Origin of the sequence: Paraburkholderia elongata (genome assembly GCF_013177735.1) — a bacterium.
In the GTDB taxonomy this organism is placed as follows: Bacteria; Pseudomonadota; Gammaproteobacteria; order Burkholderiales; family Burkholderiaceae; genus Paraburkholderia; species Paraburkholderia elongata.
Genome location: NZ_WOEZ01000183.1, coordinates 1 through 56478, shown reverse-complemented (window position 1 = coordinate 56478; position 56478 = coordinate 1). Strand labels below are relative to the sequence as shown.

Sequence of the window (56478 nt, the reverse complement as noted above, 5' to 3'; positions counted from 1 at the left end):
GGCGCGCAACGCGCGATCCACCAGTGCCATCGCCATCGCTTTGCGCTCCGAGTGTCCGAACGCGAGGCCATAGCCTTGCGTGAAAGCAGGCGGCACGTCGCCGCTGCCGGCGAACTGGTTGATCATCTGGCATTCGGTGACGTCGATGTCGCCGATTTCGACCGCCTCACCCAACTCGTCGAGTTCCATTTCGACGGCGATCGTGCCGAAGCGGATCTCGCCGGCAAATGGATGCGAATGCGCATAGCCGCGTTGCGTGGCGTAGCCCATGGCGAGCAGGAAGCCTTCGTCGCCGCGAGCGAGATTTTGCAAACGCGTGGCGCGGCTCGCGGGAAAGGCGAGCGGCTCACGCGAGAGGTCGCCGGGTTCCGGCGCTTCCGGCGTAGGGCGTTCCTGTTCGATTAGGCCTTCCTTGTCGAGCAGCGTGACCACGCGTGGCATGGCCTCTGCTGCGGACTGCGCGGCATGATCGGAAGATTTGGTTGCGGCCGCATCGGTTCCGGCATCGCCTTCGGCGAGCAACGCGAAATCCAGCAGACGCTGCGTGTAATCGTAAGTCGCGCCGAGCAACTGCCCGCCGGGCACGTCCTTGAACGTTGCCGAAATGCGGCGCTCCACTTGCATGGCTTCCGTGTCGATCGCCTGCGTATAACCGAAACGCGGCAACGTGGTGCGATACGCACGCAACAGAAAGATCGCTTCGACCAGATCGCCCGCGGCCTGTTTGATCGCGAGCGCGGCGAGTTCTTCGTCGTAGACCGAACCTTCGGTCATCACTCGCGCGACGGCGAGGCGTAATTGCTCGCGAATCTGCGCGACGCTGAGTTCGGCCAGCCGCGTATCGCCGCGGCGCGCCTTGTCGAGCAGACGCCACGACGCTTCGATCGCGCGTTCTCCACCCTTGACGGCAACGTACATCAGTTCACCTTCGCTTGAGTTGTGCGCGGCAGGCCGATCAACGAGCTGCCGCAGACGAGATAACAATCGATGCCGCACGGAAAGAGCGGCGCGAGGGCGGCGCGTTCGCGCCAGAAGTTCTCGGGCAGACCGACCGGCGCGATCGTTGTGGTGTGCTGAATGCCGGGGCCGCTCAGCACGACCGGCGTGCCACCCGTCAGTGCTTCGACGCGGATCAGCAACGTCACCGAGCGCTCAGGCGATTCCGCTTCGCCGAGCGGAAAGCTTTCCAGTGCCGGCATTGCGCTTGCGTCGTGGATATAGGCGAACGCGGCAAGTCCCGGTTCGTCGACGAGCGGCGCGCCCGTATGAAAACGCAGTGCCGACGCCAGCGCCGTATCGGCTTGTGCGAGCCATACGGGCGTGGCGTAGTCGCACAACGTCAGCAATGCGGCGAATGCAGCGAGCGCGGCGCGAGTCTCCCGCACCTCCGGCAAACCGTTTTCAACGACGCCCACCGTGCCGGGACGCGACAGCGCGTCGAGCAACGTACGGAATACCGCCTGGGTGTCGTGGACCGGGTCTGCGAAACCGGGCGTCAATGTAGCCAATGAAGTGGACAATGCAATCTGTGAGTTTTCCATCAGTCGCCCCGGACCATCGTGAAGAATTCGACGCGCGTGGCTGCGGCGTCCTGTCTGCGCTCGGCGCGTTCAGCGGCTTGCTGTGCGGCAAACGGCTCGATCAATTGCTGATGCAAGGCAGCGTGATGCTCGGGCATTTGCAGCAGCGCATCGGCCAGCGCCGCCAGTTCGGCGCGGCGGCGGTCGCGGCCCAGATGACACGCAACGCCGACGGCCGCCGTTGTGTCACCCGTGGCGCGCAAACGCAACGTGGCGCGCGTGACGGTGGCTTCGCCGAGATTGAACGGGTCGCCGCTGCCGCCGACCCGTCCGCGCACCATCGCGAGGCCGATTTCGGGTGGCCGCAGCCAGTCGTAAGCGGGGGGCGGGACGCCTTGCAGCGCGCGATCCAGTGCGGTTTCGAGATCGGCGCGCGGCGTGCGGGCTAGCACGGCCATCCATGCGCGCCGCATGGCGGAGGAAGGCGAGGCGGAAGTGGCACTCATCGAAATTCCTGTTGATCCAGCGAGTGGACATTTGACCATCTATTCATCTAAACGTCTAGACGTTTAGGGGTATGCTTGTCCGGCGTTGTCGCGCATGGCCGCCATTTCATATTTCCATCACGGCTTGCGCACTACAATGCATGGCATAGCAAATATTTGAACCCAAGGGAATGACAGCACCATGACATCGAACGACAACGCGACGCCGGGCACGCTGCTCGAACGCGGCGCGGGCGTTGCCGTGTGGCGGCAGATCGAGCAGATTCTGGCCGCAGAAATTGCTGCGAGCGGCTTCGGCGAAGAAGGCCGCTTGCCGAGCGAGGGCGAACTGGCCAAGCGCTTCGACGTGAACCGGCATACCGTGCGTCGCGCCATGCTCGGTCTTGCCGCATTGGGCCTCGTCAGCGTCGAGCAGGGACGCGGCACGTTCGTGCAACCCGGCGCGATCGACTATACGATTGGCCGGCGCACGCGGTTTACAGAAAACTTGCGCCAGCAGCATCATGCGGCGGCAGGCACGATGTTGTCGGCCGCGCGCGTGAAGGCCGAGCCGAATGTCGCGAAGGCGCTCAGCCTGCGGGCGGGCGCGCCGGTCTACCGGATCGAGACGCTGCATGAATCGGATGGCGTGCCGCTCACGTTCGCGCGCAACTGGTATCCGGCCGCGCGTTTTGCGAACTTGCCGGAGGTGTTGGAGCGCACCGGCAGCATCACAAAGTCCATGGCTGAATTGGGCGTGCCCGATTATTTGCGCAAGTGGAGCCGTATCGGCAGCGTCTTGCCTGAGCCGGAAGTGGCGCGGCGTTTGAATATCAACCGGCAGCAGCCGGTGTTGTGGGTCGAAAACGTCGACGTCGATCTGGAAGGCACGCCGATTAAATACGGGTTTACGCATTTTGCTGCGGACCGTGTGCAGTTGCTGGTGGAGCACGAAGTATGAGCGGCGCGGCATGGGGCGCCGGGGCACGTTTCGCGGTGTATTACGCGCCGTCGCGCGAGTCGGCGTGGTGGCAGGCGGGTTCGGCGTGGTTGGGGCGTGATGCGGAAAGCGGCGACCGATGTGTGTCGCCGCAACCGGAAGACTTGGCGCGTCCGTTGGCCGATCTAACCGAAGCACCGCGACGCTATGGTTGGCACGGCACGCTGGTCGCGCCGTTTAGTCTTGCTGAAGGCGTTACCCAGCAAGATCTGCTGGAAACGACGCGCGCATGGGCCGGCACGCAAAGTCCGTTCGCGCTACCGGTCGAAGCCGCGACGCTCGGCGATTTCGTCGCACTACGTCCTGCTGATCCGGATGGCGAAGCGCAAATTCGTCACGTTGCATCCAGTGCGCTGCAAACGCTCGACCCATTACGCGCCAAGCCGTCCGCCTCCGATGTCGCACGCCGTCTCGCAGCCCCGTTGAGCGAACGGCAACGTGCATTGCTGATCGAATGGGGTTATCCGTACGTCTTCGACGAATTCCGTTTTCACATGACGCTGTCCAGTTCGCTCGCCGATGCCGATGAGCGCGCGACGCTGGTTGCATGGTGGCAGGCGAAAACGCCCGCGCTCGGACCGCTCGCTCTCGATCACGCGGCGCTCTTTGTCGAACCCGCGCCCGGCGAGCCGTTTGTCTTGTGGCAGCGCGTGTCGTTTCAGACCCGGGAGGTGAAATAACAATGGCAAGTCGTTTGATCTATGTGATGGGGCCGTCCGGCGCGGGCAAGGATTCATTGCTGAGTTTTGCGCGCCGCCGCCTGATGGGCGAGCCGATTCTGTTTGCGCATCGCTACATCACGCGGCCGAGCGGCAACGGTGAAGAGCATGTTGCGTTGAGCGTCGAAGAATTCGCGGCGCGATCGGTGCTCGGTTTGTTTGCGCTCGAATGGTCGAGCCACTCGCTGCGTTATGGCATCGGTATCGAACTCGATGCATGGCTCGCGCGCGGTTGCACGGTTGTCGTCAACGGGTCGCGTCAGCATTTGCAGCATACGTTGGCGCGTTATCCGCACACGGAAGTCGTGCATGTGGACGCAGCGCCGCATATTCTCGAAGCACGGCTCGGCGCGCGGGCGCGTGAGTCGGCGGAGCAGGTCGCGGCCAGGCTCGCACGACGGGCGCCGTTTTCGCTGCCGGAGGGGCTTCGGTGCACGACGATCGATAACTCCGGGGCGCTGGAAGACGCGGGGCATGCGTTGATTGCTTTTTTGCAGGCGGAAGCAGACGTTCCTGACGTTCGCGGCGTTCGCAGCGTTCGATAAGCTCGACTACTCAGCCACCGCCATCCGCTCCCTGGTCGCTTCCTGCAGACACGACACAAACTGCAGCACCGCCGGCGTAGGCAACAGATCACGGCGCGAAATGATGCTGAGATCGTAATTCGGCAGCGCCTCTTCGATTTGCGCGACACGTATGCCCAGTGGCGCGACCATTTGCGCGAGCGGCCGCGTAAAGCAGCCGATCACATCCGTTTGCGACACCAGCCCGAGCGTCACCGCGAACGACGACGGCGCCCGCACCAGCCGCTTCGGCACCGGCAAGCCGTGCGCGTTGAACATCGCCATCATCACGCTATGCGGAAAGTGATCCGCGCCCACCGTCACGATCCACTCCGCGTCGAGTAATTCATGCAGACGCGTGACGTTCGCCAGCGGATGCCCGGCGCGCATCGCGACGACGAACTGCGTCGAGTAGAGCGGCGCCTGCACCAGATCGCTGTCGAGTGCCTGCACATGATGGATCGCCGCGATATCGAGCGCGCCGTTACGCAAACGCGCGACGGCATCCGGGATCGTGACTTCTTCCAGATGCAGATTCACCAGCGGCATCGCCCGGCGAAACTTCGAAACCGCATGCGGCAGGGCAGTCAACGCGATCGACGGCATCGTGCCCACGCTCACCTTGCCGGCCAGTTCCCCCTTCACCTGTTCGACCGCTTCGACAGTGCGGCGCATATCGCCCAGCAACTGTTCCGCACGCGGCAACAGCGCAAGCCCGCACTCGGTCAACTCGATGCCGCGGACGCTGCGCACCATCAACTCGGCATTCAGCGCGCTCTCCAACTCGCGGATCGTATGCGTGACGGCCGGTTGCGTCACGCCGAGCTCGCGCGCGGCAGCGCGCAGGCTGCGGTGATGGGCGGCCGCGACGAACGCTTGCAACTGTTGCAGCTTCATAAGGGTAATTCCGTATATAAAGCTTGTTAATCAGGGTGAAAAAAACAGCATCTTATTCGAACAAAAAGGCGTGGCTATAGTGCTTGCCTATTTGCCGCGTGACGCGGCGTGATTTTCCCAGGAGCGATTGATGAGCGAAGCCGTGCGTTTTACTGAAGTGTCTGACCTGGTGCCTGCCGCCGAAAGCTTGCGCGAGATCCGCCATCACATCCATCACCACCCGGAACTGGCCTACGAGGAAGTGCAAACCGGCGCACTGGTGGCTGAGAAGCTCGAACAATGGGGCTGGCAGGTCACGCGCGGCGTCGGTCAAACTGGTGTGGTGGGTACGCTGAAGGTGGGCAACGGCACGCGCAGTATCGGCATTCGCGCCGACATGGACGCGCTGCCGATCATCGAACAAACCGGTCTGCCGTATGCGAGCGGCACGTACGGCAAGATGCACGCATGCGGCCACGACGGCCACACGACGATGTTGCTCGGCGCCGCGCAACGCCTTGCCGCCACGCGCAATTTCTCGGGCACCGTGCATCTGTACTTCCAGCCGGCCGAAGAAAGCGGCATCGACAGCGGTGCGATGAAGATGATCAATGACGGCCTGTTCGAGCGCTTTCCGTGCGACGCCGTGTTCGGTCTGCACAACCATCCGGGCGAGGAACCTGGGGTGATGCTGTTCCGCAAAGGGCCATTCATGTCGGCGGGCGACAAGGCGATCATCACGATCGAAGGCGTCGGCGGTCATGCGGCGCGTCCGCATCTGACGGTCGATCCGGTCGTGGTGGCGGCGAGCATCGTGATGGCGTTGCAGACGATCGTCGCGCGTAACGTCGACCCGTCGCAGCCGGCGGTGGTGACGGTCGGCTCGATGCATGCGGGCACTGCGAACAACGTGATTTCCGGCAGCGCGAAGCTGGAATTGAGCGTGCGTTCGTTCAGCCCCGAAGTGCGCGCATTGTTGAAAAAGCGCATTACTGAACTCGCCGAAAGCCAGGCCGCGAGCTATGGCGGCAAGGCGGTGGTGGAGTACATCGAAGGCTATCCGGTGGTGATCAATTCGGATGCCGAAACGGATTTCGCAGTGCAAGTGGCGCGCGAACTGGTCGGCGACGACAAAGTGGTCGAGCAGACCGACATCCTGATGGGCAGCGAAGACTTCGCCTTCATGCTGCAGAAACGGCCCGGCACGTTCCTGCGGATCGGTAACGGTGCGGGCGAAGACGGCTGCATGGTGCACAACCCCCATTACGACTTCAACGATCGCAATCTGCCGGTCGGCGCGGCATTCTGGACGCGACTGGTGGAGCGGTATCTGGGGCTATGAGGGGGCAATGAGAGGCCAATGCCTCACCTATCACTCACCCGCGCCGCGCCACCATCTCCGAGACCGTCTGCGCGGCCTGCTGCAACGGCTCCAGAAACGCCTTTACCATCTGCTTGGCCGAATTGCGCTGAGCGTTGCCGCTGATATTCATCGCCGCGATCACGCGCCCCTGGCGGTTGCGAATCGGCGCGGACAATGAGATCAGACCGCCTTCCAGCTCCTGGTCGACGATTGCCCATCCCTGGCGGCGCACCTGCGCGATCAGCTTTTTCAGCTCGTCCTTGTCGGTCACCGTGCGCGGCGTGTGCGCGTAGAGCGGGGTCGAACTCAGGGTCGCGTCGAGCGTTTCGTCGTCGAGCGCGGCCAGCAGGACACGGCCCATCGACGTGCAATACGCCGGCAAGCGGCTGCCGATCGACAGGTTGATCGTCATGATTTTGTGAGTCGGCACGCGCAGCACGTAGACGATCTCGGTGCGGTCGAGCACGGCCGCCGAGCAACTCTCGTGAACCTGCGCCGACAGACTTTCCATCACCGGTTCGGCGAGATTCCAGAACGGCATCGAGGTCAGATACGCGAAACCGAGGTCGAGAATCTTCGGCGTGAGGCGGAACAGGCGGCCTTCGGCCTCCACGTAGCCGAGCGTCTGCAGGGTCAGCAGGATGCGGCGTGCGCCGGCGCGTGTCAGGCCCGTGGCGGCGGCGACGTCGGTGAGCGTCTGTTCGGGGCGGGCGGCATTGAACGCACGGATCACCGAGAGGCCTCGCGCGAACGACTGCACATACGAGTCGCCCGGTTTGTCCGAAGCCGGTTCGGCGCTGACGGGAACAGCAGAAGACGGCGGCAGGGCTTTGCTCATGGACCTTGAAAGATGCGTTCGAAGAAGGGCGCGCAGCGCTCGCGCGGTTCAGCTGGGGCGATGCTGTGCAAAGGCGTGACGATAGCTTAAGCCTTCTGTTTCGCCAACTTTGCCCGCTTTTGCTCAAAAACCTCAGGGTTTGCATGGATGCCGTCGAAGTCTCAAATTTGTATGATGACCCGACAACATGATCCATCGGGACATCCGTGTTCGACAAGATTCCTGCCCGCGCGCTGAGCGATACCGTCGCCCAGCAGTTGCTCAAGCAGATCGACAAAGGCACCTTCGCGCGAGGCGGCAAGCTGCCGACCGAGGCGGTGCTGGCGCAGCAGTTCGGCGTGAGCCGCACGGTGATCCGCGAGGCGATTTCGCGGTTGAAGAATGAAGGCGTGGTCGAGCCGCGCCAGGGGAGCGGCGTGTTCATCGCCGCGCATGGCGCGATCCGGCCGCTGCGCATCGACTACGCAGAGGCGGTTGAAGCGGGCTCGGTGCTGCAAATCCTCGCGCTGCGGCGGGCGATTGAAGCGGAAGTTGCCTCGGAAGCCGCCATGCGCCGCAGCGACGCGGACATGATGTCGATCGACGCGGCCCTCGCCAGGATCGACGAAGCGGTGGCCGAAGGCGAGAACGGCGTCGCCGAAGATGTTGCTTTCCACCGCGCAATCGCCGCGGCCACCGGCAATCCGTATTTCCTCAAGACGCTCACCTTCCTGAATCAGTACCTCGAAGCCGGCACCCTGGTCACTCGCCGCAACGAAGCGCTACGCGATGATTTCTCACGTCAGGTGCGCGAAGAGCACGTGGCTATCGTCGCGGCGATCCGGGCAGGCGATCCGATGGCGGCGCGTAACGCGGCGAGCACCCATATGAACAACGCGGCACGGCGGCTCGCGGAAGCGGGTATTTGCTGAGTTGAACTGAGCCGGGCCGGCCTCGATTGGGCCGGGCCGGGGCGCATACAGCTAATCAAGGTAAGAGGTCAGGCATGTCCAGAAATGTCGGCGTTATCGGTCTCGGGGCGATGGGCATGGGTGTCGCGCGCTCGCTGCTGCGCGCGGGCTTTCGGGTCCACGCGTGCGATCTGCGCAGCGAGATCCTGCAAGCGTTCGTTGCGGCAGGCGGTATCGGCTGTGCATCGCCTGCCGAGCTTGGCGCGCAATGCGAGGTGGTCGTCACGCTGGTCGTGAATGCCGCCCAAACCGAAACGGTGCTATTCGGCGCAGAAGGCGCGGTCGCCGCGATGAAACCCGGTTGCGTGGTGATTGCGAGCGCAACCGTGGCGCCGGACTTCGCGATCGAACTCGGCAAGCGCATCGAAGCGGCCGGTTTGCAGATGCTCGACGCGCCGGTGTCCGGCGGCGCGGCGCGTGCCGCGTCCGGCGAAATGACGATGATGACGTCCGGCCCGGACACCACCTACGCCGCGTGCGAGGACGTGCTCGCCGCGATGGCGGGCAAGGTCTATCGGCTGGGCCCGGCGCACGGTGCGGGTTCGAAGGTGAAGATCATCAATCAGTTGCTGGCAGGCGTGCATATCGCCGTGGCCGCCGAGGCGATGGCGCTCGGTTTGCGCGAAGGCGTCGATCCTGATGCGCTGTATGAGGTCATCACGCATAGCGCGGGCAATTCGTGGATGTTCGAGAACCGCGTGCCACATATTCTGAGCGGCGATTACACGCCGCTCTCGGCAGTCGATATTTTCGTGAAGGATCTCGGCCTGGTACTCGATACCGCGCGTGGCTCGAAATTTCCCTTGCCCTTGTCGGCGGCGGCGCATCAGATGTTCATGATGGCGTCGACCGCGGGGCATGGCGGCGAGGACGATGCCGCGGTGATCAAGATTTTCCCCGGCATTCACTTGCCGGCGGCGAAGTAAGCGCGGAGGCTGCCATGACCACGTCGTCCAGACGCGCGCTGATAGGCTGCATCGCCGACGATTTCACCGGCGCCACCGACCTCGCCAACATGCTGGTGCGCGGCGGCATGCGCACGGTGCAGACCATCGGCGTGCCCGCGTCGAACGATGTCGTCGAAGCCGATGCATTGGTCGTCGCGCTGAAATCACGCACGATTCCCGCCGCCGACGCGGTCGCGCAATCGCTCGCCGCGCTCGACTGGTTGCGCGCGCAAGGATGCCGCCAGTTCTTTTTCAAATACTGTTCGACGTTCGATTCGACCGACGCCGGTAATATCGGCCCGGTCGCGGATGCCTTGCTCGACGCATTGTCCGCTGAGGTTGGCGCAACGGCTTTCACGATTGCCTGCCCGGCGTTTCCTGAAAACGGCCGCACGATCTATCGCGGTTATCTGTTTGTCGGCGATACGTTGCTGAACGAATCAGGCATGGAAAACCATCCACTGACGCCGATGCGCGATGCGAATCTCGTGCGCGTGCTCCAACGGCAGACCGGATCGAAGGTTGGCCTGGTGCGTTACGACACAGTGGCGAAAGGCGTGTCGCCCGTACGCGAATCGTTCGATGCACTACGCCGCGACGGCGTGCGAATGGCGATCGCCGATGCCGTATCGGATGCGGATCTCTACGTACTCGGCGAGGCATGTGCCGATCTCACGCTGATTACGGGCGGCTCCGGTATTGCGCTGGGCCTGCCCGCCAACTTTCGTCGCGCCAGTTTGCTTGCGGAAGGCAACGATGCCGCGCAATTGCCGCGCATCGAAGGATTGTCGGCGGTGCTGGCCGGCAGTGCCTCGAAAGCGACCAACGCGCAAGTGGCGGCCTGGCGCGAAACACGGCCCGCGTTCCGTATCGATCCGCTAGCAGCGGCGCGTGGCGAACCGGTGGTCGAGCAGGCGCTGGCCTTTTCACAACCATACCTGGATAAAGCCGAACCCATGCTGATCTACGCCACCGCCACGCCCGACGAAGTCAAAGCGGTGCAACGCGAGCTTGGCGTCAACGAAGCGGGACACCTGGTCGAATCCACGTTGGCGTCGATCGCACGCGGTTTGCGCGAGCGCGGCGTGCGCAAGTTCGTGGTGGCGGGCGGTGAAACCTCGGGCGCCGTGGTGCAGGCGCTCGACGTGAGCACGTTGCGGATCGGCGCGCAAATCGATCCGGGCGTGCCCGCCACCGCAACGACGGACGCCGAGCCGCTTGCGCTCGCATTGAAATCCGGCAATTTCGGCACGGTCGACTTTTTCGAAAAGGCACTGCGTCACCTCGATGGAGCCGCGCAATGACCGGCACGCCTGCATTTCACACGACGAACGAAGCACGAATCCGCGAAGAAATCTGCGTGACCGGTGCGAGTCTCTATCAACGCGGCTATACGGTGGGCAGCGCGGGGAACATCAGCGCGCGCCTCGACGACGGCTGGCTGATCACGCCGACCGACGCCTGCCTCGGCCGGCTCGATCCGGCCGATATCGCCAAGGTCGATGTGGACGGCAATGCGGTGTCCGGCGGCAAGCCATCGAAAACGCTGGCGCTGCATCGGGGCATCTATGCACGCAACGGCGAGGCGCGCGGCATCGTCCACACGCATTCGACGCATCTGGTTGCATTGACGCTCGCCGGCGTATGGCACGACAACGATGTTTTACCGCCGATCACCCCGTACTACGTGATGAAAGTGGGCCACGTCCCCCTGATTCGTTACAAACGACCCGGCGACCCGCAAGTGGCCGAACAGATCGCCGCACTCGCAGACACTGTCCGCGCGGTTTTGCTCGAACGCCTCGGTCCGGTGGTGTGGGAGCGCTCAGTAGCGCATGCGTCGTATGTGCTTGAAGAACTCGAAGAGACCGCGCGGCTGTGGCTGATGACGAACCCGCGGCCCGCGCCACTCGACGATGCGGCGCTCGAAGAACTTCGGAGGGTGTTCTGCGCGCGCTGGTAGACGCCGATAAAAGCAAAGCCAGGTGGCGCTGCCACGCTGGCAGATAGGGACTGACATGCAGGTGATCGACGCAATGGCGACGTGGCTCAATGAGGCGACGCCATCCCATTGCGCGATCGAAATCGTTCCGCCGGAGCTTGCGTCCATTGGATGCTTCCGCGCTGAACCAAACCGTTTCCAAGGAGTTGCCGCCATGCTTCGCTTCGCCGCCAACCTGACCATGATGTACAACGAGCACGCGTTCCTCGACCGTTTCGCCGCTGCGGCAAAAGACGGCTTCAAGGCAGTCGAGTTTCTGTTTCCCTACGATTTTCGTGCCGGAGAAATCAAGGCACGGCTCGAAGCAAACGATTTGACCCAGGCGCTCTTCAACGCGCCACCCGGCGACTGGGCCGCGGGCGAACGCGGCATTGCTTCGCTGCCGGGCCGTGAAGACGAATTTCGCCGCAGCATCGAAACCGCGCTCGATTACACGCGGGTGCTCGGCAATCGCAAGCTGCATGTCATGGCCGGCTTGATCGGCACGGATCAGCCGCGGGCGAAGCATCGCGAGGTGTATCTGAAGAATCTCGCCTATGCTGCCAAGGCCGCGCAAGAGGAGGGCATCACCGTCGTGATCGAGCCGATCAATACGCGCGACATGCCAGGCTTCTTTCTAAACCGCCAGGACGACGCGCAGGCGATTTGCGCGGAAGTGGGCGCGCCGAATCTCAAGGTGCAATTCGACTGCTATCACTGTCAGATCGTCGAAGGCGACCTTGCTGTGAAGCTCAAACGCGATATGACTGGCATCGGCCACATTCAGGTCGCGGGCGTGCCGGAACGCCATGAACCCGATATCGGCGAAGTGAACTACCCGTATCTGTTCGATCTGATCGACACGCTGGGCTATGACGGCTACATCGGTTGCGAATACCGGCCGCGGGCCGGTACATCGGCAGGGCTCGGCTGGCTCAAGCCGTACCTGACCACCGCCCGCTAATAAGGACCAAGCACATCATGAAAGTACTGATTACCGGCGGTGCGGGTTTTCTTGGTCAGCGTCTCGCGCGCGAACTGTTGGCGCGCGGTGCAGTGAAAGATGAGCACGGCAAGCCACAAGCGATTACCGAACTGGTGCTGCTCGACGTGATGCGCGGAAGCGATTTCGGCGACAGCCGCGTGCGTACGGAAGTGGGCGACATCGCCGAGCGCAACGTGCTCGAGAGCGTGATCGACGACAGGACCGCGGCGATCTTCCATCTTGCCGCGATCGTGAGCGGACAGGCCGAGGCGGATTTCGACCTCGGCATGCGCATCAATCTGGACGCGTCGCGCTTGCTGCTTGAAACCTGCCGGCAGCGCGGGCACGCACCGCGAGTGGTGTTCACGAGTTCGGTGGCCGTGTATGGCGGCGATCTGCCCGAGGTCGTGCAGAACGACACGGCGCTGAATCCGCAATCGTCGTACGGCGCGCAGAAGGCGATCGCGGAGTTGTTGCTCAACGATTACACGCGGCGGGGTTTCGTCGACGGCCGGGTGTTGCGGCTGCCCACCATTAGCGTGCGGCCGGGCAAGCCGAATGCGGCAGCGTCGTCGTTCGCAAGCGGCATCATTCGCGAGCCGCTGAACGGCGAAACTGCGGTGTGCCCGGTAGCGGGCACGACGCGCGTGTGGCTGCTGTCGCCGCGCAAGGCGATCGAAAGCCTGATCGCCGGACTCGAGCTCGATGCCGTTGCGCTCGGCAACCAGCGTGTGCTGAATTTGCCGGGGATTTCCGTGAGCGTCGACGAGATGGTGGCGGCGCTACGCGAGGTGGCGGGCGAAGATACGACAAGGCGAATCGTGTGGGCGCCGGATGCCCGGGTGGAGAAGATTGTCGGCAGCTGGCCGGGGCAGTGGGATTCCTCGCGTGCCGAACGGCTCGGGTTGAGCGGCGACCGCAGCTTCGCCGATGTGATTCGCAGCTATATCGCCGACGAAGGTATTCAGATCCGCTAATAGCGCGCGTGCCAAGGTTGGTGTTTCAAGGGCACTGCGGACAGCAGAATGGTCCAATGCCTCGTGCTGGCAGGCGTAAGCGCACTTTTGCCGGCACGAGCGCGCCAATCTTCAGATCTTTTGCATATCCATTGCAGTAGGGCTGCCGGCCTGCGCGTATTCCCTGGTCCGGGGCTGGCTTCGCTTGACATGGTTTCGGCCACACGCCTATTATCGTGTCTAGTTGTTCGATATATGACCGTGTGTTCGTATAAAGAACAAATGGCCGCAATTCCAGGCCCCTTGTTCACCGTCCTGCGCTAAGCTGATCTGAAGTAACGGCTGCCACGCGGCCGTTTCCCATTGTGCTCGGCGAGGTCGACGCTGCATGGCATCGGGCTCGCGCGAGACGCAAGCGGCCCGCGCGACTATCGGATATCCGCTAGCGGCGCAGCGCACGCAGCACACTAACTGGAGACATCACATGACCGAAGCATTCCTGTGCGACGCGATTCGCACCCCCATCGGCCGCTATGCGGGTTCGTTGTCGTCGGTTCGCGCCGACGATCTGGGCGCAGTGCCGCTCAAGGCGCTGATGGAGCGCAATAAAGACGTCGACTGGACCGCGATTGACGACGTGATCTACGGCTGCGCGAACCAGGCCGGAGAAGACAATCGCAACGTCGCGCGCATGTCACTGTTGCTGGCCGGTTTGCCGCAAGGCGTGCCGGGCTCCACGGTGAACCGCCTGTGCGGCTCGGGCATGGACGCCGTCGGCATCGCCGCGCGCGCGATCAAGTCGGGCGAGGCCGCGTTGATGGTGGCCGGCGGTGTCGAAAGCATGAGCCGCGCGCCGTTCGTGATGGGCAAGGCCACCAGCGCGTTTTCGCGCCAGGCCGATATCTTCGACACGACGATCGGCTGGCGTTTCGTGAACCCGTTGATGAAGCAGATGTATGGCGTCGATTCGATGCCCGAGACCGGCGAAAACGTCGCAACCGACTACAAGGTCAGCCGCGCCGATCAGGACGCGTTTGCGCTGCGCAGTCAGCAGAAAGCCGCACGCGCGCAACGCGACGGCACGCTCGCGCAGGAGATCGTCGGCGTGACGATCGCGCAAAAAAAGGGCGATCCGATCACCGTGTTGCAAGACGAACACCCGCGCGAAACCAGCCTTGAAGCGCTGGCCAAACTGAAGGGCGTGGTGCGCGCGGATGGCACGGTCACGGCAGGCAACGCTTCGGGCGTGAACGACGGCGCAGCGGCTTTGCTGCTTGCCAACGAAGAAACCGCGAAACGCTTCGGCCTCACGCCGCGTGCACGCGTGCTGGGTATCGCAACGGCAGGTGTCGCGCCGCGCGTGATGGGCATCGGCCCGGCGCCCGCCACGCAGAAGCTGCTGGCTCGCCTGAACATGACCATTGACCAGTTCGACGTGATCGAACTGAACGAAGCATTCGCCTCGCAAGGTCTTGCTGTGCTGCGCACGCTCGGCGTTGCGGATGACGACGCACGCGTGAATCCGAACGGCGGGGCGATCGCGCTCGGCCACCCGCTCGGCATGAGCGGTGCGCGTCTGGTGACTACCGCGATGTATCAACTGCACCGTACGCAAGGCCGTTTTGCACTGTGCACGATGTGTATCGGCGTCGGTCAAGGTATCGCGATCGCTATCGAACGGGTGTAATGGCTTGGAGTTTGTGCAGGGAAGCGCCGCAGCGTCGTTGATGTTGCGGCTGCGCGTATAGCGCTCCAGTGGCCGCATGATGAACAGCCCCTTCGCTCAGGCGATGGGGCTGTTTTATTTTGCCCACCGCATGGATTCACCGGCTATTGAATTTGCGTTTAATTGGGGCGAATCATTTCTGGGCAAAGGGCTACTGCGTAGATTCGGTCGGCCTGAACAGCGAGATGATTCAAAAGTACGTTCGGTTCCAGGAGAAAGAAGAGACGCATCAAGAGCAGCTTCAATTGGAACCGGGTAAAGGACCTTCTCAGAAGGGCCGCTAGGTGTGCCCCCCTATGGGGGGCCTAACGCGAAACCACGTTCTACGAACGTGGTGATTCACTAAATGAAATCCTGAAGATGTATGCATTCTTGGTGTTAATCGGCATCCTGCAGGCTCAGATCGCCGTAACGCCAGATCGAACAATTTCCCGAGGAGAGCGTAAATGAAGGCAGCGACGATTGGAGCAGCGTTGATGGTAGCGGCTTTCGCCGCAGCGCAACCGGCTTGGGCGCAAGACGCGATGGCCAGTGCCGCGCAGGGCATCGTCAGCGCGGTGCAACCGGTGCATGTGAAGGCGGAGATCGTCGGTATCGATCAGGGCAGCCGCACGCTCACGCTCAAAGGGCCGGCCGGCAACGCGGTGGTCGTGCTGGTGAGCCAGCAAGTCGAAGGCTTTGATCAACTGAAGGTCGGCGATCGGGTGGATGTGCTGTACAAGAATGCGTTGCTGCTGAAGACCGAGAAGGTCACCGGCGCGAATAAGGGCATTCGTGAGCGCGTCGATACGCAGGTGTATGCCCCGGCCTCGGGCGGTTATGAATCCGCGCGTCAGGTCGAAGTGCTCGCCACCGTGCAGAAAATCGATCACAAGAAGCGCCTCGTCACGCTGCGCGGCGCGTATCAGACGCAAACGCTCGAAGCTGGACCGGACGTCGATCTGAAGGGCGTCAAGGTCGGCGATACGATCCACGCGGTATTCGTTTCGGCAGCGGCCGTGCAGGTGACGCCGCAATAAACTGCCCAACACGGCATGCCTGGCTCCTCGGAGCCGGCATGGCTGATCGGCAAACACCCCTCATTGCAGGGGTGTTTGCTTTTCTGTGGTACGAAAGTTCGACCATCGAGCCGCGGGGCACGCTATCGAGCCGCCGGTGCCCCCAGTCCCAACCATGCGAGCCGCGCGAGCCAACGCCTGACGAGACCACGTCTCGCGCGCAGCGCGCAACTCAACGACACGCGCGCGGTGCTTTCGCTATCCGTGCTAAGCCACACTCGTTCGCCGCGTTGCAGCCGAAACGCGTTGCCTGGTTCGAGCCAGTGATCGTAAGGCGAGTTGACGCGCGTGAGCCACAGGCGCGCGCCCTGCACACTGAGCGTGCTGTCGGCACCGACACGCCAAGTCAGCGTTGCGCCTGGCACTACGGAAAAATGTAGCACTACCTTCGGCAGATGCTCATCCTGTTGATGGGCAGACAGACTTGAGTCGTCATCCATGCACTGCGGGCTTGCCTGATCCATCTTGCTCTCCGTCATCGAGCCGGCGGACGGAGGCACCCACAAAACAAAAGGCCCCTTCCGTTACCGGCGGGGCCTTTGGGTCTTGTTTTGCAGATTCAGACTGCTAACGCGCACATGCTCCCAAATGCCTGCCGATCGTGGCATGCATTGTTGGGTTTTTAATCGCGAAGGCGATGGAGGTGTGCGTCAACATGCGGATGAGTGTGCCGTTTTGCCGCATGTCTTGTCAATGAAAAAATGCAGTGGATTCAAGCGACAACGCGAAGCGCGCAGAGTCGATGTGTCTTGCTTGCCTCGACGCTGCGGCGAATCTGTACGGCGAGTGCGCTTCGCAATGCGTAACGCTTGCGTCGGGTTGCGTTGCCGGTACCGTCGCTCTCGCGTTCGGCCAGATAGCGCGCCGGCGGTGCGAGGACGAACCAGCCATTCCAGCGCGCAAGCGCTCCGCATTCGATCGACAGCCGATCGTAGTCCGCGGCCACGCGACGCTTTCTCAGGCAATAACGCCAGTTGGCATAGATATGCGCCTGCTTCGAGACGATGAAGGTGCCGCCCGCATCGAGTGCGGCGGCGACACATTGCGCGAGGTAAATCACCAGCACTTTCGGCCGCAGTCCATACCAGCGTTTGGTGAGCGCGCGAAACAGCTCGCGGCCGTTGACCGAACTGTCCGGACCCTGCACGGAGCCGATGCAAAGACGTGGACGCCGTACTTTGCCGCCGAGATAGGCGAGACTGAACGTGCAGGAGACGATTCGCTGGTCCCGCGCATCGCGGATGCACAAGGTCCAGTCGCCTTCCTTCTGAAACTGTTCGATCGACTCGAGCGACACATGCCAGCGCTCGGCGCCCACGCCGAACGATGCGATCGGCGCCGAGCCGACTGCGGCGATGCGCGCGGCGAGTTGCGGCACGCGTTGCTGTGTCAGCGCGTGATGATCGAGGCTCGCCGTGAGGCGTTCGCGCGGACTGAAGCCGGTATGGAGGAACGGCCGATGCATGCGTTCGAGCGCGGTGGGATGACGTTGCACCAGATCGTGCAAGGGCGAAATGGCGCAGCGTTTGAGCCATACTTGCGTGGAGCGCCACGACATCAGCGAGCGCAGCCACAGGCGCATACGGCGCCAGCGATGAAACACGCTGGTGCCGGGATAGAGTGCATGAGCGGCTTGCTGAATGACCGCAAAGGAGGCAGTGGTTCTCGCGAACCACGGCGAGCGGGCGCGAGCCCCTTCGTTGGAAACAGTCGTCACGGCAGATCCTTTGGCTATTTCAACCGACGGGATGCTAGCCCCGCGGATCGCGCGTCCGTGTCGAAATGCTTGGGCGTTTGTCGAGTTTTGTCGAGCGTGTCGCATGATGTGCGGCGCATCCGCTATGCTGTGCGTCGAGCCAGCTCTTCCGGCCGTTGCCGGCGCGGTCTGCGCAGTGCGGATGTGTACGCAGCGCGGCACCATCGCTTGTTGGCCGTGCACCGCGCTGTACCGTTGCTCGCCGCTATTGAAACAGTCAGCCCTGAACGATTCGTCCCATGCCATTCCGGATCCTGCTTGTCGAAGACGATGACCGCCTGTCCGCGCTGGTTGCCGGTTATCTGCGCAAACACGAATACGAGGTCGAGACCGTGCTGCACGGCAACGACGCCGTGCCGGCCATTCTCAAGCGCCGCCCGGACCTGGTGATTCTCGACGTGAACCTGCCTGGCAAGGACGGTTTCCAGATTTGCCGCGAGGCGCGCGAGCAATTCGACGGCGTGATCATCATGGTGACCGCGCGCGACGAGCAGTTCGACGAAGTACTGGGCCTCGAATTCGGCGCGGACGACTACGTGCACAAGCCTGTCGAGCCACGCGTGCTGCTGGCGCGCATCAAGGCGCAGCTGCGCCGCGTGACCGCGCGCACGCCGGAGGCTGCCCAACCTGAGAGCTACACCTTCGGCAAGTTCGAGATCAGCCGGGCAAGCCGCACGGTCAAGCTCCCGGACGGCAGCCTGCCTGAACTGACATCGGCCGAATTCGATTTGCTGTGGGCATTGGTGAGTTGCGCGGGCGAGGTGGTGAGCCGTGACGAGTTGATGCGGCAACTGCGCGGCATTGAGTTCGACGGCCTCGACCGTACGATCGACGGCGGCATTTCCAAGCTGCGCCGCAAGCTGCATGACGACGCCGGCACCCCGCAGCGCATCAAGACGGTACGCGGCAAGGGCTATCAGTTCAGCAAGCTGGCATGGGATTGAAGGCGCTTGCAGCGGTCGCGGTTGATTTGCGGTTGAGCTGCAGTTGCAGTTGAGATTCGGGTGAGTTGGAGTTGGCGTTGAGTTTCGATTGAGTAATACGTCGAAATATCGGCCGACAAAACTCCACAAACGCGATAGCAAATCGACAGTCATGCGAAGTGGGGATGATTAGCATCGCACGCTTGTGCAACGACAGGCTTATCGATGTCCGCTCGCGTTTCCTCACTTTCCCGCCATGCTGTGTTGATGATTCACGGTTTGGGTGGCACGCGCCATGATTTCGGCGCGCTCGACCGCAAGTTCGAGCAGATCGGTTGCGACGTGCATTTGCCGTCGCTGCCGGGCCACGGCTCGAACCCTGACGCGTTGGGCCGGGTGACGTTGAGCGACTACATGCAACTGCTGAGCCGCACGTATCGCGAACTGGTGACGCGCTACGAGCGAGTGGACGTGGCGGGCATTTCGATGGGGGCATTGCTTGCATTGATTTTGAGCGCGCGCGAGCGCATGACGAACGGGCGCCTGATTCTGCTGTCGCCGCCATTGTTCCTTGACGGCTGGGGCGGTTCACGTCTGCGTCCGTTGCGCTACCTGATGTACTGCGTGCCGGGGCTTCGTCGATTGATTCGCGTACCGGAGGGTGAGCCGTTTGGCATCAAGAACACGCGCATTCGCAACCTGATCCGCCGCCATTTGCAGAAGGGGAGCGGCATCCACTATCCGTACGTGCCGTTAGCGGCGATCGAACAGGTCGACTGGATGCGCTTCGCGGTGAAGCGAGCCTTGGGCCGCGTAACATGCGAGACCTTGGTCATGCATTCGGAGGAGGACGAGGTGACAAGCATCCGCTCCGCGGAATTCGTGTGCGAGCACTTGGGAAGCCGTTCAGTGACCTTCGTGCGCTTGACCGACAGCTACCACATGATCACACTAGACAACGAGCGCGACACGGTAGCGGAGCGAACCCTGGCATTCGTACAGAGGGCGTAAGGGACAAGCGAAAAGGCAGGCTGAAAACCCCAGATCTGAGCGAAGTAAACAACCGGCGGCGCGTTGCAGGAACCGGGCCAAAGTGCCTGCTGGTGTTAAGAAGAGGGCTTCGGCGCGCGCAGCGCCGCCGGAAGAATGATGGCCTTGTCACTAGGGTTGAATGTGCGAGAACACGGATTCCAGATGCACCACTATCCTCTCCAAGCCAGGGGACCCGCTTAAGAATTAGCGGTGTGAAGCCGCTTTCTTTGCTTACTTTCTTTGCGGCGGCAAAGAAAGTAAGTGCCTGCCCCGCACAGGGGCGAACGCTAATAGACCACAACCGCCGCTGAAACTCGAGATAGGGCGCAACGTAATAGCCGAAAGAACTCGACAGCGGTTGCCGCAACTCCGCGTGCAGGTTGATCAGATCGCTGCCGAGCGTCCCGTCCACACGCCCTTCGAGTCCCGACGACGTGACCCACGGGCGGCGATAGCCCAGATGCAGCCGGAAGCCGCCTTCATCCGTCGAGCTGCTCGACAGACCCAGACCGAACAGCAGGAAATTCGGTCCCCACAGCTTCTGCTGCGCGGCGACAATGAGCTTGTGCTCGTCCCCGTTGTCGACGAGTTGCTGGCTCACGCTGTCGAAGTCGCCCGCGGTGGTGAGCGCCAGCAAGTCCTTATTGAGCGCGACCGGATCGTAGACATCGCCGGGTTTGACGTGCAACGCGGCGCGAATGCGTGCCTCGGGTACCGCGCCTTGCGAGGCGATCTCGATCTGCGTGATCCGAACCGGACGCATTGCGGGCGCACCGTGCCGGGCGCGCCACGCGGCGTAGTCGGCGGGCGAGAGCGCCAGATGCTGAAGCTGCGGCATGGCCGCGCGCGTGGCGGCGGCGCCGGCCGCGATCGCCTGGCTTGCGTTGGCGAAATCGGTGAAGCTGAGCGAGCCGAGCGCCGGTTCGATCAGTACGTCACCGGCTTGCAACTGTTCACGTTGCCGTGCAACGTTTTGATGAATCAGAATGCCGATCATCTGTTGCATCACGTCGGCGGGCGAAGCCAGCGCATCCAGCGGCCGCAGCGGCGAGCCGATATCGACGGCGATCACAACGTTCGCGCCCATGTCGCGCGCCGTTTCGATCGGCAGATTGCTGACGATGCCGCCGTCCACCAGCGTGCGCCCGTCGATATCGGCCGGCGCGAACAGGCCGGGCAACGCCATGCTGGCGCGAATTGCCTGCGGCAGCGAACCGTGATCGAGCACTACCTTCTGGCCGGTGCGCAGATCCGTGGCGATCGCGCGATAGGGGATCGGCAGCCGGTCGAACGAAACGTTGCCGGGTACCGCGGACGTCCAGTCCTGCAGCAGCGCTTGCAAGCGATTGCCCTGGACGAGCCCGACCGGCAAGCGGAAGCCATTGGTGCCGTAGCCGAGCGAAAGGCTATTCACATACAGCCGCTCGTCCTCGCGGCGCGATTGCGGCAGATCGGCGCGGTCGGTGACGTCGAACGCGATGTCCGCGAGATCGATTCCCGTGAGGCGGTTTTGCATGTCCTGTGCCGTCATACCGCTCGCGTACAGGCCGCCGACCACCGAGCCCATGCTGGTGGCGGCGATGCAATCGACCGGAATGCGATTTTCGTCGAGCACCTTCAATACGCCGAGGTGGGCATAGCCGCGCGCGCCGCCGCCTGACAGCACGAGACCGACGGAAGGGCGGCCGGCCGGGCCGGCTTCGGCGCTGCACGCAGATTCGGCTGCGTCAGCGGGATGTGCGAAGGCGGTGATCCCACACGCCAGCAGCACCGCGGTGCAGCGCAAACGAAGAACGATAGGCTGGCGCGGCGTGTGCGCCGCAGTTTGTTGTAGTTGTTCGCTCGCCAACGCTCGACTCATCTGTTTTGATGCAGGAAGAAAACCGAGAGATTACATGGTTTTGACCCGGTAAAAACAGGTGATTTCGTGCAAACGCGGGTTTGCGAAAAATCGTAGCCGTAACGCCTGGAGCCTCGCATCAACACGAGGCATCCAGGCGAGGCATCCAGGTGAGGCGTGTCGGAGCCGGGAGTACGGCGCCAAGTCCCGGCGCTAGCGGCGCACCAAAGCACGCACAGCTCTCGCCGCCATCGGATGCCCCATATCCGGCGCAACGAAATGGGCTATTTTGCGCTCGGTGAGGTTGACCGTCACGTAGTCGTTCGGCGCTTTCGTGTTGAGACCGTCGGCCGCCGAGTGATACTCGATACGTAACTGCGTCGCGCTGACGACGATGCGCAGATAACCGTAGTTGGTGTCATCGTAGTTTTCCAGCACGACCTGATCGGCGGTGGCTGAGGCCGCCTGCATGATTTGCGGCGCGCGGATGGCGGGCGCACCCTGTTTGGCGAGCTTGATCAAACCATGTCCGCCGTTGCCGCACACGAGGTAGGGGATCTGCGTGCCGTCCGCATTTCGCGTGCGCGTGAAGCGCTGATAATTGTGGGCATGGCCGGAAAGAAACGCATGCGGCCACACGCCGTTGGCTTCGCAGACTTTGTCGATCTGCGCCAGCATATCGACGCTCGATCCGTGTCCGCCCGCGCTGTACGGCGGATGATGATCCGCGATCAGCAGTGCACCGGTGAACTGCTCGGCTTTGACGCGCTTGAGCGCGGCGTCGAGAAAGTCGAGCTGAGTACTCCCGATTTTCGGGTCCGAAATCACACCGGGATCTTCGAGCGTGTTGCTGTAAATCACCAGCACGCGCACGAACGGCGCCTCGAGAGTGAAGAAGACGCCTGGCTGGATTTGCGCGGTGCGCGACAATCCGCCGGCTTCAGGCGTCACGGCGAAGGTCTGCGCACAAAAATTTCGCAGGAACGCAGTGAGACTCGCGGCGTGCGCTTCCGGCGAAACCATGCCGTCGTGATTGCCGGCGCAGGCGAGGATCGGTGCCGGATAGTCTCGATACGGTTCGTAAAACTGATCGTAGTAGTACTGACCCTCGCCGAAGCTATAGACGACATCGCCGAGTAACAACGCGAACTGCGGCACCTCACTGGCGTTGGCTTCGTTGAAGTCGGCGGTCAATTTGTCGGCCACTTCGTTTTGGGTCGCCGGGCCTTTCGTATTGCCGCAATCTCCTAACGCGTGAAATACCAGTTGTCCGGCGGCTGTGATTCTGTCGATGGCGGCTGTGTTGCCTCCCATGACTTCGGCTAGGGTGAGCTGGGGTTCCACGCCGCCTCTGGGCGCGGGAAACGGCAACGGAAACAGTTTGTGCTCTGCATTGAGCTTGTCGATTTCCTTATAGGCCGCATCGTCCGATGGATGGGGCACGCGAAACACCGTTGGGTCTGCGGTCGGCTGAGGTTGCGCGAACACGGGCTGGTCCAATATTCGCGGACCGAACGGTGTCGCGGTGGCAGTCCCGGCAGGCTGTTTTGCGCCGCTGACGTGCGCAGTGGCCTTCTTGCCAGGTGCGGCGGCCTTGCTGGCCGGCTTTCGTTTGCCTTCTGCTTTCGCCGTGCTTACTTTCGCCTTGGCTTTGGGTTTCGACTCGCGTTTTGTCGACATGTGCGCCTCTTGAAGGAAGAGTAAGCGGGGTGATAAGTGAGCGGCTTGCGCCGTTGCATCCATCGAACCCTAGGACATGCGTATTTTGGAAAAGTGTCGCGGTCGTGTCGAACAGGGCTCGCTGTCGCGTTTGACCCTGCGGGCAGCACGGGCTGGGCCCGGCCCGTAACAATTTATGTCGACCTATGTCACGGCTCGTTCGAATCGCCCGTAAACGCTTGCCCAGCAGGCATCTGTCGCAGTGAAACAGGGTGACATATCTTCGCTGCTGATTAAAACCAGGTGTCCTTCTATAGTCCGTTTGTCGCCACGCCGCAGTGCGCAAAAGTGGCCCGAAATCAAGAAGGACATACCGTGAAAAACTGTTCGTTCGTCGTCCCGGCCACCGCCGCTTCCCCTGCCTCCGTGACGACCGCCGCATCCGTACGCAGCGCGCTGCGCAAGCTCGCGCTCACCGCAACCGTCGCTGTACTCGCGCTCGGCAGCGCTTCGGCTTTCGCCTGGTCGCAGCACGGCACCGCGTACACCTCGCGCGGCACCTACAACGGCGCGCGTTACGGCTCGTGTGGCGGCGGCAGTTGTTCGCATGCTGGCGGCGTGGCCGGCCCCTACGGCGGCGTGGCGACCAACACCGGCACGGTGACCCGTAACGCCCCCGGCCAGTTCTCGAATTCAGGCACGGCGACGGGGCGCTACGGCAACCAGGTCCAGCACGCCGGCGACACCAATTGCGCGGGCGGCACCTGTTCGCATACCGGCACCCTCACGGGACCGGACGGCAAAACAGCCACGACCTCCGGCGATGTGACTAAAACCGCGCCTGGCCAGTATTCGTCGTCAGGGTCGATCACGGGCTCGAACGGCAACACGGTCAACCATTCGGCATCGACCAACTGCGCGGGCGCTTCGTGTTCACGTTCGGGCACGGTGACGGGGTCTGATGGCGGTACCGTCAATCACTCCGGTACGGCCACGCGAGTTGCGCCAGGCGTGGTGACGACGTCGACGAGCACGACGGGGACACACGGCAACACGGTGACGACAAGCGGGACGGTCACGACCACCGGCGTCGTCACGACGGGCAGCACGACGGTCGTGGTTGCGCCGAAGCCGGTTGTTGTCGTACCGCCGCCGGTCGCGTATGTGCCGCCGCCTCCGGTCGTTGTCGTACCGCCGCCGGCTGTGTATGTGCCGCCGCCTCCAGTTGTCTACGTTCCGCCGCCGCCCCCGCCGCCTGCTGTGTATGTCGCACCGCGCGTTGTCTATGTCGCGCCTGCGCCGCGCCCTGTCGTGTGGGTGCCGGGGCACTGGGTGGGCAATGTCTGGGTGCCGGCGCACTGGTCATGAGTGAAAACGTGCGAGTGAGAGCCGGCGATGAGGCCGGGCAAATCGGTTCGTCATGGATGCGCGGGCAGGGAAGTGCGCGGGCGGCGCGGTCGGGTTTCAACGTGGTACGCGCGCGGACGCTATGCAAGGTAAGTGCATTGGCAACGATGATCGTTGCTACAGGCGTAGCGATCGCACTTGGGGAGGGCATCACACAAACCGAAACGCATGCCGTGCACCGAGCGGTTGAATCGCAACAGGACTGTTCGGCGAAATACGCGGCGTTGCTCGACCTCGCCGAATTGGCGAGACGTGATGGCAAGTCGTCGGAGGTTGTGGTGCGGGGGCTGAGCGACGGCGGTGGCGCGATGAGCGAGTGTTTGCCGACCGGCAGGAACGCCGGGGCGGGGTAGACGTGCGAATGGCCCGAGTGGCCATTCGCACTTGTCAAAAGCGTTCTTCCAGAGAAAGAATGCCCTGACCGATGACTAGCCGCTAGCGACCCTGCTGCTGAAGATACTGCCTGACGTCGCTCATGGTCACACTCCCTTTATGGCTCGTATCGATCTGATCAAAGTGCTTGGCGACATAGCCGAGCCCCGCCGTCTGGGCCTGAGTCTTCGTGACCGCCGCGCCATTGCTAAGGGCCGTATTCGCCCCCAGCCGCGCTTCGAGCCGCTGCTGAGCTTCCTGCTGCAGGGCAGTGCCGGTGGACGGCGTGACGGGTGCCGCACGGTTTTGAGGAAAGAACGGACCGTCGACGCCTCTGGCCCCGTTTGGCGGCGTCGCTGGCGCCACCGCTTGCGGCGGTAACGCGTGCGCGCTGCCAATCAGGCAGCCGAGGACGATCAACGGGGAAACACGCCGCAACATATCGAAAAGGGACATGATGACTCGCATTGATTGAGTGAATAGAGTATCGCGAACGAGGCACATCGCGTCAGTTCAGTCAGGGTGCCGTGGCTTGCGCCGTGGCGGTAGCGGTCGGCTCACTGGCGGGGCTTTCGTCGCGCCACGGTGGCGGCAGCGTCCAGAGCGCGAGCGCATCCGGAAGCGGCGTGCCCCGATAGAAGCGCACCAGATCCCGTTTCATCAGCGGACGGGCGACGTCATCCAGATAGATCATATGTCCGCCCTGGAAGAAGTTGACCTGCAAATCCGGATTCAGACCGGGTACCGTTTGCAGCCGCGCAAGTTGCTTCTCGGTATTGAAGAACGGTGTGGCCAGATCATGAAAGCCGTTTTCCGAGAGCACCTTGAGTTGCGGGTTGAGCGTTAACGCGCCCAGCAGATCCGGGATCGTGTCGGGCAGGGGCTTTCCATCATGCGAGAAATCCCACACCTGGATGATGTTGTCGTTCAGCGGCAAATAGGTCGCGTTCGGCGCTGTGTATCCCAGGTAGTCAGGCATCTGCGTTGCTAAAGCCGTGGTGAACGGCTGTGAGATCAGGATGTCAGACGGGTCGCCGTCGTTTTGCAGACGCGGATCCGAATTCGGCAATAACACGCGTCCGTCGTAGCGGCCGATCGTCGTGCCGGGCAGGAGGCTCGTCGAGAACGGGTTGGCGTTGAAGTAGCCCTGCAGCGCCTGCACGGTCAAACTGGATGGCAAGGTCCACGACTGAAGCGTCTTGGCACTGGGAAACACCGGCGTACCCAAGGCGTCCGGTACGCCAAGCTGACTGAGCACCCACGATTGCGAATACCGCCTGAACCGGTTGTATTCAGCCGTGACAAACAGGCTCGCCTGGTATGCGTAAAGGTCCTGATTGAGTGGAGCTGGCGACACCTGGTTGAAGTAGGCTGCGACTGCCGCGTAGCCTGGGAAATAGCCGGCCAACGTATCCGTATCCAATGCCAGCGCGCTCGTCGAGTTTGTAATAGCGACTGCCTCGATCGCATCCGCAAAGTAGTTCAGGATTGCAGACTGAAGAACGATGCCGGTCAAATGCACGCCGGCCGATTCGAGCGCCAATGAGAGCATATCGGTGCGAGGCGTGCCGTACGACTCGCCGTACAGATAAATCGGCGAACTGCTGCGATTGTTGACCGTCAGATAGCGCTCGATAAAGTCGCGCATGATGTTGACGTCTGCGTCGGTCGTCCAGAACTTCTGGTTCGTGTTCGGCAGAATCGCCTCTGAAAGACCTGTTCCCGGCGGGTCGATGAAGACCATGTCCGTGGTGTCGATCAAGCTGTCCTTATTGTCGACGAGCGGATAGTTCGGCCAGTTCCCGAACACGGGGTCGGGCGTGGCTACCCGCGTCGGCGCGAACGACCCCAGTCGCAGCCAGATGGAGGAGGAGCCCGGGCCACCGTTATAGACGAACGTCACAGGTCGCGGCGAGCCGTTCGTACTCGGCGCGGTGTACGCGACATAGGACATCGTGGCTTCGGGGTTGCCGCTCGAATCGGTGGCCGTCAAATGGCCGGTAGTCGTGGTGTAGTTGATCGGCGTCTTGCCTAAGGTCCACTGGTAGTGCATGACCGCGGCCTTCTCCGAGGCCTGAGTCGGCGCGAGGCCATCTGTGGCATTGCCCGAATAGGCGACCGGGTCGACATAGGTTTGATTGCCTGTTGGTGCTTGCGACTGCGCGGCGGCCTGTTGTGCGGTGAGTTGCTGATTCGCGGCAGTCTGCTGCATGCTCACAGCCGTGCCTGAGGAAGAACCGCCGTCCCCTCCGCCGCAACCTCCGAGAAGCATGATCGCGACCGCTAAGGTTCCCGTGCCCGGCAGCCTGCTTTGGCGATGATGGCTATGGCCGGTAAGACGCTCGTCTCGTTTCATCTCTATCCTTGGTGGTGGGTTCAGATACCGTTTCACAAAGGCCGCTCTCGCCGATGGGGATATATCGGAGTTCGAAATATTGATGGTGAATCGTCGGCATGCAGCGGTTGAGACCAACTTACTTCAAAGCGCATAGATTCATATCTCTATGCAGTATGCGTAGAATAACTAAATATCTGATTTGGATATTCCGGTTCTTTTCGGGAGGTGTTTGCGCAATCGGATATTCGTATATTGGCGGCAGATGAAAAATAGGTGACACCACCAGAGTTTGTCAAGGACGTGCCGAATTTCCGTAATGGCAACTTCGGGAGGTTGCACTTGAATTCGTGCGTGAGTCAATCAGTCAGGGGGCAGGTCGGTGTGAGTTAATCGATTATTTATTACGAAGTAAAATGTATTTGTTTGCAAATCGTAATATTTAAATCGTGCCAACGAGCGCAAGTGTTCCGCTCATCCGCCAAGTCGTGAGGCCCTCAAGCTGTTCGAGAAATCGAGCGGGACAAATTTCTACCCTTCGCACGTCTCCATCGCCTCACCGCCGGTGCTGGCGTCAGCTTCCGGCGGACGTTTATTCGGCTTCAGGCAGCACCAGCGGGAACCGGATTTCGAACGTGGTCCCAACGCCTTCGCATGACGAAAAATCGATCTGACCGTTCAACACGCGGCAAAGCTCCTTGACGATCGCGAGGCCGAGGCCCGTGCCGGGAATATCTTCGCCTGCCGCGCGTTCGAATTCGTCGAATACCCGGTCCGCATCCGAAGGTGCAATGCCCACGCCGGTATCCGACACGCGAATCGACCAGTGCTCCGCGCCGATCGTTGCGAAGGCAAGTTCGATCTCGCCGGACTTCGTGTACTTTGTCGCGTTGGAGAGCAGATTGACGGCAATCTGCTTAAGCTTGAGACGATTGGACGTGACAGTGGATAGCGCCGGATCGAACGCCGCGCGCAACTTCAGTCCTTTGGCCTCGATTGCCGGGCGCGAGGAGGCGACGAGTTCATCGTAAAGCTCATGCAGCTCGACCTGTTCGCGTGCAAGTGGGGTGTCGTCGCCGAGCACGACAGAGTACTCGACCATCTGGTCGACGAGCTGTTTCATGTCCGAGGCCTGCCGGTTGGCTAGCGTCAGCGCCACATCGGCTTTTATGGCGGGTGCATCGGGGTGAAGTTTCTACCCCATTATCGCCGCACCCGTGTTTTTTTGGCACCACGCTATTTTATTTTTTGACGCGCTATTTATTTTCGACGTCATATCATCGCACTGTTCTTTTTCGGCAGCGCTCGCACGACGCGCCTGCGTAACCTGTTTGAAAACCATGCTGTAGTCAGTACGCGCCATTCGCAAGTCATTGGTATGCACTGCACGCAATAATCAGCAAACGACATCGACTGTTTCCGCGATTCGCGTGCCACCGGCGTGCGAATGCATTGCCTATCCGTTCGTAGAACTTGTTGGCGGTCAACACGCTTGCCAGTGAGTATCGAACACACACGACCGATTACATCACCACCGCTAAATCACGGAGCCAACAGGTATGAAAAAGTCTCTACTCGTGGTCGCGCTTTCCGGCGCCTTTGCTATTTCGGCGCATGCGCAAAGCAGCGTGACCCTCTATGGTCTTATCGATGCGGGATTGATCTACACGAACAATCAGGGCGGACATAGCAACTGGCAGGAAGTGACCAGCTCGACGCAGAACACGGTCTTCGGCCTCAAGGGTTCGGAGGATCTCGGTGGCGGCTTGCATGCGGTCTTCAAGCTGGAGCAAGGGTTCCTTCTGAATAACGGCGCCCAGGCTTTCTCCGGCGATGGTTTCGGCTCACAGGCTTGGGTCGGTTTGCAAAGCGATCCCTACGGCACCTTGACGTTCGGCCGCCAGTTTGACGTGATGAACGATCTTGTCGGACCGCTCACGGCAGAGTCCAACACGTGGGGCGGCAACATGGCCGCGCATCCGTTCGAAAACGACAACCTTGCTGCGAACTCGGTCGTTGTCAACAATACGGTGAAGTATACGAGCCCGACTTACAGCGGCGTCACGTTCGAAACGATGTATGCCTTCAGCAATAAAGCAGGCAGCTTCGCGAACAACCGCTCATACGGCTTCGGCGTTTCCTATACGCAAGGGCCGATCAATCTTGCCGCCGGATACCTGCAATTCAACAACGCAGGCAGCGCAGGCGGCGCCGTTACCACGGGCGACACCAGTGCGAACTTCCTTGCACAACGCCAGCGTGTCTGGTCGCTTGGCGGTAACTACACGTTCGGACCGGCTACCGTTGGTCTGGTCTGGAGCCATACGCAACTGGACAACGTGTCGGGTGTCTTCTCGTTCGGAACCGGCACTTACCTCGGTGCTGGCGACTCTTCCGCCGGAAGCCTGAGTGGCTCGCTCCGCCTCGACAACTACGAGGCGAACGTAAAGTACGCGCTCACGCCTGCGTTGAGCGTATCGGGCGCGTATACCTACACGCATGGCGCCTATAACGGCTCGTCGCCGGGATGGAATACGGTGATGCTCCAGACCGATTATTCGATCAGCAAGCGCACCGACTTCTATCTTGAAGGCGTCTATCAGAACGTGCACGGTGCACCTGCTGACTCCGTGCTCTCGCATGCCATGATCAACACGCTTTCGCCGTCGTCCTCGAACACGCAAGTGGCGGTCACAGTGGGGATGCGTCACGCGTTCTGATCGGCCTCGCGTTGCGCGACCCGTAATGACGGATGCCTACAGCCTGTCGGCATCCGTCGACGCCGACAGTTTCACGAGTACGATGTTCTTCGCCTGTTACGGCCCACTGCAAATGACCGGCGTATCTATCTAGCTACTTGCCTTCAAGAAATCGACAAATACGCGCAACGGTGCCGGCAAATGACGACGGCCCGGATAGTAAAGAAACGGCCCTGAAAAGCGCTGCCACCACGGCTCCAGGATCGGCTCCAGGGCGCCGCTATCGAGAGGCGCGCGCAGCATGTCCTCGAAAAGGTGAATCACCCCCACGCCTGCGACAGCTGCACTGACGGCAAGGTCGATAGCCGCGCCGGGCCTGACGAGGAGCGGTCCCGACGGATTCAGTTGGACCACCTCGCCGTCACGCTCGAAAAACCAGGTCGGCGTAGCACCGCCGGCGAATTGACCACGCAAGCACGCATGGGAGAGCAGGTCGCGCGGATGCTCGGGTCTGCCATGCGTGTCGAGATACCCCGGCGCCGCGGCTGTAGCGAAACGCTGCACACGTGGACCGATTGGAATCGCGATCATGTCCTGCTCAAGCCGCTCGTCATAGCGAATGCCCGCGTCGCAGCCGATCGACAGCACATCGACGAAACCATCCTCCACCACGACCTCCGCGCGTATGTCGGGATAGGCCTTCAGGAACTGGGGGATGATGGTCGGCAACACGATGCGGGCGGCGCTCGACGGCACGTTGAGTTTGAGTGTGCCGCTCGGCTTGTCCCTGAACCGGTTCAGGACATCCAGCGCGGCTTCCATCTCGCTGAACAAGGGCGTCAGCTTTTCGATCAGACGCAGGCCAGCCTCGGTCGGGGCCACGCTGCGCGTGGTTCGGTTGAGCAAGCGCAACCCGAGCTTCGACTCGAGACGACGCACGGCAATGCTCAGACTGGAGGCGGAGACGCCGCTGATGCGCGCGGCGTCGCGAAAGCCGCCGGCGCGAGCGACCGAAACGAATGCGGCGAGATCGTTGAATTCCATGGCCATTGTTCAAAATGTTTAACAACCCGTGCAATTTAGGCTGGATTATCGAACAACGCAATCCTCGTCATACTGCCGCTCAACCCCTCACCTCACCTCAAGGAGCGCGCTATGTCGAACTTCACCTCCATGGACACCTTTCCGCTGGCTGGCCGCCTAGTGCAACGCATGGGTTATGGCGCCATGCAACTGGCCGGACCCGGCGTATTCGGGCCGCCGAAAGATCGTGACGCAGCGATCGCCGTATTGCGCAAAGCGGTGACGTCGGGCGTCAATCACATCGATACGAGCGACTTCTACGGGCCCCACATCACCAACCAGTTGATTCGCGAAGCACTGCATCCTTATCCGGATGACCTCGTGATCGTCACCAAGGTTGGCGCGGTTCGTGGCAACGACGGTTCGTGGTTGCCGGCGCTCGAGCCGGAGGATATCGAGCGCGGCGTTCACGACAACCTTCGCAATCTAGGTGTCGATGCGCTCGACGTCGTCAATATGCGAATCATGGGCAGCGTGCACGCACCTGCCGAAGGGTCGATTGAAAAGCAGCTCGCGGCGCTTGCCGAACTTCAACAGCGAGGGCTGGTTCGCCATATCGGTTTGAGCAACGTGACCGCGGCCCAGGTCGCCGAGGCACAAGGCATCGCGGAGATCGTCTGCGTACAGAATCATTACAACCTGGTTCACCGGGAAGACGATGCTCTGGTCGATGAACTGGCAGGGAAGGGGATCGCGTATGTACCGTTCTTCCCGCTTGGCGGATTCACGCCGATCCAGTCGTCAGCGCTGTCCACGATCGCGCAAACGATCGGCGCGACGCCGATGCAGGTGGCGCTCGCCTGGCTTCTGCATCGCGCGCCTAACATTCTGCTGATTCCGGGCACTTCGTCGCTTGGGCATTTGCGTGAAAACATGCAGGCGGCACACTTGAGCTTGACTGACGAAGTACGCGCTGAACTGGATACGATTGGCGCTGGGAATGGGAAAGTGTGATCGCACTTATTGGATTGCGCAGAGGACCCGCATCGGGTCAGTGCTATCGACGTCTTTGAGCGGATGAGCCGGCCCGGTAGCGCAGCGCATCGACCAGCACAGCCAGGGCTCGCGAAGATTGACGGCGGCTCGGGTAGTAAAGGTGGTAGCCCGGGAAAGTCGGGCACCAGTCCTTGAGAACCTGCTTGAGTTGCCTGCCGGCGATATACGGTCGCGCCAGATCCTCCGGAATATAGGCAAGACCGCAGCCGGCCAGCGCGGCCTTGAGCATCTGGTTTGTTCCGTTGAACACGAGTTGGCCTTCCACGCGCACTTTCAGTTCGTGACCTGACTTTTCGAACTCCCAGGCATATAGGCCACCGTGGGTCGGCAGCCGGAGATTGATGCAGTTGTGATCGGTCAGGTCCTGTGGGGCCTTGGGCCGCGAACGTTTCGCGAAGTAGGCGGGCGCGCCGACGACCACCATACGCATGTCAGGTGCAATGCGTACCGCGATCATGTCTTTCGCCACCTGATCGCCGAGACGTACGCCAACGTCATATTGCTGCGCGACGATATCGGTCAAGCCGAGGTCGACGATGACCTCGACCTTGATGTCCGGATACTCGGACAGAAGTTGCGTCAGCTTCGGTTGAAGTATCGAGTTCGCCGCATGTTCGTCTGTGGTGATGCGGATGGTGCCGGCGGGCTTATCCCGCAGTTCGCTCAATGCCGCCAGCTCTTCGTCGATCTCATCGAACCGCGGTCCCACGGTGGCCAGCAGCCGCTCGCCGGCCGGCGTAGGCGAGACGCTGCGCGTGGTCCGGGTCAGCAGACGGATATCCAGCCTCGATTCGAGCCCGCGGATGGTGTGGCTCAGCGCCGATTGCGACACGCTCAGTTTTGCCGCGGCTTTGGTAAAGCTGCGTTCGCGCGCGACCGCGAGAAATGCCAGCAGATCGTTCAGGTTTTCGCGTGCCATTCATGAATCTCACTCATAGGTGTTTGCCGATTCTACCGTCTAGTCACCTGTCTCCATAGCCAGTAAATTGAGCGTCTTAGACGATCGAGCCGGCATGGGCGTATGGCGTCCGTACGGCGGATCGCAATCTGTCGATCGCGAGGCAAGTGTTCCAAAGCCGCGACGCTTGACCGGCCGCCTTGAGTCTTTCAACCATTTCTATCGCAGGCCTAGCCTGAACGGAGCATACACATAATGGACTATCGGTATCTTGGCCGCAGTGCCCTGAAGGTTTCGCCTTTGTGTCTCGGCGCAATGATGTTCGGCGGCGAGACTGACGAGGCGAGCGCGAAGCGGATCATCGACAAAGCATACGACCAGGGTGTCAATTTCATCGACACGGCTGACGTCTATCACGCAGGCCGTTCGGAAGAAATCGTCGGGCGGGCCATCGCTGAGCGCCGGGACAACTGGGTCGTGGCCACGAAGTTCGGTTTTCCGACCGCACAGGGTCCGAACGAACAAGGCCAGTCGCGCAAGTGGATTATCCAGTCTGTCGAAGCGAGCCTGAAGCGGCTCGGTACCGACTACATCGACATCCTTTACTTTCACCGGGCGCTGACCGATGCACCGCTGGAAGAGGGCGTGCGCGCCATCGGCGATCTGATCCGCCAGGGCAAGATCCGCTACTTCGGCGTATCCAACTTCCGGGGCTGGCGCATTGCCGAAATCGCGCGTCTTGCCGACCAGCTCGGCATCGACCGGCCGGTCGCAAGCGAGCCGCTTTACAACATCGTTGACCGCACAGCGGAAGTCGAGCAGTTGCCGGCGGCGCATCACTACGGTCTGGGTGTCGTGTCGTATAGCCCGCTCGCACGCGGGGTGCTCAGCGGCAAATATGCGGTGGACGCAACCCCCCCGGCCGATTCGCGCGCAGGTCGCGGCGATAAGCGAATCCAGCAGACCGAGTGGCGGCCGGAGTCGCTCAGAATCGCCCAGACGATCGCCGGGCATGCGGCAGAGCGCGGCACGACTTCGATTGCGTTCGCGCTGGCGTGGGTCCTCAAGAACCGGCTCGTCAGCAGCACCATTGCCGGACCGCGTACCGAAGCGCAGTGGGACAGCTATGTCGATGCATTGAAATTGCAGCTCGGACCGGAGGACGAGAAACTGGTCGATAGTCTCGTTGCGCCGGGTCATGCTTCCACACTGGGCTATACCGATCCTGGATACCCGGTTGAAGGGCGGCGTGTTGCCTGAAATTTGGGAGGGTAGCGGGGGGCCGGTTGTTTCATTGCGTTGACGTCGGCCTGGGCCCCGGCACTTTCGCGGGTGTTCACGTCGCCACCGAGTCCGTGATGCATTCCCGCAGCCATTGATGCGCCGGGTCGCGATGAGAGCGTTCATGCCAGAGCATCGTCATTTCGTAACCCGGCACGTCAACCGGCGCCTCGACGACCTTGAGCGCGCTATTGCCGCGCACCAATCGCCAAGGCAGCATCGCCACGATGTCAGTACTCGCCAGCACTGACATCATGAACAGGAAGTGCGGAACCGAAAGCACAACTTTGCGCGTGAGACCCACCTCAGCAAGCGCGTCATCCGTGACGCCGCTAAATCCGCCGCCATCCGGCGAGACGATCACGTGCTCCAGTTTGCAGAACTGCGCGAGCGTTGGCCGTCGCTTCAGGCGCGGGTGATCTGCGCGACCTGCCAGCACATACCGTTCCTTGAAAAGCACCCGCCCGCGCAATCCGGGCGGCGCGCCTTCACTGGTATGGAATGCTAGATCGATGTCTCCCTGTTCCGCTTGCCTCGCGATGCGTGGCGGAACGGCTTCCACGATCGCGAGTCTGGTGCCAGGCGCCGCCGCGCGCAGACCGGCGAGTGTGGGCAGCAGGATCGTCGATTCGGCATAGTCGGTAGCGGCCACACGCCACGTATGACTCGCTTCGGCCGGATTGAATGGGCTGGCCGGCGCCACCGCGTGCTCAAGTGCATCGAGCGCCTGGCGCAAAGGTTCGCGCAATTCTTCGGCCCTCGCGGTGGGGCGCATGCCTCGTGGTCCCGGCAGCAACAAGGGGTCGCCAAAGATATCCCGCAGTTTGGCAAGATGCACGCTCACCGACGGTTGAGAGAAGTTCAAGCGTTCCGCGGCACGGGTCACATTATGTTCGGATAGCAGAACATCGAGTGTCACCAGCAGGTTGAGGTCCAATCTTCTGAGATTATTCATGGCAATACCTGACATATTGGTAATTCATTTCCAATATACCGGACGCAGACCTATCGTATTGCTTTCTGGCAACGGAGGTCAGGTTATGAATGTTCTTCTCGTCTATGCGCACCCGGAACCCCGGTCGTTGAACGGGTCGCTCAAGGACTTTTCGGTAAGGCGTCTCGAGGATGCCGGGCACGTCGTCCAGGTATCCGATCTGTATGCGATGAACTGGAAAGTATCGCTCGATGCAAACGACAACCTGGATCGGCAACCCGGCGCGCGTTTCGATCCCTCTCTCGACTCGAAGCGTGCTTTCAAGGACGGCAGGCAAAGTCAGGACATCGCACTCGAACAGGAGAAGCTGAAATGGGCGGATGCGGTGATCCTGCAGTTTCCGCTGTGGTGGTTTTCGATGCCTGCGATCCTGAAAGGCTGGGTGGAGCGCGTCTATGCCTATGGCTTCGCGTATGGCGTTGGAGAGCACTCCGACGCGCGCTGGGGCGACCGCTACGGTGAAGGCACCATGGCAGGCAAGCGGGCGATGCTGATCGTTACAACAGGTGGATGGGAATCTCATTACAGCCCGCGCGGTATCAACGGGCCGATCGACGATGTGTTGTTCCCTATTCAGCATGGGGTTCTGTATTACCCCGGCTTCGACGTGTTGCCGCCGTTTGTCATACATCGGACTAGCCGGGTCGACGAAGCAAGGTTCTCGAAGGTTTGTGACGCGCTCGGGCAACGTCTCGATGAGCTGTGGACGACCGCGCCGATACCGTTTCGCCCACAGAACGCCGGGGCGTATGACATCCCGGAACTCACATTGCGACAGGATGTTGTGCCGGATCAGGTCGGCTTTTCAGCGCACATTGAATAGACGTGTTGCCGCTCCTGCATTCACCTGCACAGCGTAGCCGTTGAATAGACGTTCGGTTTGGCCCGGTCCAGCTCCCCCTGGAGCGGCGCCAAGCTGACGAGACCGTATGCTTCACTGAAATTTGGTTGTAAGTCGCCGTTGTTAGAGTCGTCGTCAGAATTTTGCCGCCAGATGCCAGACAGTGTTCTTTGGACACATAGAAAAGGGGAGAGCGACAAACCATGAAAAATCGTGCGTTCTGGCTCATTCTGACGCTGCTTTTCACGAACCCGGTCTGGGCGTTTCAGTCCAGGGTCGTCACCATTCCCAGCGCGGCCATGCATAAGTCGCTCGGCGCGACTGTGGTGCTGCCCGACCAATACACGCACGGCAAAGCGGCCGATCGCTTCCCCGTCGTCTACTTGCTGCACGGCTCAGGCGGCGACTACACCGACTGGACCGCGAATTCGCACATCGGCAAACTGGCCGACCGCTATCACGTGATCCTCGTCATGCCGGACGGCGGTCATGAAAGCTGGTATATCGACAGCCCTGTCGATCCGCGCAGCCGTTACGAAACCTATGTAGGTACAGAAGTCGTCGGCTACATCGACACGCATTTCCGCACGATTGCGACGCGCCAGGCGCGCGCGATTACAGGGTTGAGCATGGGCGGGTTCGGGGCGTTGCATATCGCGCTGGACCGGCCGGACGAATTCGGCGCTGCGGGAAGTATTAGCGGAGCGGTCGATCCACGCGGTTGCGAGGATGAGCCTGGGATCGATCAGGTGTTTGGGGATCCTACCCGTCATGCCGATTTCTGGAACAACGAGGCGATTGTTGAGAACGCCCGTAGCTTGGGGAACGCGCATATTGCGCTGACGATCGATTGCGGGGTGAATGATTCGTTTGTTCAGTCGAACCGGATGCTGCATGCGCGGCTAGTCGAGTTGGGCGTGCCGCATGATTATGCGGAGCGGCCCGGCGGGCATACGTGGAAGTATTGGGCGAATGCGGTGCAATACCAGGTGCTATTTTTTGCCAGTTCGTTCAAGCGGAGTGGGGGAGCGGCTCAGACGTGAAGCGCGGATTTGTTGATTCTAGAAACTGACAGACAGTGTGATGCAACGCCTGTACACCGGGACTCGATTCGAGCGCACGCCAGCAACCGTGTACGAGCCCGGTTCCAATCCATAATTGGGCGTGTCCACCGGCCGCATTGACGCGTTCGACAAACACCCTCGCGTCGTCCCGTAACGGATCGTGTTCAACACCGATGGCAAGCGTGGGCGGAAGTCCGTCGAAGCGTGCCGCATCGATCGGTATCGTCCACGCAGGATAGGGCGCGCGTTCGCCCCCGCGTTTACCCCCGCGTTCGCCCCAATATAGATCGCGAAACGCATGGACATCTGCAAGCGTCAGCATCGGCGCATGCGCTTCGCTTTCTCGCGCAGGCATCTGTGGCTCGGTGCCAAGCATCGGATAGACCAACGCAAGTCCGCATACGCCCTGAACACCGTCATCGCGCAACCGCATTGCGGCGCTGGCAGCGAGATTGGCGCCGGCACTATCACCCGCCAATTGCAGCGCATTTTCCGCTAGCGAATCAAACGGCAACCGGCCGTCCAATGCCGCGAGCGTGACCTCCAGACAATCGTCATGCGCGGCCGGCGCGCGGTGTTCAGGCGCAAGCCGGTAATCGACCGCAATCACATCGAGGCCGGTATCCGCAGCAATACGCGCCGTCACGATCTGATGGCTCTCCAATGAGCCGAGCACGAAACCGCCACCGTGAAAGTACAGGACGGTCCCGCCGCGTGTCCGGCTCGCCTTTCTACGACTCCGATAAAGCCGCAGCCTGATCAGATGCCCGGCGCTCGCCCGAAACACAGCGTCTTCGGCTATCACATCGGCTGGTAAAGGCGGCGTGAGTGCAGCCGCATAGCGCTCGTAAATCGCGCGCTGCTCGCTCGGCGGCAATGAAGTCGAATGCCCTGCATAGATGGCAGCGGTCCGTTCGATGAACGCCGCGATCTCCGGTTCAAGCATGCTCACTCCCCTCGCTTCCCGCACTTCAATTGCGCGGCGCCTTGACAGGCAATCCGATCACGCGCCCCGCAAACCTGGCCGCCGGCAACACAGTATGCGCTTGCGCCAACGCCTGAACGCGCGCCTCGACATCAGGGTCGAAGGCAACAGCGCGCGGGCCGCCGGTATCGACGTGCAGCAGCATCTGCTCGCCTGCGGCCACCGGTTCGACGCCATCATCGGCAAACATCTCGAGGTAAAGATGCAGCCGCTTCGCGTCATGCCCCAGCACGCGCATATCGACGCGAACCTGCGCGCCTTCCTTGATTTCATGCAGGTAGTTGATATGCGCTTCGAGCGTATAGATCGAGCGGCCACGTTCCTTACGCACCGAATCAGACAGTCCGATTACATCAATCAACGCGTCAGTCGCGAAGCTAAAAATCAGCATGTAGAACGCGTCGCGCAAGTGGCCGTTGTAATCGACCCATTCAGCGCGCACGGTATCGCGATAGCAGGGTAGCGTTGCGTTGTCGGGCATAGGTAATCGTCTCCTTCGTCAGTATGAGCTGCAGCGGCCGCTGTGGGAACGCACTGGGCTGACGCCGCGGTGCGCTTGCCAGCATGCAGTCGCATCACTCCGCGGGAAGCAGGCCATGCCGCGCCTTGGCTTCCCCAATCGCCGCCAGCACACTCGTAATGCAATCGTCCCGATAGCGTTCAAGCTGCTTGATCGAGCGCGGCCCGACCTGTTCAGACGTCCCGTCCACCACCCGATCGATCAACTCGTCAGTTAGCTGCGGCGCTACCAGTTTAGTCCACGGCAGCTCCAATGCCGGTCCAAACTGCTGCATGAAGTGGCGCATGCCCGCATCGCCGCCCGCCAGCGTGTACGTCAGGAACGTGCCCATGAACGACCAGCGGATGCCTGCGCCGAAGCGGATCGCGTCGTCGATTTCGCCCGTGGTCGCCACACCTTCGTTGACCAGATGCAGCGCCTCGCGCCAGAGCGCTTCGAGCAAACGGTCAGCGATAAAACCGGGGACTTCCTTGCGCACTCGCAGCGGGCGCATGGAAAGCGAACGATAAACCTGCATCGCGGCGTCGATGGTTGCCGGTGCGGTACGTTCGCCGCCAAGCACTTCGACGAGCGGCAGCAGATACACCGGGTTGAACGGATGCCCGACGATGCAACGCTGCGGATTCACCGCCCGTGCGTAGAAGTCGCTCGGCAGCAGGCCGGAGGTGGACGAAGCGATGATCGCATCCGGCTTCGCCGCACGGCTGATCTGTTCATGCAAGGCGAGCTTCAATGCTTCGCGTTCGGGCGCGCTCTCCTGAATGAAATCCGCCTGTTCGACACAGGCTTCAATCGTATCGACGAAACGCAACCTGTCGGGCGTTGCGCCCTCGGCGAGGCCGACACGCTCCAGAGCCGGCCACGCATTCGCGATGTTCTCGCGCAACTGTTTTTCCGCGCCGGGAGCGGGGTCCCACGCGACGACGTCGAGCCCATGCGCGAGCGCGCGCGCCACCCAGCCGCTGCCGATCACGCCCGCGCCGATTGCCGCAAATGTTTTGATATCGACGATCACTGCCATTGCTGATATTTCCTTTGCCTATGAGTTCTCAGGTTCCGAAGCGCGCTATATCAAGCTATATCAGGCGCAACGGATGCGCGACAGAGTCACGCGTACTGTCTAGCCACACGCCGCTCCAACTGCCGCTCGCCACGCGCGGGCAAGCCGAGTTTGCGGCGGCCTTCGGCAGGTGTAAGCGCGCGTCCGCCGAGCCGGTCGATAATCTCGACCGCGCGTTGCACCAGCGTGCCGTTCGTTGCGTGCACACCTTTGTCGAGCCAGATGTTGTCTTCGAGGCCGACACGCACGTGGCCACCGAGGAGCATCGCCTGCGCGACCATCGGCATCTGCATGCGGCCGATGCCGAAGCCGGCCCAGTGCGCGCCAGGCGGCAGATTGTCGGCCATCGCTTTCATCGTCGTGGTATCGGCGGGCGCGCCCCATGGAATGCCGAGGCAGATCTGAAACAGCGGCGGCGCGTCGAGCAAACCTTCCTTGAGCAATTGCTTCGCGAACCATAGATGCCCGGTATCGAAGATCTCCAGCTCCGGCTTCACACCGAGTTCCTGGATACGTTGTGCGCCGGCGCGCAATTGCGCGGGCGTCGACACATAGATGTAGTCGCCGTCTCCGAAATTGAGCGTGCCGCAATCGAGCGTGCAAATTTCCGGCAGCAGTTCCTCGACGTGCGCGAGACGCGTCAAACCGCCGACGAGGTCAGTTCCCGCGCCGAAGCGCATCGGGTCTTCACCGGGACCAATCTCGAGATCGCCACCCATACCCGCCGTCAGATTGATGATCACGTCGGTGCCCGACGAGCGGATCCGGTCGACGACCTCGCGATACAACTGCGGATCGCGGCTGCCGCGACCGGTCTTCGGATCGCGCACGTGACAATGCGCGACGGTGGCGCCGGCTTTCGCGGCTTCGATAGCGGCTTCGGCGATCTGCTTCGGCGTGACGGGAATGGCCGGATGCTTGCCGACCGTATCGCCCGCGCCGGTGACCGCGCAGGTCACGATGACTTCATGATTCATGCGTGTAGTTCCTGTGGATTGAAAATGCGCAACTCGATGGATGGAGACCCGACTGGGGCAAGGCCCAGGGTCAAAGCTGACCGCGTCAAACCCAATCGCGTCTAGCCGACCGCGCCTGGGCGGCCCCGTCAAAGCCCGAGATAGGCTTTCACCGCGGGCAAGCCGTCTTTACCGTCATAGGTCTTCACGCCTGCGAGCCACGCATCCAGTACTTGCGGGTTCTTCTTCAGATACGCTTTGGCGGCATCGGCGGGTTTTTCCTTGTTCATCACCGACTGCATCACCACGTTCTCCAGTTGCGTCGAAAAGCGCAGATTGCTCACGAGCTTGCCTGCGTTCGGACAACGCGTCAGATAGTCGGGGGACGTCAGCGTATAAACGCGTGCTTCGCCGTCGTTCGGACCGAATACGCCCTCGCTACCGGTGAGGTATTTCATATCGATCTGGATATTCATGGGGTGCGGTTCCCAGCCAAGAAACACCACCCATTTTTTCGCGCGAATCGCGCGATCCACCGACACCAGCATGCCCGCTTCACTCGACTCGATCAGCTTGAAACCTCCGAGGCCGAACTGATTGTTGGCGATCATTTTCTGAATCGCCGCGTTCGCGCTGCTGCCAGGTTCAATGCCATAAATCTTGCCGTCAAGTTCATCGCGGTGTTTCGCGATGTCGGCGAAAGTCTTGAGGCCTGCCTCGTATTCGTAACTCGGCACGGCGAAGGTCGCTTTAGCGCCGGTCAGGTTAGGCGGTTGCAGCACCTGGATCGATTTCGAATCGACGAACGGTGCAATCGCCTTCTCTTGCACGGGCCACCAGTAGCCGAGCGACACGTCGAGCTGTTTGCTCTTCAGGCCAGCGAACGAAATCGGCACCGAGGCGACGGTCGTAACAGGCTGATAGCCGAGCCCCTCGAATACGGTCGATGCGAGCGCAGTGGTCGACGTGATGTCTGTCCAGCCGATGTCGGCAAAATGCACCGCGCGACAGGTGGAGGGATCCTGTGCGAATACGGGCGACGCAGCGGCGACGGCCGCCAGACAGGCAAGATGGGCAAGCAAGGCTTTGACGCGTAACTTCATGACGTTCCCCCTTGTGACACGTTGAACAGCGTGTTTCGAACCGGCCGCAACGAGAAAATCAGAGCGGCCTCCCGGACATGCGCGATACGGCATTGAGTAATACTTGAGTGATGCCTGAACTGCACGAATGACGTAACGTTAATGCCCCATATTCCTGCCAAAGCGACCGCCTGCGACCCGTTCTTGCTCCCACGCGACAACGAGGGAAAACCAGCATCGTTCGTCATTGCAGTGCAGCATCGATTTGCTGCGTTGAATTTTGGTGCGCCTTGCCGGCTCGCGCGCTGCTTGCTACGCTCGCCCGGAATCCCGCGTCCGCTTGCGGTTTGTGTCCCCGAGTGTCCATAAGTGTCCCTGATCGAGTCTGTGCAAGATGCCCGAAGATATGTCGTTTCTGCTGCTGCCGGGCTTTTCGGCGATCGGTTTCATGTCGGCGGTCGAGCCGTTGCGCGTGGCGAACCGCTTTCGCGGCGATCTCTACCGCTGGCGCATTCTGAGTCTCGACGGCGCGCCGGTTGCGGCCAGCAACGGCATTTCGATCAACGCGGACGCGGCAATCGCCGACGTCCATGAGGCGCAGACGGTGTTCGTCGTCGCGGGCTTCGAGCCGCTCGCCTGCTATACGCGCGTGCTCGGCGATTGCCTGAAGCGGCTCGAGCGCGCCGGCGCGACGCTCGGCGGCATCGATACGGGCAGCTTCGTCCTCGCGGAAGCAGGGCTCCTCAGCGGCTCGGATAGCGTGACCGTCCATTGGGAAGCGTTGTCGGCGTTTCGCGAGCGCTATGCCTCGCTGAACGCAAGCCAGGAGCTGTTCGAAATCGGCGTGCGGCGCATCACGTGTGCGGGCGGCACGGCGTCGATCGACATGATGCTCGACCTGATCGGCCGCAAGCATGGCGCAGCGTTGGCCTCGGCGGTATCGGAACAGTTTGTCGTGAGCCGGATCCGGCAGCGTTCGGACCATCAGCGAATGGAAATCGCGGCACGTTACGGCGTGCACAACCGCAAGCTGATTCAGGTGATCGGCGCAATGGAACAGCACATGGAAGAGCCGCTGACACCCGACCAACTCGCCCAGGAGATCAGCGTGACGCGGCGGCAGCTGGAGCGGCTGTTCTGCGCGTCGCTGAAGGACACGCCGACGCATTTCTATCTGCAACTGCGCCTCACCCGTGCGCGCGAGTTGCTGCAGCAGACCGACATGTCGATCACGTCGATTTGCGTTGCATGCGGATTCGAGTCGCCTTCGCATTTTTCGCGGACCTATCGCGCGCGGTTCGGCGTGAGTCCGAGAAGCGACCGGCAGGTGATGGGCGGCAGAAATGGCGGCGCTGGGTTGTCATCAAGCGAGGCAATGCAGGAATCGGCCTTATCGTCGAGCTTTCAATGACCTTTCGAGGTGATTAAGCCGATTCTAGCAACAGTGAATTCGCTTATTAGGCGTTTACCCTATACAGGCTGACTCCTAGACTATCTCTACTGGCTGCAAACAAACAGGTTTGCAGCACGGCATAAAACAATCTCTGGAGGTAGTCGTCATGAAATCGCTGATCGAAGCTGTTGTTATCGCCACTCTCATCACTGCGCCGCTTGCTGCTTTTGCCCAATCCAGCCAGCCGGTGACCCGCGCCCAGGTGCGCGCTGAGTTGATCCAACTGGAAAAGGCCGGCTACAACCCGTCAACAGCGAATATGGACGACTACCCGGCAAACCTTCAGGCAGCCGAGGCGCGCGTCGCGGCGCAAAACGGCACCGCTCAAGCAAGCGGTTATGGGTCGGCAACGAACGGTTCGTCGCAAGCAGGCAGCCGTACTGAAACGACGCCGAGCTCCTATTCGGCTCCGGTCGCCAACTTTGGTCATTAATAGGCGGCGGTGCGGGCGATAGTCTCGCACCCGTCTGATTCAAATCGTTGCACGCGGCCCTGCTTTCACTTCGATGTGAAAGCAGGGCCGCTGTGCAATTGAGCATTGAACGAGGCAGCCGGCGCTGCTGGTTTTGCGCCGGCACTTAGTCCTGTACGGCAGTCAACTGCCTGAGTTGCTCCAGCAATTTCACCGCCGGACTCGGCAAAATCCCCTGACGGCGCCGAAACGCCGTCAACGTGCGGCGTCCGACCAGGCCGGGAATCGGCAGCGTATCGAACACGCCGGCCGCGCTTTCGGTGTCGTACATCGGCGTTGCCATCCAGCTCAGAAACCCCGCACGCGTCACCAGGCTTTTCAGCACCGTGATCGAGCGAGTCTCGACGGCAATCTGCGGCATGCCGAGCCCATGCTCGGCAAACACGTGCTGCATATGCTCGAATGGACCCGTGCCACGCGGCGGTACGCACCATTGCTGATCGAGCGTGTCGGCAAGCGATAAATCCGCTTTGTTTCGCAGCGGATGATCGAGCGCGGCGACCACATAGCTCGTGTCTTCCCATCTGCAATCGGCAATCGCGGCGATCTCGTCCGTGTCGGGCACCGCCATGCTGAGCGCGAGATCGATCTCGTGTTTCATCAGACTGTCCGCAAGCCTGTCCCAAACCCCCTCCATGATCTCCACACGCAGATTCGGCCAGCGCGCGAGCACACCGCTCACCGCGAGTGGTAGTACGAGCGTCGCGATGCTTGCCACCGCGCCGACGCGAATCGTTCCTTTCGCGAGGCCGCGCATCGCGTCGATCTCCTCGCGCGCGTGATCGGCTTCGCGTTGCAGCAGGGTGGCGTGCGGCAGCAGCGCGCTGCCGATCGCAGTAAGCTGCATACCCTTCGAGTGCCGTTCGAACAGCGGCGCGCCGACCTGATCCTCGAGCCGTTTGATGGTGCGGCTCAGCGCGGGCTGCGTGACGTGCAGCACTTCCGCGGCACGGCCCAGGCTGCCGCTCGCGACGATGGTTGCGAACGCATGCAATTGCTGAAGATTGAAAGTCATGCTTAAAAGTAATGCCTTTTCTCAAAAAAGGCAATTTTCAATCAACCATGAGCTTCCGATAATGAGCCATCAAGAAACGGCGCTCATCGACCGCAACTATTTGCATGGGACCAGAGTAAGGCGCTAAAGCGCCAACTCTGGTCGACAGGAGACAGGCATGACCAGCAACGCGCCCCGTTCAGACGCTTCGGGACTCTCTCAACAGGCATCGTTCACCGTGCGCCACGCCGTCATCGATCTCATGCGCCGCCTCGGCATGACGTCGGTGTTCGCCAACCCGGGGTCGACGGAATTGCCGTTGTTCCGCGATTTTCCGCAAGATTTCCGTTACGTGCTGGGCTTGCAGGAAGCGGCCGTGGTCGGCATGGCCGACGGTTATGCGCAGGCCACCCGCAACGCGTCATTCGTCAATCTGCATTCGGCGGCGGGTGTGGGCAATGCGATGGGCAATATCTTCACCGCGTTCCGCAATCGCACGCCGATCGTGATCACCGCCGGGCAGCAGGCCCGCTCGATTCTGCCGGTCGACCCGTTCCTCGCGTCGACCCAGGCCACCGAATTGCCGAAGCCGTACGTCAAATGGAGCATCGAACCGGCGCGCGCCGAAGACGTGCCGCTGGCGATCGCGCGCGCCTATCACGTAGCGATGCAGGAGCCGCGCGGCCCGGTGCTGGTGTCGATTCCCGTCGACGATTGGGACCGCGCGGCCGACCCGGTGCCGGCCCGCGTAGTCAGTACCGAGACTCGGCCGGAGCCGTTCGTGCTGGAGCAGATCGGCGCGGCGCTCGACGCCTGCGAACGGCCGGCTTTCGTGGTCGGCGGCGCAGTCGAGCGGGCCGGTGGCTGGGACGAAGTGGTGAGTCTCGCCGAACGCCACAATGCCCGCGTGTTCGTCGCGCCGATGACAGGCCGCTGCGCATTCCCCGAAGACCATCGTCTGTTCGCCGGTTTCTTGCCGGCTATGCGCGAGAAGATCGTCGAACTGCTCGGCGGCCATGACCTGGTTTTCGTGATCGGCGCGCCGGCTTTCACATATCACGTCGAAGGGCGCGGCCCGCATCTCCCTGCCGGTGCAACGCTGTGCCAGTTGATCGACGACCCGGCTATCGCGGCGTGGGCGCCGATCGGTACGGCAGTGGTCGGCAATATTCGTCTCGGCGTGGCCGATCTGCTGACGCGGCCCGCACCGAAGACACGCCCTTTGCCCGCGCCACGCGCCGCGTGTCCGCGCGCGGAACCGTCTGCGTTGATGTCGGTGGCGTTCGCGTTGCAGACCCTCGCCGAAGTGCGCCATGCGGACGATATCGTGGTCGAGGAGGCACCGAGTTCACGGCCGGTAATGCAGAGCTATCTGCCGTTCACGCGCAGCGGCACCTTCTACACGATGGACAGCGGCGGCCTAGGTTATGGCATGCCGGCTGCTGTCGGCGTGGCGTTGGCGAAGCCCGGCACGCGCGTGATCGGGCTGATCGGCGACGGCTCCAGCATGTATTCGATCCAGGCCATCTATAGCGCTGTGCAGATGAAACTGCCGATCACATTCGTGATCCTGAACAATTCCCGCTATGCCGCGTTGCAGGACTTCGCGCCGGAATTCGGTTTTGGTCCGGCCGATCCTGTGCAGGGCACCGATCTACCGGGACTCGACTTCGTGGCGCTTGCAGCAGGCATGGGTTGCCGGGGCACGCGCGTCACCGATGCCGAACGCCTGCATGACGTTCTGCGTGACGCGTTGGCCTCATCCGGACCGATGCTGGTCGAAGTCGTCGTGGCTTGACCTCAAGCGAGCGCCACGCCCGCATTCATAAAACTTTCCGCAGGAGACAACACGATGCAGAGTATTTCGATGCTGATCAACGGCGCAGCAGTGCAAGCGAGCAACGGCGCCACCTTCGAGCGCCGCAATCCGCTCGACGGCGAAGCCGCGACGCGCGCCCCCGCAGCGACGGTCGCCGACGCGGTAGCCGCCGCTGACGCCGCCGCAGCGGCGTTTCCGGCATGGTCCGCGCTGGGGCCGAGCGAGCGCCGCGCGCTGCTGATGAAGGCCGCGCATGCGTTGGAAGCGCGAAGCGCTGCGTTCGCCGCGGTGATGGCAGCGGAGACGGGCGCATCGGCGATGTGGGCGGGGTTCAATGTGCATCTCGCCGCCGGCGGTTTGATGGAGGCGGCGGCGCTCACCACGCAGATCGGCGGCGAACTGATTCCATCCGACGTGCCCGGCAGTCTCGCGATGGGCGTGCGTCAGCCAGCCGGTGTCGTGCTCGGCATCGCGCCGTGGAACGCGCCGGTGATCCTCGCGGTGCGCGCGATTGCGTTGCCGCTCGCATGCGGAAATACGGTCGTGCTGAAGGGCTCGGAAATTTGCCCCGGCACGCACGGCCTGATTATCGATGTCTTGCAGGAAGCGGGCTTGCCGAAGGGCGTGGTGAACTTCGTCACCAACGCACCGGCCGATGCAGGCGCAGTGGTCGAGGCGCTGATCGCGCATCCGAAAGTGCGGCGAGTCAATTTCACCGGCTCCACGCATGTGGGCAAGATCATCGCGGCCACGTGTGCGCGCTATCTGAAGCCGTCGGTGCTGGAGCTCGGCGGAAAGGCGCCGTTGATCGTGCTCGACGACGCGGATCTCGATGCAGCCGTCAACGCCGCTGCATTCGGCGCGTTCGCCAACTCGGGGCAGATCTGCATGTCGACGGAACGGATCATCGTCGATGAACGGATCGCGGACTCGTTCGTTGCAAAGCTCGCGCAGAAAGCGCGGGGCCTGCCGCTCGGCGACCCGCGAAAAGGGCCGGTGGTGTTGGGATCGGTCGTCGATATGAGCGCGGTGGAACGCTGCAATGCGCTGATAGACGACGCGCTGGCCAAAGGCGCCACGCTCGTCTGCGGCGGTAAGGCGGACAGCACCTTGATGCCCGCCACGCTGCTCGACCACGTCACACCCGCTATGCGCATTTATGGCGAAGAATCGTTCGGGCCTGTGAAGGGCATCGTGCGCGTGAACGGCGAAGTTGAAGCCGTCGCCTGTGCGAACGACAACGAGTATGGGCTTTCGTCGGCGGTGTTCAGCCGTGATGTCGCGCGCGCGATGAATGTCGCAAGGCGCATCGAATCGGGCATCTGTCACGTCAACGGGCCGACCGTTCACGACGAAGCGCAAATGCCGTTCGGTGGCGTGAAGGGCAGCGGCTTTGGGCGCTTCGGCGGGCAGGCGGGAATCGCTGAATTTACGGATTTGCGCTGGATTACCGTGCAAACCACGCCGCGTCATTACCCGTTCTGAAGGGTCGATTGTCGTTCCGGTCGCTGCGTATCGCTGCCCGCTGATTCGCAGCAGCGATACGCGCGCCGTGAAAGCCATTCATACATGTCATGGCTTTTGCGCGAAACGGCAATGTCTAAAGCCGGTCGCTCGCTCACATACTCGCTAAAAAGCGTGACCAAAAAGCGTGACCAAAAAGCGCGAGCCAAAAGCGTGACGACAAAAGCGCGGCGCTCAGATCGCGCACACAAACCAGGAGACAGCTTCATGACCAGTTATGTACCACCGGCCGGTCCGTCCAGTGCGGCAATCGGTGCGACCGATGCGACCGACGCACCGCTCGCCGGCCATCAGGCAGGAAGCGAAGAGGGGCGTCACGCAGTCGATATCGGCCGCACGCTCGACGAAGGCCCTTACACCACTATGCAAAAGATCGTGGTGTTTCTCGCGGCGTTGTCGATCGTCCTGGACGGTTTCGACAGCCAGTTGATCGGTTTCGCGATTCCAGTACTGATCAAGGAATGGGGCGTCACGCGCGCGGCTTTTGCGCCGGTGGTCGCGGCCGGTTTGATCGGCATGGGGATCGGCAGCGCGTGTGCCGGGCTGCTGGCCGATCGCTTCGGTCGCCGCTGGGCGGTGATCGGCAGCGTGCTGGTGTTCGGCGCCGCTACCTGTGGTATCTGCTTCGCACCCGACATCGCGACGATTGCCGTGCTGCGTTTTATCGCCGGCCTCGGCATTGGCGGCGCGTTGCCGAGTTCGACGACCATGACCGCGGAGTTCACACCGGCTCGCCGCCGCACATTGGCAGTCACTGCAACGATCGTCTGCGTGCCGCTCGGCGGCATGGTGGCGGGTTTGTTCGCGCATGAAATTCTGCCGACGTACGGATGGCGCGGCTTGTTCATGATCGGCGGCGTGCTGCCCCTTGCACTCGGCGTGTTGCTGCTCTTCACGTTGCCTGAGTCGCCGCGCTTTCTCGCCCGGCGGCCGCAGCGCTGGCCGGAACTCAAACGCCTGCTTGGCCGGATGTCGCGTCCGGTGGCAAGCGGCTGTGTATTTACCGACGCGCGCGAACAGGCTGTTGAAAAGCACACCGGTTTCACCGGGCTGTTCCGCGGAGGCCTGGCGCTCGATACGGTGGCGATCTGGTGTGCGTTCTGCCTATGCCTGCTGGCCGTCTACAGCGCTTTCAGCTGGCTGCCGACGATGCTGAGCACGCAGGGTTTGTCGGTGTCGGTGGCGGGTTCGGGGCTCACCGCGTACAACCTCGGCGGTGTGGTCGGCGCGTTGTTGTGCGCCGTGGTGATCGCTCGCACCGGCTCGCGTTGGCCGTTGATTCTCTGCAGCGCGGGTGGTGCGGCGAGCGCGTTGTTGCTGCTCGGTGTGAACATCTCCGCCCACACCGGCTTGCTGATCTTCGGTCTCGGCGTGCACGGGCTGTTCGTCAACGCGGTCCAGTCGACGATGTTTGCGCTGTGTGCGTACGTCTATCCGACCCGTGTGCGCGCAACCGGCACCGCATCGGCGCTCGCGTTCGGCCGGCTCGGCGCGATTGCCAGCGCGTTCGCGGGCGCGGTGGTGATTACGGAAGGCGGCGCATCGTCGTACCTGTGGATGCTCGGGATCGCGATGGTGATCGTGATGGTCGCGCTGATGGTGGTCAAGCGCCATATTCCGAAGCCGGGCGTTTGAGGGCACTGTCACGTTGCTGGGACGGTCGAGTAAGATCGCGTGATGAAGAATGCAAAATCGCAAGCAACTCGCCGCACGCTTCGCCGCCTGGCATCGCTTCACTGAGATTACCCAAGATCGGTCCGCTTTCTAACCAAACGCGGAGCCTTTCCGCTCTTGCGTCGCGAACGCTTTAACGTGACAGCGCCCTGCAGGAAGATGGAACTCGGAGTCGAACCGCCCAATCGGAAGACTGCCTGGGATTGATCAGTCGCCCGCACGAGGTACATTGCCACTCTTGTAGGGTAATTCCGTACGGCTCCTCAGCCCGACGGAATAAGGCGCGCCGCAGTGGCAACTGTGTTCGCGCCGCAGAAAGTAAGTTTTCTGGCAGTCGCGGGAAAAATTTCCGGGCAACGTGTGGTTGTGGGCACACCGCGTTGATCGGAGCCGGTGTCATCAGAGGATGAAGTTTGCGCCGAGTCGTCAGGTTGACAAAGTCTCCTCGGCTCATCGAATCACGCAAAAAGAAGAGATCAGGCGGCGTTTGTGTTCGGCTAGCAGTAGTCCGATTGTAGATGTGTTTTATATAGTTTGTAGTGCGACATAATCATAAAGTTGGAGTCTATGCATGAAGAAGGTTAGGAGATTGTTAGGGAAAAAGCGACATCGACACCATGCCAGCCTGTTGGCTGCCATGGTGTCTACTGCGACGTTGTACTCCGTCCCAGCAGCCGCGCAGTCGTCGGTAACGCTTTTCGGGCTTGTCGATACAGGAGTTCGATACACAACTCATTCGAATCCACAAGGCGATTCTCGCGTTCAGCTCGCCAACGGCGCAAGCGAGAGTCTTTGGGGATTCAAGGGGGCGGAAGACATTGGTGGTGGAACGAAGGTCGTATTCCAGCTCGAGAATCGTTTCTTCCCGAACTCCGGGGCGACCGACCCCGCTTATCCATTCTTCAATACGGCTTTTGTTGGCTTGCAGTCTGGCAGCTACGGAAGGCTAACAATGGGACGCCAGATCAACCCGCTTGCTGACGCTGTTCTGGGCGCCTTCATCACGAATCCATGGCTTCCGACGTTCTACCAGTTCCGGCCGGAGGTCACGATGGCTCAGGGCGTGTGGACGAGCAACATGGCCAAATATGCGGCGAGATGGCAATACCTGACGGTTGAGCTGTCGTACGCGTTTGGTGGCAATGCGGGCTCGTTTGGTTCGGGAAGTCAGATTGGGGCATCGATTCTCTATTTGCCCGGCGCACCATTGCGTCTGGCTGCCGCGTACCTGGACTCGCGCGATGCCGTGAACGCTTCCGCGCACTTCAAGTCCTGGACTGCCGGCGGGTCCTATTCGTTCGGCGATACGACGCTCATGGCCGGCTGGGCAGTGAACAGGCAGGATACCGGGTTTGTCGGCAATTTCCCTAACGGCCCATTCACTGCGCCGGAATTGTCCGCGCTTAAATTCAACACGTTCAGTTCCCGACAAATGTTTTTTGGTGGGGTCTCGCAACTGGTAGGGGACGCTACTCACCTTTCCGCGAATGTGTGGCGCACGATTCAGACCGGCAAGACGCAGGCCGCGGATGGAAACGCGACGCAATTCCAGCTGCTTGCAGACTATAACTGGTCGAAACGTACGGATACCTATCTGGAAGCGGACTACTCGCTGTACCGTGGCGGAATGGTTGGCGCCCAGTTCCAAGGCATTAACGCCCTGAGTTCGGCGTACGGCACGACCCAACTGGGCATCATGGCCGGCGTGCGGCATACGTTCTAGTCTCCCTGCGGGACGACGAGCGGCTCGAGAAAGCGCCGACAGGGGCGATCACGGATAATCTTGAAAGAGCGCCAGGATCTCCTTCGAACATATTTCGATTCGACCATACCGGAGAGCGATCGCTCCTTTGTCGGCCATTGCCTTAAGCTCAAGCGAGAGCGTCTGGCGTGTGATGCCGAGCATCATGGCCAGGGTGTCCTGCGAGACGCTGACGTTCTGGCGACTCTGCGGCCAAGTGGTTACGTCGCCCGACGCAAGCTGTAGCAGCCGCCGGGCAACGCGTGCACGCGTCGAATGAAGGGTGGCATCTTCGACCATGCGATAGAGCCAATTCATGTGGATGGACTGCAACTCGGCGATGGCCCGGAGGAACGCTTGATTCTGCATTAGCTCATCAAAGGCGGAGGTCCTGACCACGAAGACGGTCGATCGCTCGATCGCGATGACATCACGTGCGCGTGGCTGCCGGCCGGTCATAGAGGCCTGTCCAAACCAGTTACCGGCTTCGATCACGGCCAGGATCGCCTCCTTGCCGTCCTCGCGCAGCGTGAAGGCTTTGAGTCTGCCGTCCTTGAGACCACAGAAGCCGGTCGGTGTATCGCCCCGGCGGAACAGATATTCGCCAGGTTGCAGCGTCATCAATTCGCTTCGCTGGATAAGCGCCTCCTGCTCGGCCGGTGGCAACGAGCTGAACCACTGGTTTGTCCGCATTTCTTCGGACGTGTCCGCCATGAATGCCATTATCGGGTTCGGGCCGCTGATCGAGAGGATCAATGCATTCTATACGCACGGAAAATTGCAACGCAAGGTGGGGCAAACAATCGTCACTGATTGTTGTGATGAGATTTGCAATTCATTAGACACGCTCCGCTTGCGCCTCCTGCCGTTTACTGGCCGAAATAAATCGACATCAAGCCGTCACTGGAAGTGGGGCGGACGGCTGCCGGAGCGCCCGATGCCGACGAGCCGCTGACCACGCCGCCATAGCCGCTTGTCGCGCCATTTTGCGCAGCAACGCGCGCTTCGGCAGCCTGAATCGCCGTCGGATAGGAGGCGTTATCGCCGTCCCCGACGTGATAGCCAGCGCTTTCGAGTTGAATGAGCTCAGCGCGCACTTGCTCGCGGGTTGTTAAAGGAGCGTCCGATTGTTGAGCGAACGATACAGCCGGAGCGGCGAAGACCGCAGCGACAAGGACTGCGTGGATTAGCGACTTCATGATGCTTACCTCCTTGTTATCTGATTACACTCGTGGATAAACTGCTCGGTGCGCTCGCGCGTGAAGTGCTCTCAAAAGCCTCGTGGCAACGATCTGGTTTCGCGGATCATGCTTGTTCGGCTCTTCGGCGAGGCGACGGCGGCGACTCCAATGACTTGACCGTAGGTCAGGTTCTGCGCCCAATACGCTTCTATCTCCCCGACTAAGTCCGGCGGCGGGGTGCCGTAATTTTCAGCGGCTGCCTCTTTCCGGCCCTCAGTGAGTGCCCACCGGAAGAGCGCTAGCGCAGCGTTCGCACCAGCCGTGTCCTTGGAGTCGGCCTTCATCAAGATGAATACGACACCAGGAATCGGCCAGGCTTGGTCGCCCGGCGGATTGGTGACGATTTGGTAGAAATCATCCTCACGGCCCCAAGCCACTGTTTCCACCGCAGCCTTGAAACTCTCGGCCGATGGCTCGACAAATGCGCCGCTTTTATTCTGGACGATCGCATAGGCCAGATGCGCCGGCGCGGCGTAGGCCAGTTCAACATAGCCGATCGCGCCCTTGATCCGCTTGACATACGTAGCGACGAGCTGGCTGCTCGTGGCGTTGACCCCCACGGGCCATTTGACCGTCAGGCCGCTGCCCACCTGCTCGCTCCATTGCACACTCACCGCGCACAGGTAGTTCGTCCAGTTGAAGGTCGACCCGGAACGATCGCCGCGATGCACCACGACGATTTTCAGATCAGGGAGCGCGAGGCCGGGATTGACCGCCTTGATGGCCGCATCGTTCCATTCGGTGATCTTGCCCAAGTAGATGTCCGCCAGCAGCGCCCCCGTCAATTGAAGCTGTCCCGCGGCAATGCCATCGAGGTTGACTGCCGGCACGAGGCCGCCCGCCGCCACCGGAAATTGGATGAGTCCCGATGCGCGCAATTCGTCGGGTTTCAGCGGCATGTCCGAGGCGCCAAAATTCACCGTAGCCGCTTTCAGCCGATCGATGCCGTTCCCGGAGCCAATGGGATGAAAACTCACCTGCTGGCCGGTTCTGTCGTAGTAGGAGGCGGCCCACTTCTGGACCAGGGGGTCGAAGAAGCTAGAGCCGGCGCCGGTGATTCCTCCTGCCGCTTGCGCTGCCAGCGCCTGACTCGCGACGAGGCACGTAACCGCGATACATCGAAACACTGGCCATAGGTCGCGGGCCGTTCCATGAAAGAGTGCGGAGATTAGAACGACAACGGTTCGCTGGAATCTGGTGTTCATGGCGGCGACCCCTATGGCGCTTTTGGGTTGCGCTTACCCGCCCCGCCCAAGGATTGCGGCACGTCGGCAGGTACCACTGCACTGTATGCGCTGACCGCGTGCGCATGAATAAGGCCCACTTCTTAAATGAGGCTAGGGGATTGCCTTATTCAATGACCGGGCTCCGCCCTATTGGCTCTCGATCCACTGAATTGCGAAGCGCACCAGATCGTTGCCGTGACGGATATTCAGCTTTTTGTTGGACTCTGCGAGATCGCCCCCGCAGGTTTGTTTCGCGATGGCGTCGCGCGTCTGCTCGGCGACGTGGCCGACGGCGCCGAAGTGAAATGCGCCGACTACGCGCAACAAGATTCTGTCGGCGTAGCTTCCGGCGCAAGTCCTATATTCGACCCTTTACAGTAAAGGCTCAGATCCCGCCGACGCACATGTACTTGATCACGACGTAATCGTCGATACCGTAGTGCGAGCCTTCACGGCCAAGACCCGATTGCTTGACGCCGCCGAACGGCGCAACTTCGTTGGAAATCAGCCCGGTGTTGATACCCACCATGCCGTATTCGAGCGCTTCCGCGACGCGCCAGACGCGGCCGATATCACGGCTATAGAAGTACGACGCGAGGCCGAATTCCGTATCGTTGGCGAGGCGGATCACTTCTTCATCCGACGAGAAGCGGAACAGCGGCGCAAGCGGCCCGAAGGTTTCGTCGCGTGCGACCTTCATGGCCGGCGTGACGTCCGCGAGCACGGTCGGCTCGAAGAAGCCGTGACCGAGCGCATGGCGCTTGCCGCCGGTGACGATGCGTGCACCTTTGGCGAGGGCGTCTTCGATATGCGATTCGACCTTGAGCACAGCGGCTTCGTTGATCAGCGGACCTTGCGTGACGCCGTCTTCGGTGCCGCGGCCGACCTTGAGTTGTTCGACGGCAACGCGCAGTTTTTCGGCGAATGCGTCGTAGACTTTATCGTGCACGTAGAAGCGATTCGTGCAGACGCAGGTCTGGCCGCTATTGCGATATTTCGACGCGATGGCGCCTGCGACGGCCGCATCCAGATCCGCGTCTTCGAAGACGATGAACGGCGCGTTGCCGCCGAGTTCGAGCGACACTTTCTTGACCGTCGGCGCGCACTGCGCCATCAGCAGACGGCCCACCGGCGTCGAGCCGGTGAAGGACAATTTGCGCACGATCGGATTGCCGGTCATTTCCGCGCCGATCGCTTTCGGCTCGCCGGTGACGACGTTGAACACGCCGCGCGGTACTCCGGCGCGTTCGGCCAGCACGGCGAGGGCGAGTGCCGACAGCGGCGTGGCTTCGGCCGGTTTGACGATGATTGGGCAGCCGGCGGCAAGTGCCGGGCCGACTTTACGGGTGATCATGGCCGCCGGGAAATTCCACGGTGTGATGGCCGCGCAGACGCCGATCGGTTCTTTAGTCACGACGATGCGTTTGTCGTTTGCCGGCGTGGGGATGGTGTCGCCGTTGACGCGTTTGCCTTCTTCAGCGAACCATTCCAGGAACGAGGCGGCGTAGAGGATTTCGCCTTTGGCTTCGGCGAGGGGTTTGCCTTGTTCGGTGGTCAGGATCTTTGCCAGATCGTCGGCGTTTTCCAGCATCAGGTCATGCCATTTGCGCAGGATCGTGGCGCGGTGTTTGGCGGTGGTTGCGCGCCATGCTGGCCATGCGGCGTTTGCTGTGTCGATTGCACGGCGGGTTTCGCTTGTGCCCATGCGGGGCACGGTGGCGATTGTTTCGCCTGTGGCGGGGTTTTTTACTTCGAAGGTCGCGCCGTCGTCGGCGGGTTGCCATTCGCCTGCGATGTAGGAATTTGTTTTTAGAAGGGAAGGGTCTTTTAGGACTAGCGTCGGCATTTTGGGTTTGCTCCTGGGGTTTTGAATTTAGGGTTTTTTGCCTGCGCGGCGCTTGTTCGTGTGTTTGCCTGCGGCGTTGGCCTTTCCTTGATCTCGCTTCTTGGCCTTTCCTTGAATTGATATTGGTCTATTAGCGTTCGCCCCTGTGCGGGGCAGGCACTTACTTTCTTTGCCGCCGCAAAGAAAGTAAGCAAAGAAAGCGGCTTCACACCGCTAATTCTTAAGCGGGTCCCCTGGCTTGGAGGGGGTAGTGGTGCATCTGGAATCCGTGTTCTCGCACATTCGGCGTGAGTGACAAAGCCGTCATACTTCCGGCGACGCTGCGCGCGCCGAAGAGTACCTCTTAAAACCGTTCGCTGTGTTTTAGCGCTCGCGTCTTGCTTAGAACCCCGGCTCGTCATCGCCACCGCCGCCGCCGGGGCAACACACCGACACTTCATTCGAAGTGGGGGGGCGCCCACGAGAGCAGCGGCGCATTGCCGAGGCGAAGCCGATGGCCCCCACCGCACACGAACGAAGCCGCATGGTTTCCCTGGCAGACCCATCCGCGACGCACGCAGTGCGGAGTGGGAGCTGATGAGCCCTTTGTCACTAACGCCGAATGCGCAAGGGCACGGATTCCAGATGCACCACTACCCCCTCCAAGCCAGGGGACCCGCTTAAGAATTAGCGGTTGGAGCCGCTTTCTTTGCTTACTTTCTTTGCGGCGGCAAAGAAAGTAAGTGCCTGCCCCGCACA

The 56478-nt window shown here is 61.6% G+C and carries 52 protein-coding genes and 1 pseudogene (1 of these 53 only partly in view); 28 read left to right on the top strand and 25 right to left on the bottom strand.

Features of this window, described 5'->3' with window-relative positions; translation table 11 throughout:
* The 3 genes in view from GNZ13_RS31050 to phnG are tightly spaced (each overlapping or abutting the next) and all read right to left on the bottom strand, a layout consistent with a single transcriptional unit that may run on beyond the window.
* Positions 1-918 carry the 5' portion of a carbon-phosphorus lyase complex subunit PhnI gene (locus GNZ13_RS31050; protein ID WP_172171711.1) on the bottom strand. 234 nt of this gene lie to the left of the window's left edge, so only the first 918 of its 1152 coding nucleotides appear in the window; the start codon lies at positions 916-918; the stop codon falls past the left edge of the window.
* Entirely contained in the window at positions 918-1541 is a 624-nt protein-coding gene (gene phnH / locus GNZ13_RS31045) for a phosphonate C-P lyase system protein PhnH (RefSeq protein ID WP_172171709.1), read from the bottom strand. Before phnH ends, GNZ13_RS31050 begins: the two co-directional genes overlap by 1 nt.
* A complete protein-coding gene (phnG, locus tag GNZ13_RS31040; protein WP_172171707.1) occupies positions 1541-2026 on the bottom strand; it encodes a phosphonate C-P lyase system protein PhnG in 486 nt (161 codons plus the stop codon). Before phnG ends, phnH begins: the two co-directional genes overlap by 1 nt.
* Positions 2027-2207: 181 nt before the next feature.
* Here phnG and phnF point away from each other — a divergent pair, with 181 nt between their 5' ends.
* Genes phnF through phnN form a run of 3 tightly spaced genes read left to right on the top strand, consistent with a single transcriptional unit; the run spans position 2208 to position 4269 of the window.
* The gene (gene phnF, locus GNZ13_RS31035; protein ID WP_172171705.1) at positions 2208-2966 is read left to right on the top strand and encodes a phosphonate metabolism transcriptional regulator PhnF; all 759 of its coding nucleotides are present in this window, start codon (positions 2208-2210) and stop codon (positions 2964-2966) included.
* Positions 2963-3685, top strand: coding sequence for a DUF1045 domain-containing protein (locus GNZ13_RS31030; protein ID WP_172171703.1), 723 nt, complete (start codon positions 2963-2965; stop codon positions 3683-3685). The genes phnF and GNZ13_RS31030 overlap by 4 nt, the downstream gene beginning before the upstream one ends.
* A gap of 2 nt (positions 3686-3687) precedes the next feature.
* On the top strand, positions 3688-4269 hold the full coding sequence (gene phnN, locus GNZ13_RS31025) for a phosphonate metabolism protein/1,5-bisphosphokinase (PRPP-forming) PhnN (RefSeq protein ID WP_172171701.1): 582 nt from the start codon (positions 3688-3690) through the stop codon (positions 4267-4269).
* Positions 4270-4275: 6 nt separating this feature from the next.
* Here the strand turns inward: phnN and GNZ13_RS31020 are convergent, their stop codons facing one another.
* Positions 4276-5184, bottom strand: coding sequence for a LysR family transcriptional regulator (locus GNZ13_RS31020; RefSeq protein WP_172171699.1), 909 nt, complete (start codon positions 5182-5184; stop codon positions 4276-4278).
* Between the two features lie 130 nt (positions 5185-5314).
* On the opposite strand from GNZ13_RS31020, the gene GNZ13_RS31015 reads away from it, so the two are divergent.
* Positions 5315-6505 (top strand): M20 aminoacylase family protein, encoded by a 1191-nt coding sequence (locus GNZ13_RS31015; protein WP_172171697.1) that lies wholly within the window; start codon positions 5315-5317, stop codon positions 6503-6505.
* A 34-nt stretch (positions 6506-6539) separates the two neighbouring features.
* On the opposite strand, the gene GNZ13_RS31010 is transcribed toward GNZ13_RS31015, so the two are convergent.
* Entirely contained in the window at positions 6540-7364 is an 825-nt protein-coding gene (locus tag GNZ13_RS31010; protein WP_172171695.1) for an IclR family transcriptional regulator, read from the bottom strand.
* Positions 7365-7570: 206 nt separating this feature from the next.
* On the opposite strand from GNZ13_RS31010, the gene GNZ13_RS31005 reads away from it, so the two are divergent.
* The 8 genes from GNZ13_RS31005 to GNZ13_RS30965 all read left to right on the top strand — a co-directional run bounded on the left by GNZ13_RS31005 (position 7571) and on the right by GNZ13_RS30965 (position 15928).
* Positions 7571-8275 carry a FadR/GntR family transcriptional regulator gene (locus GNZ13_RS31005; protein WP_172171693.1) on the top strand — a complete coding sequence of 235 codons (705 nt, stop codon included), beginning with the start codon at positions 7571-7573 and terminating at the stop codon, positions 8273-8275.
* A gap of 74 nt (positions 8276-8349) precedes the next feature.
* A complete protein-coding gene (gene ltnD / locus GNZ13_RS31000; protein WP_172171691.1) occupies positions 8350-9240 on the top strand; it encodes an L-threonate dehydrogenase in 891 nt (296 codons plus the stop codon).
* A gap of 14 nt (positions 9241-9254) precedes the next feature.
* Positions 9255-10565 (top strand): 3-oxo-tetronate kinase, encoded by a 1311-nt coding sequence (gene otnK / locus GNZ13_RS30995; protein ID WP_172171689.1) that lies wholly within the window; start codon positions 9255-9257, stop codon positions 10563-10565.
* On the top strand, positions 10562-11224 hold the full coding sequence (gene otnC / locus GNZ13_RS30990) for a 3-oxo-tetronate 4-phosphate decarboxylase (RefSeq protein WP_172171687.1): 663 nt from the start codon (positions 10562-10564) through the stop codon (positions 11222-11224). The genes otnK and otnC overlap by 4 nt, the downstream gene beginning before the upstream one ends.
* Before the next feature lie 193 nt (positions 11225-11417).
* Positions 11418-12206, top strand: coding sequence for a 2-oxo-tetronate isomerase (gene otnI, locus GNZ13_RS30985; RefSeq protein ID WP_172171685.1), 789 nt, complete (start codon positions 11418-11420; stop codon positions 12204-12206).
* Between the two features lie 17 nt (positions 12207-12223).
* Complete coding sequence (gene denD / locus GNZ13_RS30980; protein ID WP_172171683.1) at positions 12224-13204, top strand: D-erythronate dehydrogenase; 981 nt, start codon at positions 12224-12226, stop codon at positions 13202-13204.
* A 463-nt stretch (positions 13205-13667) separates the two neighbouring features.
* On the top strand, positions 13668-14870 hold the full coding sequence (gene pcaF, locus GNZ13_RS30975; protein ID WP_172171681.1) for a 3-oxoadipyl-CoA thiolase: 1203 nt from the start codon (positions 13668-13670) through the stop codon (positions 14868-14870).
* Positions 14871-15355: 485 nt separating this feature from the next.
* Positions 15356-15928 carry a hypothetical protein gene (locus GNZ13_RS30965; RefSeq protein WP_172171679.1) on the top strand — a complete coding sequence of 191 codons (573 nt, stop codon included), beginning with the start codon at positions 15356-15358 and terminating at the stop codon, positions 15926-15928.
* 122 nt (positions 15929-16050) lie between these two features.
* On the opposite strand, the gene GNZ13_RS30960 is transcribed toward GNZ13_RS30965, so the two are convergent.
* Both GNZ13_RS30960 and GNZ13_RS30955 read right to left on the bottom strand, forming a co-directional pair.
* Complete coding sequence (locus GNZ13_RS30960) at positions 16051-16431, bottom strand: DUF2917 domain-containing protein (RefSeq protein ID WP_172171677.1); 381 nt, start codon at positions 16429-16431, stop codon at positions 16051-16053.
* A gap of 248 nt (positions 16432-16679) precedes the next feature.
* Complete coding sequence (locus tag GNZ13_RS30955; protein ID WP_172171675.1) at positions 16680-17684, bottom strand: DUF535 family protein; 1005 nt, start codon at positions 17682-17684, stop codon at positions 16680-16682.
* 278 nt (positions 17685-17962) lie between these two features.
* Between GNZ13_RS30955 and GNZ13_RS30950 the strand changes: the two genes are divergently transcribed.
* Positions 17963-18667: a response regulator gene (locus GNZ13_RS30950; RefSeq protein WP_172171673.1), complete on the top strand. Its 705-nt coding sequence runs from the start codon at positions 17963-17965 to the stop codon at positions 18665-18667.
* A gap of 204 nt (positions 18668-18871) precedes the next feature.
* Complete coding sequence (locus GNZ13_RS30945) at positions 18872-19657, top strand: alpha/beta hydrolase (protein WP_172171671.1); 786 nt, start codon at positions 18872-18874, stop codon at positions 19655-19657.
* Here the strand turns inward: GNZ13_RS30945 and GNZ13_RS30940 are convergent.
* Both GNZ13_RS30940 and GNZ13_RS30935 read right to left on the bottom strand, forming a co-directional pair.
* Positions 19593-21539: a patatin-like phospholipase family protein gene (locus GNZ13_RS30940; protein ID WP_172171669.1), complete on the bottom strand. Its 1947-nt coding sequence runs from the start codon at positions 21537-21539 to the stop codon at positions 19593-19595. The genes GNZ13_RS30945 and GNZ13_RS30940 overlap by 65 nt on opposite strands.
* Positions 21540-21731: 192 nt before the next feature.
* Positions 21732-23198 carry a metallophosphoesterase family protein gene (locus GNZ13_RS30935; RefSeq protein ID WP_172171667.1) on the bottom strand — a complete coding sequence of 489 codons (1467 nt, stop codon included), beginning with the start codon at positions 23196-23198 and terminating at the stop codon, positions 21732-21734.
* A 354-nt stretch (positions 23199-23552) separates the two neighbouring features.
* Between GNZ13_RS30935 and GNZ13_RS30930 the strand changes: the two genes are divergently transcribed.
* Together GNZ13_RS30930 and GNZ13_RS30925 are read left to right on the top strand one after the other, a co-directional pair.
* Complete coding sequence (locus GNZ13_RS30930; protein ID WP_172171665.1) at positions 23553-24545, top strand: hypothetical protein; 993 nt, start codon at positions 23553-23555, stop codon at positions 24543-24545.
* Positions 24542-24937, top strand: a complete 396-nt coding sequence (locus GNZ13_RS30925) for a hypothetical protein (RefSeq protein ID WP_236002265.1) — start codon at positions 24542-24544, stop codon at positions 24935-24937. The genes GNZ13_RS30930 and GNZ13_RS30925 overlap by 4 nt, the downstream gene beginning before the upstream one ends.
* An 82-nt stretch (positions 24938-25019) precedes the next feature.
* Here the strand turns inward: GNZ13_RS30925 and GNZ13_RS30920 are convergent, their stop codons facing one another.
* The 3 genes and pseudogenes from GNZ13_RS30920 to GNZ13_RS30910 form a co-directional block, all read right to left on the bottom strand.
* Complete coding sequence (locus GNZ13_RS30920; RefSeq protein WP_236002264.1) at positions 25020-25412, bottom strand: 2-oxoglutarate dehydrogenase; 393 nt, start codon at positions 25410-25412, stop codon at positions 25020-25022.
* A gap of 61 nt (positions 25413-25473) precedes the next feature.
* Complete coding sequence (locus tag GNZ13_RS30915) at positions 25474-27312, bottom strand: S10 family serine carboxypeptidase-like protein (protein ID WP_172171661.1); 1839 nt, start codon at positions 27310-27312, stop codon at positions 25474-25476.
* Positions 27313-27883: 571 nt separating this feature from the next.
* Positions 27884-28459: pseudogene (locus GNZ13_RS30910) on the bottom strand (sensor histidine kinase); the annotation flags it as partial.
* Between the two features lie 391 nt (positions 28460-28850).
* Here GNZ13_RS30910 and GNZ13_RS30905 point away from each other — a divergent pair.
* Entirely contained in the window at positions 28851-30011 is a 1161-nt protein-coding gene (locus GNZ13_RS30905; RefSeq protein ID WP_172171659.1) for a porin, read from the top strand.
* Positions 30012-30140: 129 nt separating this feature from the next.
* Here the strand turns inward: GNZ13_RS30905 and GNZ13_RS30900 are convergent, their stop codons facing one another.
* Positions 30141-31034 carry a LysR family transcriptional regulator gene (locus GNZ13_RS30900; RefSeq protein WP_172171657.1) on the bottom strand — a complete coding sequence of 298 codons (894 nt, stop codon included), beginning with the start codon at positions 31032-31034 and terminating at the stop codon, positions 30141-30143.
* 111 nt (positions 31035-31145) lie between these two features.
* Here GNZ13_RS30900 and GNZ13_RS30895 point away from each other — a divergent pair, with 111 nt between their 5' ends.
* A complete protein-coding gene (locus GNZ13_RS30895) occupies positions 31146-32027 on the top strand; it encodes an aldo/keto reductase family oxidoreductase (protein WP_172171655.1) in 882 nt (293 codons plus the stop codon).
* 43 nt (positions 32028-32070) lie between these two features.
* Here the strand turns inward: GNZ13_RS30895 and GNZ13_RS30890 are convergent, their stop codons facing one another.
* On the bottom strand, positions 32071-32988 hold the full coding sequence (locus GNZ13_RS30890; protein WP_172171653.1) for a LysR family transcriptional regulator: 918 nt from the start codon (positions 32986-32988) through the stop codon (positions 32071-32073).
* Between the two features lie 234 nt (positions 32989-33222).
* On the opposite strand from GNZ13_RS30890, the gene GNZ13_RS30885 reads away from it, so the two are divergent.
* Positions 33223-34227 carry an aldo/keto reductase gene (locus GNZ13_RS30885; RefSeq protein WP_172171651.1) on the top strand — a complete coding sequence of 335 codons (1005 nt, stop codon included), beginning with the start codon at positions 33223-33225 and terminating at the stop codon, positions 34225-34227.
* Positions 34228-34303: 76 nt separating this feature from the next.
* Here the strand turns inward: GNZ13_RS30885 and GNZ13_RS30880 are convergent, their stop codons facing one another.
* A complete protein-coding gene (locus tag GNZ13_RS30880; RefSeq protein ID WP_172171649.1) occupies positions 34304-35218 on the bottom strand; it encodes a LysR family transcriptional regulator in 915 nt (304 codons plus the stop codon).
* A 70-nt stretch (positions 35219-35288) separates the two neighbouring features.
* Between GNZ13_RS30880 and GNZ13_RS30875 the strand changes: the two genes are divergently transcribed.
* Together GNZ13_RS30875 and GNZ13_RS30870 are read left to right on the top strand one after the other, a co-directional pair.
* Entirely contained in the window at positions 35289-36065 is a 777-nt protein-coding gene (locus GNZ13_RS30875; RefSeq protein ID WP_172171817.1) for an NAD(P)H-dependent oxidoreductase, read from the top strand.
* Between the two features lie 221 nt (positions 36066-36286).
* Positions 36287-37126, top strand: a complete 840-nt coding sequence (locus GNZ13_RS30870; RefSeq protein ID WP_172171647.1) for an alpha/beta hydrolase — start codon at positions 36287-36289, stop codon at positions 37124-37126.
* Here GNZ13_RS30870 and GNZ13_RS30865 read toward each other — a convergent pair.
* The 5 genes from GNZ13_RS30865 to GNZ13_RS30845 all read right to left on the bottom strand — a co-directional run bounded on the left by GNZ13_RS30865 (position 37095) and on the right by GNZ13_RS30845 (position 41771).
* The gene (locus GNZ13_RS30865; RefSeq protein WP_172171645.1) at positions 37095-38093 is read right to left on the bottom strand and encodes an alpha/beta hydrolase; all 999 of its coding nucleotides are present in this window, start codon (positions 38091-38093) and stop codon (positions 37095-37097) included. The two genes, GNZ13_RS30870 and GNZ13_RS30865, sit on opposite strands and share 32 nt — an antisense overlap.
* Before the next feature lie 25 nt (positions 38094-38118).
* A complete protein-coding gene (locus GNZ13_RS30860; protein WP_172171643.1) occupies positions 38119-38613 on the bottom strand; it encodes a thioesterase family protein in 495 nt (164 codons plus the stop codon).
* Positions 38614-38707: 94 nt separating this feature from the next.
* Positions 38708-39673, bottom strand: coding sequence for an L-carnitine dehydrogenase (locus tag GNZ13_RS30855; protein WP_172171641.1), 966 nt, complete (start codon positions 39671-39673; stop codon positions 38708-38710).
* Between the two features lie 86 nt (positions 39674-39759).
* On the bottom strand, positions 39760-40689 hold the full coding sequence (locus tag GNZ13_RS30850; protein WP_172171639.1) for a BKACE family enzyme: 930 nt from the start codon (positions 40687-40689) through the stop codon (positions 39760-39762).
* Positions 40690-40817: 128 nt separating this feature from the next.
* Positions 40818-41771, bottom strand: a complete 954-nt coding sequence (locus GNZ13_RS30845; protein ID WP_172171637.1) for a choline ABC transporter substrate-binding protein — start codon at positions 41769-41771, stop codon at positions 40818-40820.
* A 373-nt stretch (positions 41772-42144) separates the two neighbouring features.
* On the opposite strand from GNZ13_RS30845, the gene GNZ13_RS30840 reads away from it, so the two are divergent.
* The gene (locus GNZ13_RS30840) at positions 42145-43161 is read left to right on the top strand and encodes a GlxA family transcriptional regulator (RefSeq protein WP_172171635.1); all 1017 of its coding nucleotides are present in this window, start codon (positions 42145-42147) and stop codon (positions 43159-43161) included.
* A 148-nt stretch (positions 43162-43309) separates the two neighbouring features.
* Positions 43310-43636: a DUF4148 domain-containing protein gene (locus GNZ13_RS30835; RefSeq protein WP_172171633.1), complete on the top strand. Its 327-nt coding sequence runs from the start codon at positions 43310-43312 to the stop codon at positions 43634-43636.
* 145 nt (positions 43637-43781) lie between these two features.
* Here GNZ13_RS30835 and GNZ13_RS30830 read toward each other — a convergent pair whose 3' ends face one another.
* A complete protein-coding gene (locus tag GNZ13_RS30830; RefSeq protein ID WP_172171631.1) occupies positions 43782-44690 on the bottom strand; it encodes a LysR family transcriptional regulator in 909 nt (302 codons plus the stop codon).
* Positions 44691-44847: 157 nt separating this feature from the next.
* Here GNZ13_RS30830 and mdlC point away from each other — a divergent pair, with 157 nt between their 5' ends.
* From mdlC to GNZ13_RS30810, 4 genes are all read left to right on the top strand, one after another.
* Positions 44848-46467 (top strand): benzoylformate decarboxylase, encoded by a 1620-nt coding sequence (mdlC, locus tag GNZ13_RS30825; RefSeq protein ID WP_172171629.1) that lies wholly within the window; start codon positions 44848-44850, stop codon positions 46465-46467.
* 54 nt (positions 46468-46521) lie between these two features.
* Complete coding sequence (locus GNZ13_RS30820; protein ID WP_172171627.1) at positions 46522-47973, top strand: aldehyde dehydrogenase; 1452 nt, start codon at positions 46522-46524, stop codon at positions 47971-47973.
* Positions 47974-48375: 402 nt separating this feature from the next.
* A complete protein-coding gene (locus GNZ13_RS30815) occupies positions 48376-49647 on the top strand; it encodes an MFS transporter (RefSeq protein ID WP_236002275.1) in 1272 nt (423 codons plus the stop codon).
* Between the two features lie 610 nt (positions 49648-50257).
* Entirely contained in the window at positions 50258-51409 is a 1152-nt protein-coding gene (locus GNZ13_RS30810; RefSeq protein WP_172171623.1) for a porin, read from the top strand.
* A gap of 48 nt (positions 51410-51457) precedes the next feature.
* Here the strand turns inward: GNZ13_RS30810 and GNZ13_RS30805 are convergent, their stop codons facing one another.
* From GNZ13_RS30805 to pstS, 3 genes are all read right to left on the bottom strand, one after another.
* Positions 51458-52183 (bottom strand): Crp/Fnr family transcriptional regulator, encoded by a 726-nt coding sequence (locus tag GNZ13_RS30805; protein WP_236002263.1) that lies wholly within the window; start codon positions 52181-52183, stop codon positions 51458-51460.
* Positions 52184-52296: 113 nt separating this feature from the next.
* Positions 52297-52626, bottom strand: a complete 330-nt coding sequence (locus tag GNZ13_RS30800; protein ID WP_172171622.1) for a DUF4148 domain-containing protein — start codon at positions 52624-52626, stop codon at positions 52297-52299.
* 71 nt (positions 52627-52697) lie between these two features.
* On the bottom strand, positions 52698-53873 hold the full coding sequence (gene pstS / locus GNZ13_RS30795; RefSeq protein ID WP_172171620.1) for a phosphate ABC transporter substrate-binding protein PstS: 1176 nt from the start codon (positions 53871-53873) through the stop codon (positions 52698-52700).
* A gap of 216 nt (positions 53874-54089) precedes the next feature.
* On the opposite strand from pstS, the gene GNZ13_RS30790 reads away from it, so the two are divergent.
* Positions 54090-54275, top strand: coding sequence for a hypothetical protein (locus GNZ13_RS30790; RefSeq protein ID WP_172171618.1), 186 nt, complete (start codon positions 54090-54092; stop codon positions 54273-54275).
* A gap of 4 nt (positions 54276-54279) precedes the next feature.
* Here GNZ13_RS30790 and gabD read toward each other — a convergent pair whose 3' ends face one another.
* Positions 54280-55740: an NADP-dependent succinate-semialdehyde dehydrogenase gene (gene gabD, locus GNZ13_RS30785; RefSeq protein ID WP_172171616.1), complete on the bottom strand. Its 1461-nt coding sequence runs from the start codon at positions 55738-55740 to the stop codon at positions 54280-54282.
* Positions 55741-56478: the final 738 nt, after the last annotated feature.

Coding starts and splice junctions, on each gene's coding strand:
- phnH (WP_172171709.1), bottom strand. CDS start 1,541: ATGGAAAACTCACAGATTGCATTGTCCACTTCATTGGCTACATTGACG.
- phnG (WP_172171707.1), bottom strand. CDS start 2,026: ATGAGTGCCACTTCCGCCTCGCCTTCCTCCGCCATGCGGCGCGCATGG.
- phnF (WP_172171705.1), top strand. CDS start 2,208: ATGACATCGAACGACAACGCGACGCCGGGCACGCTGCTCGAACGCGGC.
- GNZ13_RS31030 (WP_172171703.1), top strand. CDS start 2,963: ATGAGCGGCGCGGCATGGGGCGCCGGGGCACGTTTCGCGGTGTATTAC.
- phnN (WP_172171701.1), top strand. CDS start 3,688: ATGGCAAGTCGTTTGATCTATGTGATGGGGCCGTCCGGCGCGGGCAAG.
- GNZ13_RS31020 (WP_172171699.1), bottom strand. CDS start 5,184: ATGAAGCTGCAACAGTTGCAAGCGTTCGTCGCGGCCGCCCATCACCGC.
- GNZ13_RS31015 (WP_172171697.1), top strand. CDS start 5,315: ATGAGCGAAGCCGTGCGTTTTACTGAAGTGTCTGACCTGGTGCCTGCC.
- GNZ13_RS31010 (WP_172171695.1), bottom strand. CDS start 7,364: ATGAGCAAAGCCCTGCCGCCGTCTTCTGCTGTTCCCGTCAGCGCCGAA.
- ltnD (WP_172171691.1), top strand. CDS start 8,350: ATGTCCAGAAATGTCGGCGTTATCGGTCTCGGGGCGATGGGCATGGGT.
- otnK (WP_172171689.1), top strand. CDS start 9,255: ATGACCACGTCGTCCAGACGCGCGCTGATAGGCTGCATCGCCGACGAT.
- otnC (WP_172171687.1), top strand. CDS start 10,562: ATGACCGGCACGCCTGCATTTCACACGACGAACGAAGCACGAATCCGC.
- otnI (WP_172171685.1), top strand. CDS start 11,418: ATGCTTCGCTTCGCCGCCAACCTGACCATGATGTACAACGAGCACGCG.
- denD (WP_172171683.1), top strand. CDS start 12,224: ATGAAAGTACTGATTACCGGCGGTGCGGGTTTTCTTGGTCAGCGTCTC.
- pcaF (WP_172171681.1), top strand. CDS start 13,668: ATGACCGAAGCATTCCTGTGCGACGCGATTCGCACCCCCATCGGCCGC.
- GNZ13_RS30965 (WP_172171679.1), top strand. CDS start 15,356: ATGAAGGCAGCGACGATTGGAGCAGCGTTGATGGTAGCGGCTTTCGCC.
- GNZ13_RS30960 (WP_172171677.1), bottom strand. CDS start 16,431: ATGGATCAGGCAAGCCCGCAGTGCATGGATGACGACTCAAGTCTGTCT.
- GNZ13_RS30950 (WP_172171673.1), top strand. CDS start 17,963: ATGCCATTCCGGATCCTGCTTGTCGAAGACGATGACCGCCTGTCCGCG.
- GNZ13_RS30945 (WP_172171671.1), top strand. CDS start 18,872: ATGTCCGCTCGCGTTTCCTCACTTTCCCGCCATGCTGTGTTGATGATT.
- GNZ13_RS30940 (WP_172171669.1), bottom strand. CDS start 21,539: ATGAGTCGAGCGTTGGCGAGCGAACAACTACAACAAACTGCGGCGCAC.
- GNZ13_RS30935 (WP_172171667.1), bottom strand. CDS start 23,198: ATGTCGACAAAACGCGAGTCGAAACCCAAAGCCAAGGCGAAAGTAAGC.
- GNZ13_RS30925 (WP_236002265.1), top strand. CDS start 24,542: ATGAGTGAAAACGTGCGAGTGAGAGCCGGCGATGAGGCCGGGCAAATC.
- GNZ13_RS30920 (WP_236002264.1), bottom strand. CDS start 25,412: ATGTCCCTTTTCGATATGTTGCGGCGTGTTTCCCCGTTGATCGTCCTC.
- GNZ13_RS30915 (WP_172171661.1), bottom strand. CDS start 27,312: ATGAAACGAGACGAGCGTCTTACCGGCCATAGCCATCATCGCCAAAGC.
- GNZ13_RS30905 (WP_172171659.1), top strand. CDS start 28,851: ATGAAAAAGTCTCTACTCGTGGTCGCGCTTTCCGGCGCCTTTGCTATT.
- GNZ13_RS30900 (WP_172171657.1), bottom strand. CDS start 31,034: ATGGAATTCAACGATCTCGCCGCATTCGTTTCGGTCGCTCGCGCCGGC.
- GNZ13_RS30895 (WP_172171655.1), top strand. CDS start 31,146: ATGTCGAACTTCACCTCCATGGACACCTTTCCGCTGGCTGGCCGCCTA.
- GNZ13_RS30890 (WP_172171653.1), bottom strand. CDS start 32,988: ATGGCACGCGAAAACCTGAACGATCTGCTGGCATTTCTCGCGGTCGCG.
- GNZ13_RS30885 (WP_172171651.1), top strand. CDS start 33,223: ATGGACTATCGGTATCTTGGCCGCAGTGCCCTGAAGGTTTCGCCTTTG.
- GNZ13_RS30880 (WP_172171649.1), bottom strand. CDS start 35,218: ATGTCAGGTATTGCCATGAATAATCTCAGAAGATTGGACCTCAACCTG.
- GNZ13_RS30875 (WP_172171817.1), top strand. CDS start 35,289: ATGAATGTTCTTCTCGTCTATGCGCACCCGGAACCCCGGTCGTTGAAC.
- GNZ13_RS30870 (WP_172171647.1), top strand. CDS start 36,287: ATGAAAAATCGTGCGTTCTGGCTCATTCTGACGCTGCTTTTCACGAAC.
- GNZ13_RS30865 (WP_172171645.1), bottom strand. CDS start 38,093: ATGCTTGAACCGGAGATCGCGGCGTTCATCGAACGGACCGCTGCCATC.
- GNZ13_RS30860 (WP_172171643.1), bottom strand. CDS start 38,613: ATGCCCGACAACGCAACGCTACCCTGCTATCGCGATACCGTGCGCGCT.
- GNZ13_RS30855 (WP_172171641.1), bottom strand. CDS start 39,673: ATGGCAGTGATCGTCGATATCAAAACATTTGCGGCAATCGGCGCGGGC.
- GNZ13_RS30850 (WP_172171639.1), bottom strand. CDS start 40,689: ATGAATCATGAAGTCATCGTGACCTGCGCGGTCACCGGCGCGGGCGAT.
- GNZ13_RS30845 (WP_172171637.1), bottom strand. CDS start 41,771: ATGAAGTTACGCGTCAAAGCCTTGCTTGCCCATCTTGCCTGTCTGGCG.
- GNZ13_RS30840 (WP_172171635.1), top strand. CDS start 42,145: ATGCCCGAAGATATGTCGTTTCTGCTGCTGCCGGGCTTTTCGGCGATC.
- GNZ13_RS30835 (WP_172171633.1), top strand. CDS start 43,310: ATGAAATCGCTGATCGAAGCTGTTGTTATCGCCACTCTCATCACTGCG.
- GNZ13_RS30830 (WP_172171631.1), bottom strand. CDS start 44,690: ATGACTTTCAATCTTCAGCAATTGCATGCGTTCGCAACCATCGTCGCG.
- mdlC (WP_172171629.1), top strand. CDS start 44,848: ATGACCAGCAACGCGCCCCGTTCAGACGCTTCGGGACTCTCTCAACAG.
- GNZ13_RS30820 (WP_172171627.1), top strand. CDS start 46,522: ATGCAGAGTATTTCGATGCTGATCAACGGCGCAGCAGTGCAAGCGAGC.
- GNZ13_RS30815 (WP_236002275.1), top strand. CDS start 48,376: ATGCAAAAGATCGTGGTGTTTCTCGCGGCGTTGTCGATCGTCCTGGAC.
- GNZ13_RS30810 (WP_172171623.1), top strand. CDS start 50,258: ATGAAGAAGGTTAGGAGATTGTTAGGGAAAAAGCGACATCGACACCAT.
- GNZ13_RS30800 (WP_172171622.1), bottom strand. CDS start 52,626: ATGAAGTCGCTAATCCACGCAGTCCTTGTCGCTGCGGTCTTCGCCGCT.
- pstS (WP_172171620.1), bottom strand. CDS start 53,873: ATGAACACCAGATTCCAGCGAACCGTTGTCGTTCTAATCTCCGCACTC.
- gabD (WP_172171616.1), bottom strand. CDS start 55,740: ATGCCGACGCTAGTCCTAAAAGACCCTTCCCTTCTAAAAACAAATTCC.